This window comes from Streptomyces sp. NPDC057743 (assembly GCF_042798755.1).
Classification (GTDB): domain Bacteria; phylum Actinomycetota; class Actinomycetes; order Streptomycetales; family Streptomycetaceae; genus Streptomyces.
Map to the genome: position 1 here is coordinate 1 of NZ_JBHVJX010000012.1, position 56,283 is coordinate 56,283.

The window sequence follows — 56,283 nt, forward strand, 5'->3', positions numbered from 1 at the left end:
GCTGCACTGGTACAACCACCACCGACCCCACACCGGAATCGGCGGCCACACCCCAGCCAGCCGCGTCACCAACCTCTCCGAACAACACACCTAGGGCGCTTCTGACGGATCTCCGCGGCGTCGCGGCGTCTGGCACGCACGCTCGCGGCGGCCGGGCTCGGGCCGCGAGCGGCCGCCGGGAATGTGCTGGCACGCGCGTGCGTTGGTCACGTACGATGGGGACACACCCCGCGAGGGTGTGGCACCACCTTTGAAAAGAAAACATGGGGATGATCGGTTTCGACAGCGGATGTCGAAGCAGGGGAAGCGAGTCGAGGAAGCGGCAATGATCTCGTAAACCACATGCCGAAACAAATAATCGCCAACACCAAGCGCGATTCCTTCGCCCTCGCTGCCTAAGTAGCGACTTGCGAAGTGTCAGCCCGGGGCTGTTCCCGACCCGGATCCTGGCATCAGCTAGGGAACTAAACCTCGATCCCGGTCACGGGGTGAAGAGGGAAATCAAACAGTGACTGGGCCCGTCGGAGACTTGTCCGTGTGATCTCCGGGGCCGAGAAAAGCGCAGCGGACTGCACTCGGAGAAGCCCTGATTCCGCACCGTTGGACGCGGGTTCGATTCCCGCCATCTCCACGAAGACGACAGGCGACGTGTGCCCGCGAAAAGTGCGGGCGGCGTCGCCTGTCGTCGTTTTTGTGCGGCTTTCGCCGGGCGGGCGGGGCTCCGCCGGGGCGCCGTCGTCAGGTGCGGCGGGCCGCCTCTTGTGGCGCGCGGGTGCTCGTCGCCGCGGTGAGGGCGAGGGCCAGGGCGGCCGCCGCGGCCGGGACCGCGTAGCCGGTGGCGGGGGACGGCAGGTGGTCCGCGGCCCAGCCGCCGGTGGCCGAGCCGGCCGCGATGCCGGCCAGCAGCGCGGTCACCGCCAGCGTCATCCCCTCGTTCAACCGGCCGGCCGGGGTGCGGGATTGGACCAGGCCCATGCCGGTGACCATGGTCGGGGCGGTCGCCGTGCCGGCGGTGAGCAGGGCCGCGGCGAGCAGCAGTGGGGCGCCCGTCGCGGCGGCCAGCAGCGGCAGCGTCAGCAGGGCGGCCATCGCGGCGGCGCAGTGCACAAAGCGCCGGGCGGGCCGGGCCGCCGGGGGCAGCAGGCCGAACAGCAGCCCGGCCGCGCCCGATCCGGCCGCCTGGAGGGCGAGCAGCCCGCCCGCCGCGGCCCGGAAGCCGTGCGCGTTCGCGTAGGCGAGCGTGACGACCTCCAGGGAGCCGAAGACCGCGCCGGTGGCCACGAAGGTGAGCAGCAGCGGGGGCAGACCGGGGGCGCGCAGCGGGGAGCCGGGGCGGCCGGGGGGCCGCGGGACGGCGGGTGGTTCGGTGCGGCGCTGGGCGGCGAAGAGCAGGACGCCGGTCAGGAGCAGGGTGGCGGCGACGGCGGTGCCGGCCTCCGGGGCGACGGCGGTGCACAGCAGCGTCGCGAGAAGCGGGCCGAGCAGGAAGCACAGCTCGTCGACGGCCTGCTCGAAGGAGTTGGCGGCGTGCCGGGCGGCCGGGTCGGCGCGCAGGAGGTGGGCCCAGCGGGCGCGGGACATTCCGCCGGTGTTGGGGGTGGTCGCGGTGGCGGCGTAGGAGGCGAAGAGGGTCCAGTCGGGGGCGCCGGCGTGGACGCACAGGAGCAGCGAGAGCGAGCCGAGGGCCGCAACGGCGGTGGCCGGTACGGCGATTCGGGCCTGGCCGTGGCGGTCGATGAGGCGGGCGGTCCACGGGCCGACCAGCGCGGTCGCGGCGAGTCCGGTGGCGGTGACCGACCCGGCCAGGGCGTAGGAGCCGCGGCCGCCGGCGATCATCAGGACCGCGCTGACGCTGAGCATGCCCATCGGCAGCCGGGCCAGCAGGTTGGCCGCGGTGAAGGCGCGGGCGCCGGGGACGGCGAAGAGCCGGGCGTAGGGGGAGCGGCGGCGGGGGCGGCGTACGGGTGGGGGCAAGGCCGGGTGGGTGGGTGGGGGCGAGATCGGCCGGGCGGCGAGGAAGAGGATCACGTCGTTCACGGTCGCGGCGGGGGAGGCCGGGCGTCCAACACCTGCGCGGGCCGATTGACGCACCGGGGGTGTGAGTGCCGGGGCCGGGCCTGTGAGGTGCGGAAACGCGGTGTGGTGGCGGGCGTCCGGTGTGAGGATGGGCCGGTGCCGTACGACATCGAACCGCGGCTGCTGCGGGCGTTCACCGCCGTCGCCGAGGAGCTGCACTTCACCCGGGCCGCGGCCCGGCTGTACGTCGCCCAGCAGGCGCTCAGCCGCGATGTCCGGCGGCTGGAGCGGGAGTTGGGGGCCGAGCTGTTCGTCCGGAGTACCCGGCGGGTGGCGCTGACCGCCCAGGGCGAGCGGCTGCTGCCGTACGCGCGGCGGGTGTTGGCGGCCCAGGAGGAGCTGGCCGCGGCCTTCCGGTCGGAGTCGGGGCGGCCGCTGGTGGTGGACGTGGGGGCGCCGGTCGGCACCGCGCACCGGGTGCTGGCGGCGGCCCGACGGCGGCTGCCGGAGAGCTGCGAGCTGATCGCCCGGTATCACGGCGGACTGACCGGTGCGGCCGCGGAGTTGGCCGCCGGGCGGCTGGACGTCTCGTTCGGGCGGTTCGCGGGGCTGCCGGCCGCGGCCCGGGCCGGGCTCGACCACCGGCCGGTGCGGCTGGAGCCGATGGCTGTGCTGCTGCGCGCGGACCATCCGCTGGCCGCCGCCGGCTGCGTGCCGCTGCGGGAACTGGCCGGTGAGACCCTCTACGCGGCGGCCGGGAACCCGCGGACCGCGGAGTGGACGGAGCTGGCGGCGCGGCTCTTCGAGGGGCGGGGGATCGCGATGGCGGCGCCGTTCCCGGAGATCGCGGGGGCGGAGGAGTTCGTGCGGGTGGTGCGCAAGCGAGGCTGGTCGGTGCTGGCGAGTACGGAGTTCATCGAGGTGCCGGGGATGGTGTTGCGACCGTTGGTGGATCCGGTGCCGTTGTCGCCGGTGGGGATGGTGTGGCGGCGGGGGTTGCGGCACCCCGGGTTGGCCGCATTGCGGGACGCCGCCCGGGAGTTGGGGGCGCGGGAGGGCTGGCGGGCGCTGCCCGAGGGCGCGTGGTGGCTGCCGGCGGCGGACGCGGTGGCGATGGGGGTGGCACCGGCGGGCGCTGAGGGGCCGTAAGATCCGGCGTGCGCCGGGGGCGTGACGGGCCGCGCACGGCCGTCCCGCGGGCGGAAACTTTTACGTGATGCATATCTCTCCCCGGGTGCAGGCAACCTACGGCGCCGAAAACCCTTCCTTACGGGAGGACATCGCGTGCGAACGATGTGTGCGAAGAGGACGAACGGATGGAACAGGGGGGAGTCGTGCAGCGACGTTCCGTGCTCGCGACGACGACGGCCGCGCTCGCCTTGACCGTGACCGCCGGGCTGGCTCTGACGGGCTGCGGCTCGGGGCGGATGGCGGCGCTGCATGCCAACTGCCGGACCAAGGGCCTGGGCTGGAAGGTCACCGTCCTCAAGGCGGCGCCGCACAGCACCCATCGGGAGGCACGCCTCTCGGTCGTCAACAAGGGGTCGCAGCCGTGCGTGTTCGACGGCTTCCCGACGTTCGCGGTCCACGTCGGCAAGGGGCCGGAGTCGGACGGCAAGGGGCAGGGGCGGACCATGCCGATAGACGTGGCGCGCGGTGGCACGGTCACCACCAAGCTGCGTTACAAGGACCACGCGCCCGGTATGTCGCCGGCCGACTGCCTGGTCAGCAATGACGAGGTGGTGGTGGGCGCGCCGCGGGACCACCACCAGAAGGTGATAAAGGTCCGGGACGAGAAGGGCAAGAAGACCCGGATGAACATCTGCGAGCAGACCGTCTGGATGGCGCCGCCCGCCGAGCGGACCGGCTGAGCCGGCTCCGTCGGCCGCGGGCGCGGTCGTCAGCCGTTCTCCGCGGCCGGGGTCGACAGCCGGGCGGCGGGCGGCGGGGGTGCGGCGTGCGCCGGCGGGGGCGGCAGCGCGCGCAGCCAGAACTCGGCGGCCAACGTCGGGTCCAGCGGCCGTAGCACGCCGGTGTCCGGCTGGAGGGACGTCAGCACCGGGCGCAGCGCCTCCGGGCGGATCAGGCCCAGCGCCGCCAGCTTGGAGTCCTCGCACAGCGCGGCCAGCGCCCGGCGGTTGCGGCGCAGCCCCGCATGCAGCTCGGCGCTCTGCGCGCGCCGGCGGCCGCGGCCCAGGACCGGTCCGGGCACCGTGCCGCGCATCGCCGCGGCCAGCACCGGCTTGCCGCCGCCCGGCACCCGGTCGGCGAGCCCGACGGCCAACGCCGCCTCGATCACCGCGTCGTCCAGGAACGGCGCCTCGTACGCGACCCCGTGGGCCGAGGTCAACGCGTCGATGCCGCGCACCCGTTCACCGGCCCGGACGGCCGCGGCGGCCACCTCGTGCTGGGCGCGCAGTGGGTCGAACGGCTCGGGCGCCGCGGCGGCCGCCTCGCGCAGCAGCCGGCGGACCGTGGCGACCGCGTCCGGGTGCGCCCAGGGCGGCATCGCCGGCACCTCCTCCCAGTCCGCGCTCCCGGGGCGACGGCGCGCGCCCGGGACGATCCGGTCGGCGCCGGCGGCCAGCCAGCGGGGGTAGGAGCGGCCGCCGAGGAGGGTGCGCACGGTGGCGGGCAGCGACTGGGGGGCGATGCGCCGGGCGCGGCGGGCCAGTTGGACGGCGGTGCGCAGATCGCCGCGGGCGAGGGAGTTGAGCGCCAGCGGCCGGGGCGCGAACAGTGCGTCGCCGCCGACGCCGGTCAGGTGCATCCGGGAGCCGAACGCGGCGACCAGGTGCGCCTGGTGGAGCAGCCGGGCCGCGTCCCGAATGGCGACGAGCGGGCCGGCGGGGTCGGTGTGCCCGGGGTGCTCGGGCGGGGTGTACCAGGTGGGGGCGTCGGTGTACGGGAGGGAGAGGTGGCGGCCGGCGCGGCGGACCAGGCTGAGGCGGTAGGCGCTGTGGGCGCTCCACAGGGGGTCGTCGTCGGCCGGGTCGCGGCCCTCCCAGCCGGTGGTGATCAGCTCGGTGCCGTCGCGGGCGGCCAGGAAGCAGACGCTGGTGGAGTCCAGGCCGCCGGTGAGGTCGGCGCTGAGCGTCGCCCGTTTCGTGCGGGCGTGCACGGCCGTGCCGAGGGCCTCCCGTACGGCCTCGGCGGCGTCCGGGAGCGGGAGTGCGGGCTCGGGCGGGCGCCACCAGCGCAGCTCGCGGTAGCGGCCGGCGGGGTCGTGGGCGGCGCAGCGGTCGGGCGGTACGGCGTGCACGGCCCGCCAGGGGGTGCGCTGCGCCAGTGGTAACGGGGCGCCGGGGGCGAGCAGATGGGCGGCGAGCGCCTCCTCGTCGACGGCGCCGGTGCGCGGGGCGCCGGGCAGTCCGGCGGCGGCCGCGGCGCGGGCCAGCGCGGCCAGGTCCTGGGGGCGGTTGCCGAGGACCGTGATGCCGCCGAGGGCGGTGCGGTGCAGCCGGCGGACCGCGGAGAGGCTGCCGCGGCTGCGGATCTCGGCGCCCGTGCAGGCCAACAGGAAGAAGCTGCCGGGGAGTTCGTGGCGCAGTGCGGCGAGGTCGTCCAGGTCGCGCAGCCGGTGCAGCAGGTGGGCCAGGTCGTCCGGGGTGGCCGAGGTGGTGCCGAGCAGCAGCGCGCAGCGCGGGCCGACCCGGGCCGTCACCAGCTCCTCGCTTCGCCAGTGGCCGACGATCCAGGGGCGGCCGGAGGGGTGGGCGACGGTGTGGGTGGCCGGCGTCCGGGGCAGTCCGGCGGCGAGCCGGGCGGCGACGGGGTGGTCGGGGAACACCAGGAAATCCACGGGGGCCGCTCCTTGGCCTCGGGCGTCACGGTGGGGCGGGCGACGGGCGGGCGGGGCCCGGGGCCGTCCGGCCGCGGCTGGGCCGGACGGGCCTCGGGGCCGGGGCTGGGAGTGCCCCGGTGGGGGATCGCGCGGCGGTCGGGGCGCCCCGACCGGTGGGTGGCTGGGGAGGTTCAGGAGCCGTGCCGCCCGCCGTCCCCCGGCTTGGGGCCGAGGAGGTCCCCGCCCCGCTGGGGTGATCGGTGCATCGCATCCCTTTCCTTCCGGTTGTCCGGGAGCCCGGCATCCCTGCGGGGGTGGGTGTGGCGCCCTGGCAGGGGCGAACGGTCGCCGCCGCTGCGGGAGGCGCCTCCCGCAGCAACGACGGAGCGTGGTGGGCTGGTTACGTCCTGCGTCGGATTAAAAGGCTGGCAGTGTCCGGGGCACGTGCCATTACCCCGTACGGGTGAAGGAGAGGGGCGCGTGGTGCACGGCGGCGCGCCGCCCCCGTTCCGTACGCCGCGGGCGTGCCGCCGCGGCCCCCCGCATGCCTCCGCACCGCGCCGAATCGAGGTTTCGTGCAGGTCAGATACGCCTACGGGGCGACGGATCGGCGCCCGCGCGACGGGCGGGCACGGCGGTGGCCGGCGTCCGGAACGGTCGCGGCCGAGCCGGCCAGGTGGCGGGACGGCCGCCGCCTCGCCCGGTGGTCCGGTGACGTGGCGTCGCCACCCCCGGGAGGCGCGCCCCGCGGGCGGCCGGAAATACTGGCGCCCCGGGCACGCCGCCCGGGGCGAGCGCGCGGCGCGCCACGCCAGGCGGAGCGGAACGGATCGGGATGCGGGAGCACGAGCAGGGAACGGGCGGGCCGGGGCCGGCCGTGCCGGAGGGGGCGCCGCGCCCGTTGGCAGGGTTCACCGTCGCGGTGACCGCGGCCCGCAAGGCGGCGGAGCTGGGCGCGCTGCTGGAGCGCCGCGGCGCCGAGGTGGTCTACGCCCCGGCGCTGCGCACCGTGCCGCTGGCGGACGACGCCGAACTCCGCGCCGTCACCCGCGCGTTGGCCGCCGAGCCGCCCGACGTGGTGGTGACCAGCACCGCCGTCGGCTTCCGCGGCTGGTTGGCGGCGGCGGACGACTGGGGGCTGGGCGAGGCGCTGCGCGGTCGGTTGGCCGGGGCGGAGCTGCTGGCCCGCGGCCCGAAGGTGCGCGGCGCGGTCCGGGCCGCCGGGCTGACCGAGCGCTGGTCGCCGGCTTCGGAGTCGCTCGCCGAGGTGCTCGACCACCTGCTGGCCCAGGGCGTCGCCGGCCGGCGGATCGCCGTCCAGCTGCACGGGGAGCCGCAGCCGGAGTTCGTTGGGGCGCTGCGGGCCGCCGGCGCCGAGGTCGTCCCGGTGGCGGTGTACCGGTGGCTGCCGCCGGCCGATCTGGGGCCGCTGGACGGGCTGTTGGACGCGGTCCTGGCGCGCGGTGTGGACGCGGTGACCTTCACCAGCGCCCCGGCCGTCACCTCCCTGCTGCGCCGGGCCGCCGAACGCGGCATCCGGCCGGGGCTGTTGGCCGCGCTGCAACGGGACGTGCCGGCGGTGTGCGTGGGGCCGGTGACCGCGGCCCCGTTGGCGGCGCTGGACGTGCCCACCCTGGAGCCGGAGCGCTTCCGGCTCGGCCCGTTGGTGCAGCTGCTGTGCCGGGAACTCCCGGGCCGGGCGCGGCCGTTGACGGTGGCCGGGCGGCGGCTGGAGGCCCGCGCCCGGACCGCCGTGGTGGACGGGGCGCCGCGCCCGGTGCCGCCCGCCGGGATGGCGCTGCTGCGCGCCCTGGCCCGCCGCCCCGGCGAGGCGGTCCCCCGCGCCGACCTGCTGCGGGCGCTGCCGGGCGCCGCTCGGGACGAGCGCACGGCCCAGGACGAACTGGCGGCCGCGGTCGCGCACCTACGGGCGGCGCTGGGGGAGCCCGGGCTGGTCCGGTCGGTGCCCGGGGGCGGCTACCGGCTCGCGGTCGACGCCCCTACGGGCGACGCCCCGCCCGGCGACGGCTAACGGGAGCCGAGGCCAACGGACGCCCCCTCAGGCCGGGTTGGTGATCCGGATCTTGGACTGGCCGTGCGGCCGGGTCTCCCAGTCCTCCATGAACCGCGCCTGGAGCCCGTGCTTACGGGCCAGCCGCAGCAGCGTCTCCGTCCGGTAGTAGAAGTCCTCCCGCAGCACCTGGTGTTCGGCGCCCTCGGTGCGGTCGAAGGTGAAGTCGAAGAACCCGCCGGGGGCCAGGATGCGGCCGACGTGCGCCAGGCACTCGTCGATGACGTGGATCGGCGAGTGCGAGAAGACGCTGTGCGCGTGGACGACGTCGAAGTGTCCGGACGGCAGGAACTCCAGCTTCAGGTCCTGGGTAATCGTCAAGTGCGGGAGCTTGTCCTGGAGTTCGTAGGTCGCCAGGGTCCGCTTGGCGGCTATCAGGATGTCCGGCGAGATGTCGATGCCGTAGTAGTTGCCGGCGTCCAGGTGGGCGATGAAGCGCCAGCCGGCGCGCAGGTTGCCGCAGCCGATGTCGAGCATCCGGTGCTCGGGGCGCAGTCCGTGCTCCACGAGGTAGTCGAACTGCATCTCGCCCAGGGCCAGCCAGCGTTCGTGGCTGCGGCTGCCGACCGCGGCCTCCGGGTTGCGCCCGGTGTCGGAGGCCATCACCGCGCGGTAGTACGCGACGTGGTCGGGGTGCTTCAGGCGCAGCCAGGTGTCGCGGGCGGTGCGCTTGAGGTAGGGGGTGATCCGGGCCGGGTTGCGGACCGCGTAACCGAGCTTGTGGGTCAGGCTGGCGCGGTTCTTGAGCAGCGGAGAGGACATGCCGCCGGACTATACATCACATGTATACGCTCAATGTCTACACCTGGCGTCTACGGCGCGGGTCCAGAGGGAACGGGTCGGCGGGCCCGGAAAGAGCCACGACCTGCGGGTCGGTCAGTCTGTGGCGCGCCCCGCCCGTGGGGTTCCGGCGGACGGCGCGGCCGGGCACCCTAAGAACGCTCCCGTACGCCCCCTCCGCCCCCTTCCCACGTCCCCCGTGTCCGTTTCCCGAGGAAGTGACAGGCACATGGCAGCCCCCTACGGTTTCCGGTTCGACGGCGGGCGGGTCTGCCTGGACCTGATGGCCACCGCCGGCGGCAACCCGGCCGCCGGCGAACGGCTCACCGGCCCCGCCCCGTTGGCCGCCTGGCTGGCCGGCGCCCAAGTGGTGCCGCCCGGCGCCCCGTTGGACGGCGTCGACGCCCGTTGGGTGGCCCGCTTCCGGGCGCTGCGCGAGCCGCTCGGCCGGGCGGTCCGCGCCGAACTCCTCGGCCGCGCCGCCGCGTCCGACCTGGCGCTGCTGAACGCCGCGGCCGGCGCCGCCCCGCCGCCCGTCGTGCACGTCGTCCGCGGCCCGGACGGCGCGCTGACCGGCGTCCTGGCCCAACCGCCGGACTGCGCCGGGCTGCTGGCGACCGTGGCCCGGGACGCCGTCGCGCTGCTCGCCGACCCGGTGGCGCGCGGTCAGCTCCGCCAGTGCGCGGGCGACGGCTGCTCGCTGGTCTACCTGGACGCCTCGCGGGGCCGGCGCCGGCGCTGGTGCTCCAGTGAGGTCTGCGGCAACCGCGCCCGGGTGGCCCGGCATCGGCGCCGGACCGGGCGCACCGGGTGACCGGACCCGCCCGTCCCGGCCGCATCCGGCGTCAACATCCGACCGGCTCCGTCCAACTTTGTCCGTCCCTCCAGGTGCGCGGCGTGGCCGGTTCGCGTACGGTTGACGGCTGCCCTACGCACAGCAGAAGGGGGCTTGGGTGGCCGCGCACAATGCCACGCACGCACCGGACCACGCGCCGGATTCCGTTCGGGACCGCGAGATCGAGGCCGAGCAGACGCATCTCGACCGCGTCTACCGGCGCCTTGAGGAGAAGATCCACGAGGCCGAGTTCCTGATGGACGACGCCGCCAAGCGCGGCCAGGTCGGCACCCCCGGAGCGCTCGCCGAGCGCGACGCCCAGGTGTTCCAGGCCGGCGTCCACCTCCACCGACTCAACTCCGAGTACGAGGACTTCCTCTTCGGGCGGATCGACCTGCTCCTGGGCAAGGACGGCAAGAAGGGCCCAGACGGCGCCTACACCTCCGTCGAGCCCGCCGACGGCGCCATCGAAGACGGCCGCGCCGCCATCGCGGAGACGCTGCACATCGGCCGCCTCGGCGTCCTGGACGCGGACTACTCGCCGCTGGTCATCGACTGGCGGGCGCCGGCCGCCGCGCCCTTCTACCGCGCCACCCCGGTCGCCCCCGGCCGGGTCGTCCGCCGCCGGGTGATCCGCTCCAAGGGCCGCCAGGTGCTGGGCGTCGAGGACGACCTGATGCGCCCGGAGGTCGTCGCCACGCTGAACGGCGAGGAGCTGCCGGCGGTCGGCGACGGCGCGCTGATGGCCGCGCTGGGCCGGGCCCGCAGCCACACCATGCGGGACATCGTCTCCTCCATCCAGGCCGAGCAGGACCTGGTGATCCGGGCCCCCGCCGCCTCCGTCACCGAGGTCGAGGGCGGCCCCGGCACCGGCAAGACCGCGGTCGCCCTGCACCGCGCCGCCTACCTCCTCTACCAGGACCGCCGCCGTTACGCCGGCGGCATCCTGATCGTCTCCCCGACCCCGCTGCTGGTCGCCTACACCGAGGGCGTGCTGCCCTCGCTCGGCGAGGAGGGCCAGGTCGCCATCCGGGCGCTCGGCTCGCTCGTCGAGGGCGCCGAGGCGACCGCCTACGACCCGCCGGAGGTCTCCCGCATCAAGGGCTCGGCCCGGATGGTCAAGCTGCTGCGCAAGGCGGCCCGCGGGGCGCTGGAGGGGGCGGCCCCCGCTCCGCCGCGCGCCCGCAGTGCCGAGGACGCTCAACTGTCCCTGGAGGACCTCGGCGCGCAGGACGCCCCGGCTGCCGCGACGGCCCCGCCGACCCGCCTGAGAGTGGTCGCGTTCGGCACCCGCCTCGAACTGGACGGGGCCGAGCTGACCGCCATCCGGCAGTCCGCGCTGGGCGGCACCGCCCCCGTCAACCTCCTGCGCCCGCGCGCCCGTCGGCTCATCCTGGACGCCCTGTGGGCCAAGTCCGGCGCCGCCCGCCGCTACCCGGACCCGGAGCTGGCCGCCGAGGTCCGCCAGGGCTTCGACGAGGACCTCACCACCGAGCCGGAGTTCCAGGAGTTCCTGGACGCCTGGTGGCCGGAGCTCACCGCGCGCGGGGTCCTGGCCGCGATGGCCGACGAGCGCCGCCTGGGCCGCTGGGCCCGTCGCCTGCTGACTGCCCGTGAGGCCCGTCAACTGGCCCGTTCGCTGCGACGGGTGGGCGACGACGGGCACGGCCCGCTGTCGGTGCACGACATCGCGCTGCTGGACGAGCTCCAGCAGATCCTGGGCGCCCCGGCCCGTCCGGCCCGCCCCCGCGAGGCCGACCCGTTGGACCAGCTGACCGGCCTGGAGGAGCTCACCACCTACGCGGACCGCTTCTCGACCGGCCGCAGCCGCCGGGAGCGGCTGGAGGAGGAGCGCACCGACTACGCCCACGTCATCGTCGACGAGGCCCAGGACCTGACGCCGATGCAGTGGCGGCTGGTCGGCCGCCGCGGCCGGCACGCCACCTGGACCGTGGTCGGCGACCCGGCGCAGTCCTCCTGGTCGGACCCGGACGAGGCCGCCGAGGCCCGCGACGAGGCGCTCGGCACCCGCCCCCGCCGCCGCTTCACGCTCACCGTGAACTACCGCAACCCGGCCGAGATCGCCGAGCTGGCGTCCAAGGTGCTGGCGCTGGCCATGCCCGGCACCCCGGCGCCGCGGGCGGTCCGCTCGACCGGCCTTCAGCCGCGCTTCCACGTCGCCGACGACGCGACCGGCACGGACGACGGCGCGGACGGGGCGCTGGCCCGGGCCACCGTCGCCGAGGCCGAGCGCCTGCTCGCCGAGGTCGAGGGCACGGTCGGCGTCGTGGTCGCGATGCACCGCCGCGAGCAGGCCCGCACCTGGCTGGCCGGGCTCGGCGACCGCGTGGTCGCCCTGGGCTCCCTGGAGGCCAAGGGGCTGGAGTACGACGCGACGTTGGTGGTCTCGCCCGCCGAGATCGCCGACGAGTCCCCGGCCGGGCTGCGGGTGCTCTACGTGGCCCTGACCCGCGCCACTCAGCAGCTCACCGTGCTCTCCGCCGCCCCGGACGACCCGGACGAGGACGGCGTCCCCGACCTGCTGCGCGACTAGGGCCTGTCCAACGGGGCATGGCCGGGGCGCGCCCCCGTACGAGGGGTTGCGAAATCGGGCGTGCGAGACGGGATTCGCTTGCCGGGATGGTTTGTTAGCCTTGGTGGCGGCACCGGCTCGATCCAAGCCCCCGGGCCCAACCATCGTCGCTACGAGCGACCACTTGCCGCGAGGCGAGCATGGCGGGTCGGTGTCATGAACCACACGGCGCGGGCGCCTCTCCTACGGGAGAGGCGCCCGCGGTCGTTTTCTACCGGGGCGGTGTCGGCATCCGCGCTGATGGCACCGCCGGTCCGGGGTGCCGTGGCCGGTTCCCGTCGTGCGGAGGGGGTTCCGCTCGAACGGTCAACTCTCGTATGGTGGAAGAGTCTTTCCGAAATTCGCGGCTGGTTACCGTATACCGGCTGGTAGGTGGGACGATCGAACGACGCGCTCCGGCTCGGGCACCCCCGGGTCCCGGGGCCGCTTAGAGCCAAACCAGGGAAAGCAGAGGAAGTCGGCCATGGCAACGGCGCCTAGCGTCTCGTATTCGATGACGGTGCGACTGGAAGTTCCCGCTAGCGGCACCGCCGTCAGCCAGCTCACCACGGCCGTGGAGTCCTCCGGCGGGTCGGTCACCGGCCTCGACGTGACCGCCTCCGGCCACGAGAAGCTCCGGATCGACGTCACGATCGCCGCGACCTCCACCGCACACGCCCAGGAGATCGTCTCCCAGCTGCGCAGCATCGAGGGCGTCTCGCTCGGCAAGGTCTCCGACCGGACCTTCCTGATGCACCTCGGCGGCAAGATCGAGATGTCCTCCAAGCACCCGATCCGGAACCGCGACGACCTGTCCATGGTCTACACCCCCGGCGTCGCCCGGGTCTGCCAGGCGATCGCCGACAACCCCGAGGACGCCCGCCGGCTCACCATCAAGCGCAACAGCGTCGCCGTGGTCACCGACGGCTCCGCGGTCCTCGGCCTGGGCAACATCGGCCCCAAGGCCGCGCTGCCCGTCATGGAGGGCAAGGCGGCCCTCTTCAAGCGCTTCGCCGGCATCGACGCCTGGCCGATCTGCCTGGACACCCAGGACTCCGACGCAATCGTCGAGATCGTCAAGGCCATCGCCCCCGGCTTCGCGGGCATCAACCTGGAGGACATCTCCGCGCCCCGCTGCTTCGAGATCGAGGCCCGGCTGCGCGAGGCCCTGGACATCCCGGTCTTCCACGACGACCAGCACGGCACCGCCATCGTGGTGCTCGCCGCGCTCACCAACGCGCTGCGGGTGGTCGGCAAGAAGATCGAGGACGTCCGGGTCGTGATGTCCGGCGCCGGCGCCGCCGGCACCGCCATCCTCAAGCTGCTGCTGGCCGCCGGCGTCAAGCACGCCGTGGTCGCCGACATCCACGGCGTCGTGCACGCCGGCCGCCCCGACCTCGTCGACGCGGACCCCGACTCGGCGCTGCGCTGGATCGCCGACAACACCAACCCCGAGGGCGTCACCGGCACCCTCAAGGAGGCCGTGGTCGGCGCCGACGTCTTCGTCGGCGTCTCCGCGCCCGACGTCCTCGACGGCGACGACGTGGCCAAGATGGCCGACGGCGCGATCGTCTTCGCGCTGGCCAACCCGGACCCGGAGGTCGACCCGGCCCTCGCCCGGCAGACCGCCGCCGTCGTCGCCACCGGCCGCTCGGACTTCCCCAACCAGATCAACAACGTGCTGGTCTTCCCGGGCGTCTTCCGCGGCCTGCTCGACGCCGCGTCGCGTACGGTGAACACCGAGATGATGCTGGCCGCCGCCCGGGCCCTCGCCGACGTCGTGCTGGACGACGAGCTCAACGCGAACTACATCATCCCCAGCGTCTTCAACGAGAAGGTCGCGGGTGCGGTGGCCGGCGCGGTGCGGGACGCGGCGAAGGCCGCGGGCGAGGCTGTGACAGCTGCCACGGGAGCCTGAGCCGGCGCGTCGCAAGACTCGCCCCCAGCGGGCCACCCATAGGGTGGCGGGTGACCCTCCAGGGGTGCCGGATTGGCTTTACCGCCGCAGGTGGGGGCAGGATGCTCTCCCAGGACAATGTCCAGGGGGACCTCAGGCGCGAGGGAGCTGAAGGACGGACCCCGTTCCGCGGGCCGTTCGAGGGCCCTGGCAGCATCGGCTTCGATCTCACGCCGCATTGGCAAGAAGAACACGGGAGTACATACATGAACCGCAGTGAGCTGGTGGCCGCACTGGCCGATCGCGCCGAGGTGACCCGCAAGGACGCCGACGCCGTTCTGGCCGCGCTCGCCGAGACCGTCGGCGAGATCGTCGCCAAGGGCGACGAGAAGGTCACCATCCCCGGCTTCCTGACCTTCGAGCGCACTCACCGTGCCGCTCGTACCGCCCGCAACCCGCAGACCGGTGAGCCGATCCAGATCGCGGCCGGCTACAGCGTGAAGGTCTCCGCGGGCTCCAAGCTCAAGGAAGCCGCCAAGGGCAAGTAAGGCCCTTCCCACGGCATGAAAGGCGGCCACCCTCCTTCGAGGGTGGCCGCCTTCGTGCGCGTCCGCGTAGGGCGCTCGGGGGGGGCTTGTGGCCGGTGTGTGGGGCTGGTGCCGCCCACGACCGCCCACGGCCCCTTCCGTGGTCGGCCGTCCTCGGGGTTTCGTTGGCAAGGCAAAGGCGCCGCCCGGTTGCGTGGTGCGACCGGGCGGCGCCTTTGGGCGTCTGTGGGCCTGTGGGTCAGTCCCGGAGGGAGCCGTTCGGGAGTTCCACCTTGGCGCCGAGTTCGACGAGCTTCGCCATGAAGTTCTCGTAGCCGCGGTTGATCAGGTCGATGCCGTGGACCCGGGAGGTGCCCTGGGCGGCCAGGGCCGCGATCAGGTACGAGAAGCCGCCGCGCAGGTCGGGGATGACCAGGTCGGAGCCCTGGAGCTTGGTGGGTCCCGAGACGACCGCGGAGTGCAGGAAGTTGCGCTGGCCGAAGCGGCAGGCGGAGCCGCCCAGGCACTCGCGGTAGAGCTGGATGTGGGCGCCCATCTGGTTGAGCGCGGAGGTGAAGCCGAGCCGGGACTCGTAGACGGTCTCGTGGACGATCGACAGGCCCGACGCCTGGGTCAGGGCGACCACCAGGGGCTGCTGCCAGTCGGTCTGGAAACCGGGGTGGACGTCGGTCTCCAGGGCGATGGCGTTGAGCGAGCCGCCCGGGTGCCAGAAGCGGATGCCCTCGTCGTCGATCTCGAAGGCGCCGCCGACCTTACGGAAGGTGTTCAGGAACGTCATCATCGAGCGCTGGTGCGCGCCGCGGACGTAGATGTTGCCCTCGGTGGCCAGCGCCGCGGACGCCCAGGAGGCGGCCTCCAGGCGGTCCGGGAGGGCGCGGTGGGTGTAGCCGTCGAGCTTCTCGACACCGGTGATCCGGATCGTCCGGTCGGTGTCCATGGAGATGATCGCGCCCATCTTCTGCAGGACGCAGATCAGGTCCTCGATCTCCGGCTCCACGGCGGCGTTCGACAGCTCGGTGACGCCCTCGGCCAGGACTGCGGTCAGCAGCACCTGCTCGGTCGAGCCGACGGACGGGTACGGCAGCCGGATCTTGGTCCCGCGCAGCCCGCGCGGCGCCTCCAGGTACTGGCCGTCGTCGCGCTTCTCGATCTTGGCGCCGAACTGGCGCAGCACGTCGAAGTGGAAGTCCACCGGCCGGCCGCCGATGTCGCAGCCGCCCAGGCCCGGGATGAAGGCGTGGCCCAGCCGGTGCAGCAGCGGGCCGCAGAACAGGATCGGGATCCGCGAGGAGCCGGCGTGCGCGTCGATGTCCGCGACGTTGGCGCTCTCCACGTGCGAGGGGTCGAGGACCAGCTCGCCGGGTTCGTCTCCCGGGCGCACCGTGACGCCGTGCAGCTGCAGCAGTCCGCGGACCACGCGGACGTCCCGGATGTCGGGCACGTTGCGCAGCCGGCTCGGACCGCTGCCCAGCAGGGCGGCGACCATGGCCTTGGGGACGAGGTTCTTCGCACCGCGAACCCGGATCTCGCCCTCCAGCGGGGTGCCGCCGTGGACAAGCAGTACGTCGTCAGTAGAGACGGTCATGGATCTCGCGTTCCTGGAGTCGGACTGGGCCACGAGAAATGGTAAGGGCGCCCGAGGGGGTGCCCGTGGCGCTCTCCCGGTCTCCGCCGTGTAATGGCTTTGTCACAACACCCTCCGCTACGGTCCGCCTTTGATTCGTAATCGCCTTTTGTGGCGAACGCGTTGAATGTCGCGAATGGTGCATCTGGGGGCGGACGTCGTGCGCCGGGGCCTGCCGCCGTACGCCCGCCCTGTTCTCCCGGTGGGTCCGGGCGTTGACTCCCCCTTCCGGGCGGAAGTGCGGGATCATGTGGCCATGACCGAGGTGTCCTCGCTCACAGGGCGGCTGCTCGTCGCCACACCCGCGCTCTCCGACCCGAATTTCGACCGCGCGGTGGTGCTTCTCCTCGACCACGACGAGGAGGGCTCCCTCGGCGTGATCCTCAACCGTCCCACGCCGGTCGGCGTCGCCGACATCCTCGCCCCCTGGGCCGAGCTGGCCGGGGAGCCCGGGGTGGTCTTCCAGGGCGGCCCGGTCTCGTTGGACTCGGCGCTCGGGGTGGCCGTGGTGCCCGGCGGGCCGCCCGGTGAGGGCGCCGCGTCCGCCGGGAGCGGCACCCGCGCCGGCGCGTCCGCGGGCGTCGCGGGCGACGGGTTCGCGCAGGCCGCGGGCGCCGCGGACGGTGCCGGGCCGGGGGACGAGCCGCTGGGGTGGCGGCGGGTGCACGGGGCGATCGGGCTGGTGGACCTGGAGGCCCCGCCGGAGCTGCTGGCCACGGTCCTCGGCAGCCTGCGGATCTTCGCCGGGTACGCGGGCTGGGGCCCGGGCCAGTTGGAGGACGAGCTGGTGGAGGGGGCCTGGTACGTCGTCGAGTCCGAGCCGGGTGACGTCTCCTCGCCCGATCCCGAGCAGCTGTGGCGGGCCGTGCTGCGCCGGCAGCGCAACGAGCTGGCGATGGTGGCGACGTATCCGGACGATCCGTCGTTGAACTGAGCCGGGCCGCCTGGGCGTTGCCGGGGCGGGCCCGGGCGCTTTGTGACGGCTTCGTCATGGGGGATTGTCAGACCCCGTCGCTATCGTTCGCAGGTGGAGGAAGGTTGCGCGGACGCGTCGCGGAACCCCGGTGCCGTGCGGGGTCGGGGGCACCCGGATCGTGGTCGCGCCGGACGGACGGGGGAGAGCACCATGCACAGGCCGAGCGTGCCCGGGGACCTGGACGATCCCGGGCAGGTATGGGCGCGGGCCGCGACACTGGCGGTGGTCGCCGCGGCCATGGACGACGGGGACGAGTACACCGTCGGACCGCAGGGGCTGCACTGCTGGAACGGCGGCGGCGCGTACTGGTGGCGCCTGCGGGTGTACGAGGACGGCCGCGCGCTGCTCTGCGGCCATGACGCGGACGGCAGTTACACCCACACCGGCGACCGGCGGATCGACTTCCTGGCCGGCGGCCCCGCGTGGCTGCCCTGGGAGCAGCTGCGGGCCGAGGCCGACGGCAATCTCCTCGGCTTCGTCTATTGGTACGAGGACGGCGGCTGGGCGCGCGCCCCGTATCCGGCCGCGTTGCCGGACGACGGGCTGGCGATGGCGATGAGTTGGGCGGCGCCCGGCGGGGCGGCGGTCGAGGAGATAACGGAGCGGCTGGTGGCCCTCATGGAGACCGAGGTGCACCCGGTGGCGGAGGTCCGCGCGTTCATCGCGGCCGCCGCGGACCGCACGGTCGGCGCGGCGGAGGTGGCCGCGCTGCTGGACGCGGTCTGTGGGCGGGACTGCTGGTACGAGGTGCGCCCGGAGGCCGCGTTGGCGTTCGCCGCGGAGCTGGGGCTGACGGCCGGGGAGCGGGCCGGGGTGGCGGCGGTGGTGGCCTAGGGCGCTTCTGACGGATCTCCGTCAGAAGCGCCCTAGCGGCGGCCCGGGTGGTGGTGGCGCCGGTCAGGGGTGGGCCCCGCGGCACAGGGTGAGGAAGCGTGCGGCCAGCGGGTGGGCGTCGCGGGCCGGCAGGGCGAGGTGCACGGGCACCGGGGGCGCGTTCTTCAGCCGGACGTAGCGGATCCCGGGGTGCGGATGGCGCTCGGCGACCGGTTCCGGGGCCACCCCGACGCCGTGCCCGGCCGCCACCGACTCCAGCCACTCGTCGAAGTTGCCCGCGGCGCAGGCGAGTTGGGGGCGCCGGCCGGCGGGCCACAGGTCGGGGTGGGTGGTGCCGGTGACGGTGTTGACCACCAGGGGGAGCTCCGCCAGCTCGGCCCAGTCCAGGACCCGGCGGCGGGCCAGGCTGCCCGGGGCGGCGGCGCGCGGCACGGCGGCCACCCGCGGCTCGCGAAGCAGGAGGGTGGTGCGCAGTCCGGCGTCGGGTGGCACCTCGCCGCGCAGCACCGCCACGTCCGACTCCCCGGTCTCCAGTCCGGCCAACGGGGCGTCCCGGCGGACGAGTTGGATGCCGGCCCCGGTCGCCGCCTCGAAGTCGGCGATCAGTGTGCGGCAGGCGGCCGGCAGCAGGGAGGTGAAGCCCAGGCGGAGCAGCGCCGGCCCGGTGGGGGAGCGCAGCGCGGTGGTGAGCCGGGGGAGGAGCGGTGCGAGGTCGGCGTAGAGGCGGCGGCCGGCGTCGGTCAGGGCGACGTGGCGGGTCGTCCGGTCCAGCAGCCGGACGCCGAGGGCGGTCTCCAGGGCGCGGACGGCGCGGGTCAGCGCGGGTTGGCCGGTCCGCAGCCGGTCCGCGGCGTGGGTGAAGCTGCGCTCGTCGGCGACGGCCAAGAAGCCGCGCAGATGCCGGAGTTCGACGCCGTCGAGGATCGGGTCGGCGAGCGGATCGGTGTCCGGGGCGGCGGGTCCGTACGCGTCGTGCGGGGCGTCGTCGGGGGTGGGCCGCGCCGCGGTCCCGTCGTTGTCGCTGATGCTGCGGACACCATTCATGCGGCCCCAGCATAAGTGCTCCGTACGGGCATTTCCGCGGCGATCCGGAGACTGCCTACGTTTCCCGCAGTGGTCCGCCCGGGGACCGGGGAGGGTCCCCGGCCCCGGTCCGGCCAGGGGAGTTGAGCGCGGTGCGCAAGGTCTGGTTGCTGACGCTGGGGGCGTTCACCCTCGGCCTGGACGCGTATGTGATGGCGGGGCTGCTACCGGTCCTCGCCCAGGACGTCGGGACCCGGCTGTCCCTGGCCGGACAGCTTGTCACGGTCTTCACGCTCGCCTACGCGATCTGCGCGCCGCTGGTCGCCGGGCTGCTCTCCGGGGTGCGGCCCCGGCTGCTGATCCTGGCCGCGCTGGCGGTCTTCACCGTCGGCAACGGGCTGACCGCGCTGGCCCCTTCGCTGGCCACGCTGCTCGCCGCCCGGATCGTCGCCGGCGCCGGTGCCGGGGTCTACTCCGCGCTCTCCACCGCGGCCGCCGCCGCGCTGGTCCCCGAGGAGAAGCGCGGCCGGGCGCTGGCCCTGGTGATGGGCGGGATGAGCGCGGGCACCGTACTGGGCGTGCCGATCGGGGTGCTGCTGGCCGAGCACACCGGCTGGCGGGCCACGCTCTGGCTGGTCACCGGGCTGGGCGCGGTCGCGCTCGGCGGGCTCGCGGCGCTGTTGCCGCCGGTGCCGGCGGGGCCCGCGGTGCCCGTCCGGGCCCGGCTCGCGGCCCTTACCGACCGCGCGGTGGCGCCGGTGGTCACGGTGTCCTTCCTCGCCGCGGTGGCCAGCCTCGGCCTCTACACCTACCTCGCGCCGGTGCTGGCCGCGGCCGGCGGCGTCCACGAGGTCACCCCCTACCTCTGGGCCTGGGGTGCCGGTGGGGTGCTGGGCAGCGTGCTGGCCGGGCCGCTGGTGGATCGGACCGGCCGGGTGCGACCGCTGGTTGGCGGGGTGCTGGTGGTGATCGTCGCCGCCCAGGCGCTGCTGCCGACGCTGGCGGGCGCGGTGCTGCCCGGTGCGGTGGTCGCGCTGGTGGCCTGGGGTGCGGCCGGCTGGGCGCTCCAGGTGCCGCAGCAGCACCGGCTGCTGACGGCCGCCGGTGAGGAGCGCGGCACCGTGGCCCTCGCGCTGAACAACTCGGCGCTCTACCTGGGCAGCGCGGTCGGCTCGGCGCTCGGCGGGCTGGCCCTGGCGGCGGGGCTGGCACCGGACGCGCTGCCGTGGGCGGCGGCCGGGGTCGCGGCCCTGGGGCTGGTGGTGCATCTGGCAGCGGGCCGACGCTCCCGGGGCGCGGCGGGCGTGAGTACCCTTGGCAGTTATGAGCACTCTTGAGCCCGAGCGCGGGGCAGGTACGGGGACCCTCGTAGAGCCGACACCGCAGGTGTCGCACGGCGACGGCGACCACGAGCGCTTCGCCCACTACGTCCAGAAGGACAAGATCATGGCAAGCGCGCTCGACGGCACGCCCGTCGTGGCGCTCTGCGGCAAGGTCTGGGTCCCGGGCCGCGACCCGAAGAAGTACCCGGTCTGTCCGATGTGCAAGGAGATCTTCGAGTCCATGGGCGCCGGTGGCGACAAGGACAAGGGCAAGGACGGCGGCAAGAAGTAGCCGCCCCGGGCGGGTGGCCGCCCCCGGGCCGGGCGCCGAGCGGTGTCGAGGCCCCGGAGTGCGGCCGGCGCGCCCACGGTCCGCGCGGGCCCGGGTCCCTACGGGGTCCGGGCCCGCAGCCGTACCCGGACCGCCCGTCGCCGCGGCCCCGGCAGGCACCGGCCCGGGGGACGCGCGCGGACGGCTGTTGCCGCCGTGGTTTCCTTCCGCGGCGCGGCGGTGAAGACTTCACGTCGTGACAGCTCTGGAGACCGTTTCCCCCACAGGTCTGATCCCGGCGCCGCTCAGCCGCGACCTGGGCGACGAGGGGGCCCGCCCCCGGACCGTGCGGCTCGGCGCGCAGACCGCGCTGGCCGCCGCCCCCGGCACCGAGGACACCGCCCGCTGGCTGCGCGCCACCCTCGGCGCCGCCTTCGCCCTCCCGTTGCCGCCCGGCTCCGCCGAGGCACCCGACACCCTGACGTTGGCCCTGGACGCGACGCTGCCCGCGGAGGGCTACCGGCTCGACGCCGACGCCCGCTGGGGCGTGCGCCTCACCGGCGGCGGCCCGGCCGGCGTCTTCTGGGGCGCGCAGACGCTCCGTCAGCTCCTCGGGCCCGCCGCCTTCCGGCGTGCCGCGCTCGACCCGGGGCGCGCCCCCGGCCTGCCGGAGCAGACCATCGAGGACGGCCCCCGCTTCGGCTGGCGCGGCCTGATGCTGGACGTCGCCCGGCACTTCCTCCCCAAGGAAGGGGTGCTGCGCTACCTCGACCTGATGGCCGCCCACAAGCTCAACGTCCTGCACCTCCACCTCACCGACGACCAGGGCTGGCGGATCGAGATCCGCCGCTACCCGCGGCTGACCGAGACCGGCGCCTGGCGCGAGCGCAGCAAACTCGGCCACCGCCACTCGCCGCTGTGGGACCCGCGCCCGCACGGCGGTTACTACACCCAGGACGATCTGCGCGAGATCGTCGCCTTCGCCGCCGAGCGACAGATCACCGTCGTCCCCGAGATCGATATCCCCGGGCACTCGCAGGCCGCCATCGCGGCGTACCCAAAGCTGGGCAACACCGACGTCATCGACACCACCTCCCTGAAGGTCTGGGACACCTGGGGCGTAAGTCCCAACGTACTGGCGCCCACTGACACCACCCTGCGGTTCTACGAGCACGTGCTGGAGGAGGTGCTCGACCTCTTCCCGTCCCGCTTCGTGCACCTGGGCGGCGACGAGTGCCCCAAGGAGCAGTGGCGGGCCTCGGCCACCGCCCAGGAGCGGATCGCTCAGCTGTCCCTGGACGGCGAGGACGGGTTGCAGAGCTGGTTCATCCGGCACTTCGACCGCTGGCTGGCCGACCGCGGCCGCCGGCTCATCGGCTGGGACGAGATCCTCGAAGGGGGGCTGGCGGAAGGCGCGGCGGTCGCCTCCTGGCGCGGGTACGGGGGTGGCGTCGCCGCCGCCAAGGCCGGCCACGACGTCGTCATGTGCCCCGAGCAGCAGGTGTACTTGGACCACCGGCAGCACGCCTCGCCCGACGAGCCGGTGCCGATCGGCTATGTGCGAACCCTGGAGGACGTCTACCGGTTCGAGCCGGTCCCGCCACAGCTGACCCGCGAACAGGCCGCGCGGGTCCTGGGCACCCAGGCCAACGCCTGGTCCGAGGCGATGGACGGTCAACCGCGCCTGGACTACCAGGTCTTCCCGCGGCTGGTGGCGTTCGCCGAGGTGGCCTGGTCCCGGTTGCCGGCCCCAAAGGCCCGCGACTACCAGGACTTCACCCGCCGGATGACCGAGCACTACGCCCGCCTCGACGCCCTCGGTGTCGGCTACCGCCCGCCCGGTGGCCCGCTCCCGTGGCAGCGGCGACCCGGCATCCTCGGACGCCCCTTCGACGGGTCGCCCCCAAACGTGTGAGCCCTCGTCCAAGGAGGGCGCCCGTCCGGCCGGACCCTGGAACGGTGGAGCCCGTTCACCGGAACCGGCGGACGAATCCGGACCAGCGCCCTCTTCGGGACGGAACACCCTTCGCGCACCCTCGCGTACCGGGTCCACGAAGATGTGCCAGAGTTGCCACGTCCGGGCCGTGAGCACGTACCGTACGGCGGAGCGGAATGCCGGGACACCGGGGAAGGGGCAGCTGGGTTGACCACGCACGCACCGCACGCGTCGCAATCGGTGACGTTGCCGGCCTCGCTCGACGAGGCGGTGGCGGCGCTGACGGCCATGCCCGCCGCCGTGCCCGTCGCGGGCGGCACGGACCTCATGGCGGCGGTCAACGCCGGACTCCTCAGACCCGCCGGCCTGGTGGGCCTCGGCCGGATCAGCGAGATCCGCGGCTGGCAATACCTGGACGGCCACGCGCTGCTGGGGGCCGGCCTCACCCTCGCCCGTATGGGACGCCCCGACTTCGCCGCCCTCATTCCGGGACTGGCCGCCGCGGCCCGCGCCGCCGGCCCGCCGCAGATCCGCAACGCCGGGACCCTCGGCGGCAACATCGTCAGCTGCGCCCCCACGGGCGACACCCTCCCGGTGCTCGCCGCCCTGGAGGCCACGGTCCTCATCGCCGGCCCCGGGGGCGCCCGCCGCGAGATCCCGGTCAGTCATCTGCTCACCGGCCGGGACATGTTGAGCCCCGGCGAGCTCGTCGGCTTCGTACGGGTGCCGCTGCTGCACGCCCCGCAGACCTTCCTCAAGGCCACCGGGCGCACCGGCCCCGGCCGCGCCACCGCCTCCGTCGCGCTGGTCCTGGACCCGGCCCGGCGCTCGGTGCGCTGCGCGGTCGGCGCGGTCGCCGCGATGCCGCTGCGGCCCCTGGAGGCCGAGCAGTGGGTGGCCTCGCTCATCGACTGGGACGGCGAACGCGGCCTGGTACCCGAGGCGCTGGCCGCCTTCGGCGACTACGTGGCCGCCGCCTGCATCCCCGACCCGGCGCCGCCGCAGGACGGCTCCGAACCGGCGGCCCTGCCGCCGGCCGCTCTGCACCTGCGCCGTACGGTGGCAGCCCTGGCCCGCCGCGCACTTGGGAGGGCGCTCTCGTGAGCGAAGCAGACAACCGCCGTCGGCAGCAGCCGCATCCGGAGCAGGGCTGGCAGCCGCTGCCGCCGGGCGGCGAGTACGAGTCGGAGGCGACCGCCTTCGTCCAGCTTCCGGAAGGCTTCACCACCGAGGCGTACGGGGCCGGTTACCGCACGCCGGGCACCGACCCGTTGGCGGCCCCCGGCCACGGTTACACCCCGCCCGCCTCGTTCCCCGCGCACGCCCCCGCGCACCCGGGCGCGGGCAGCGACCCGGCGGCGACCGGGCAGTGGACGATGCCGTTCGCCGACCAGTCCGCCGGGTACGCCGACCCCGCGGCCGGATACGCCGACCAGACGGGCCGGCAGGAGCCCGCTCCGCACCAGGGTCCGCCCGCCGGCTACCAGGCCAACGCGCCCGAGGGCGCCCAGCCGTGGGGCGGCGAGCAGGTGCACTGGCCGGTCGCCGGCAGCCCGGAGGCGGCCGGCGGCTGGCACGTGCCGGCGGCCGACGATGTCCTTGAGGAGTCCGGCGAGTACCGCGTCGGCGACGACCAGTTGACCGGCCACGGCGGAGCCGCGCCGGGCGCCGACGGCGGCTACCCCGCGCCGTACGAGGGCGCCGGGTCGCCGGGCCAGGGCACCACCGGCCACTGGAACTTCAGCGCCGGGCTGGACGCCACGGGCGGGGCCGGCACCGGCGCCGACGGGGGCGCTCCGGCCGGCGCGGGCGAGCCGTACCCGGCGCCCGCCGACGACCCGTACGCGCGGGGCGCCGCCGCGTCCGGTACGGGCGGGGCGACCGGCCACTGGTCGCTGCCCGCCGACGCGCTGGCCCAGTGGCCGCCGGCCGGGCAGCCGGCCCACCAGGAGGACGCGCCCGCCGGCCAGGAGGGTGCCACGGAGGTGCCCGCCCCCAGGGGCGCCGAGAGCTGGTCGATCCCGGTGGTGGAGGGCGAACAGTCCGACACCACGGGGGAGTTCGTCGTCGACCCGGGCCGGGCGGCCGCCGCCGGCGCGGTCGCCGCCCCGGAGGGCGAGCCCCACGCGCCGGCCGTCGAGCACGGCGCGGAGCCGGCGGCGCCCGCCGAGCACGGCGCGGAGCCGGCTCCCGAGGCGCCCGCGCAGACGCCGCCCGCCGACCCGGCGCCGGCGGGCCCGCAGGGCGCCCCCCAGGCCCCCACGGTCGCCGTTCCGGACGCCGTCGAGGCCGGCCAGCCGGAGGGCCCGGCCGCGGACCCCGTCGAGGATTCCGGCCCACCCGCCGCCGCGCCGCCCGCCGTTGAGCCGGCCCCGGCCCCGGCCCCCGCCGCGGACGCGCCGCCCGCCGGGTCGGTCGCCCACGACGCCGAGGCCGCGACGGCGCACCCCGCGCCGCCCGAGCCGGCGCCGGCCGCCCCCGCGCTCGACGCCCCGACCACCCCCGACACGCACGACGAACACCCCTGTGCCTCCTACGTGTTGCGGGTCAACGGCGTCGACCGCCCGGTCACCGACGCCTGGATCGGCGAGTCGCTGCTGTACGTGCTGCGCGAACGGCTCGGCCTGGCCGGGGCCAAGGACGGCTGCTCCCAAGGGGAGTGCGGGGCCTGCTCGGTCCAGGTGGACGGGCGGCTGGTCGCCTCCTGTCTGGTGCCCGCCGCCACCGCGGCCGGCAGCGAGGTCCGCACCGTCGAGGGGCTGGCGGAAAACGGCGTGCCCTCCGACGTCCAGCAGGCGCTCGCCGCCTCCGGGGCCGTGCAGTGCGGCTTCTGCGTACCGGGCATGGCGATGACCGTCCACGACCTGTTGGAGGGCAACCACGCCCCCACGGAGTTGGAGACCCGCAAGGCGCTCTGCGGCAACCTCTGCCGCTGCTCCGGCTACCGGGGGGTCCTGGACGCCGTCGCCGACGTCGTCGCGTCCCGCGCCGAGGCCGCCGACCAGGCGCCGGCCGAGACCGCCCGCATCCCCCACCAGGCGGGTCCCGCCGACCCGATGGACGGGGCACCGCACCACCAGGAGCAGCAGCCGGGAGGCGCCGGATGAGTGAGACCACGAGGAGGTGCGCGCCTCGCGCATGCGGGGGCGAGCGGAGCGAGGTCTCGGCATGAGTGGGACGACTGACGGGGCTGGGGCCGGAGCGGCGACCGCGACGCCCGCGGCGGGCGTCCAGGCCCCCGTCGAGCCGCCGGCGCAGGGGCTCGGCGTCTCCTTGGCGCCCGCCGACGCGGCGGCCAAGGCCGAGGGCACCTTCCCGTACGCCTCCGACCTGTGGGCCGAGGGCCTGTTGTGGGCGGCGGTGCTGCGCTCCCCGCACCCCCGGGCGCGGATCCGCTCCGTGGACACCCGGCACGCCACCCAGATGCCGGGCGTGCACGCGGTCGTCACCCACGAGGACGTGCCGGGCGACAAGGGGCACGGCCGGGGCACCGCCGACCGCCCGGTGTTCGCCAAGGACGAGGTCCGCTACCACGGCGAGCCGATCGCCGCGGTGGCCGCCGACCACCCCGACACGGCCCGGCTGGCGGCCGCCGCGATCGTCGTGGAGTACGAGGTCCAGGAGGCCGTCACCGACCCCCAACTCGCCTTCGAGGCCGAGCCGTTGCACCCGGATGGCAACCTCATCCGGCACATTCCGCTCCGCTTCGGCGACCCGGAGGCGGTCGGCGAGGTGATGGTCGAGGGCTTCTACCGGATCGGCCGCCAGGACCCGGCGCCCATCGGGGCCGAGGCCGGGCTCGCGGTGCCGCGGCCCGACGGCGGGGTGGAGATCTACTCCGCCTCCACCGACCCGCACATCGACCGCGATCTGGCCGCCGCCTCCTTCGGGTTGGCGCGGGAGCAGGTCCGGGTCGTGGTGACCGGCGTGCCCGGGGCCACCGCCGACCGCGAGGACCCCAGCGTCCAGTTGTCCCTGGGGCTGTTGGCGCTCCGTACGGGGTGCCCGGTGAAGCTGGCCGCCACCCGGGAGGAGTCCTTCCTCACCCACGCCCACCGCCACCCGACGCTGCTGCGCTACCGCCACCACGCCGACGCCGACGGCACGTTGGTGAAGGTGGAGGCGCAGATCCTGATGGACGCCGGGGCGTACGCGGACACCTCCTCCGAGGCGCTGGCCGCCGCGGTCTCGTTCGCCTGCGGCCCGTACGTCGTCCCGCACGCCGTCGTCGAGGGCTGGGCGGTGCGCACCAACAACCCACCCTCCGGCCACCTGCGCGGCGAGGGCGCGCTCCAGGTCTGCGCCGCCTACGAGGGCCAGATGGACAAGTTGGCCGCCCAACTGGGCCTGGAGCCCGACGAGATCCGCCGGCGCAACGTGATGGCCACCGGCGACCTGCTGCCCACCGGGCAGACCGTCACCTGCCCCGCCCCGGTGGCCGAGCTGCTGGCCGCCGTCACCGAGGCGCCGCTGCCGGAGCTGCCCAAGGACACCCCCGAGGCGGAGTGGCTGCTGCCGGGCGGGCCCGAGGGCGCGGGCGAACCGGGCGCGGTCCGGCGCGGCGTCGGCTACGCGCTGGGCATGGTGCACATGCTCGGCGCGGAGGGCGCGGACGAGGTGTCCACCGCCACCGTCAAGGTCAGCGGCTCCGTCGCCACCGTCATCTGCGCCGCCGTGGAGACCGGTTCGGGCTTCGCCACCCTGGCGCGCCAGATCGTCCAGGAGACCCTGGGCGTGGAGGAGGTGCACGTCGCGGGCGTGGACACCGACCAGCCGCCGGCCGGTCGGGCCTGCCACAGCCGGCACACCTGGGTCTCCGGCGGGGCGATCGAGCGGGCCGCGAAGATGGTCCGCACCCAGCTCCTCCAGCCGCTGGCCCACAAGTTCGGGATGTCCACCGAGCTGTTGCAGATCGCCGACGGCAAGATCACCTCGTACGACGGGGTGCTCAGCACCACCGTCGCCGAGGCGCTGGACGGCAAGGAGCTGTGGGCCACCGCGCAGTGCCGGCCGCACCCGACCGAGCCGCTGGACGAGACCGGTCAGGGCGATGCGTTCGTCGGTCTGGCCTTCTGCGCGGTCCGCTGTGTCGCCGATGTGGACATCGAGTTGGGCACGGTGCGGGTGGTGGAGATGACCGTGGCCCAGGACGTGGGCCGGGTGCTCAACCCGCGCCAGCTGCGCGCCCGGATCGAGGCCGGGGTGACCCAGGGCCTGGGGGCCGCGCTGATGGAGAACCTGCGCACCACCCGCGGTCAGGTCCGCCATCCCGACCTGACCGGTTATGCGCTGCCGACCTCACTGGACGCCCCGGACATCCGGATCGCCAAGCTGGTCGAGGAGCGCGATGTGGTCGCCCCGTTCGGTGCCAAGGCGGTCAGCGCGGTGCCGGTGGTGACCTCGCCGGCCGCGGTGGCGTCGGCGGTCCGCGCCGCGACCGGCCGGCCGATCGGCCGCCTGCCGATCCGACCGCAGGCGGCGGTGGCACAGCCGGTGCAACTACCGCAGTAGCGCCGTGTGTTGCGGCCCCCGGCGGCGCCCGCCCGGTGATGTCGTAGCGCGGAGGTCGGTCGCGCGGCGGCGGTGCGTCGATGACGGTGCGTCGACGGCGGTTTTCCGCCACCTGCCGAGGGGCCGGTTCGCCGGCCCGCTCGGCCGCCTGCGTTCCACGTAACGAAACGGCGCGCTCCGTTTCCTGACGTCCACGGAGACGGGTGGACCCAGGCGGCGAACCGCCAGCGCAGCACTGGGAGTTGGCCGTACCCACTGTGTGGAGCATCGCACCGCACGCCGCCAACTCGGCCGCAGCGGACCGCAGTTCCGCCGGAAAGCCTGACGTGATCTGCATAAAGGAAAACCCGGTGAACCCCCGTGGAAAAGCAGGTGAAGGTAGCGTCTGTCCCTTGAGAACTCAACAGGGGGATGGTGCAGAAGGCGGAGTTCACCACGCCAGATAGCGAGGGCGTCGTCGGTGCCGGTCCGGCACGGCGGCCGCCCGTTGCGTTCCCGCCCGCGGCGGTCCCGGATGCGTCCAGGGGCCGCCGCGGGCCGTTTACCGGAGCCGACCGCGCACCTGCGCGGTCGGCTCTCCTCATCCCACCGCGGCACCGGGTCTCTTCCCTTTATCCAAGGAGGAATTGATGCTCACTGATACCGATGGACTGTTCGAGGCCCTGCGGGCTCTGGAGTTACCGCGCGGCGAGTTCGTGGTGTGCGGCTCCGCCGCGCTCTACGTACGGGGGCTGCGGCCGCGGATGGGCGATCTCGACGTCCTGGCCCGGGGCGCGGCCTGGCAGAGAGCCCTGACCATAGGCACCCCGCAGCCCACCGTGTCCGGCTACGGCCTGCGGGTACTGCACCCCACGGCCGCGATCGAGATCGTGGACCGCTGGACGCCGGGCTGGTCCACCGACCGCCTGATCGAGGAGGCCGATCGCATCGACGGCATCCCCTTCATGCGCCTGGGCGACGTCTGGCGCTGGAAGAACGAGGCCCGCCGCCCGAAGGACCTGCCCGACATCGCCGCCATCAACCGCCTCCACCGGGCCTGGACCGGCACCCCGGCCACTTGCGGCTGATGGCCCGGCTTGGCCGACCATCTGCGACTGACGGCTCGGCGCCGCCGACCTGCCGGGCCGGCGGCGGGCCTCAGCAGCACAACTCGGGGGCGGGGTTGGTTCTTTGGAGGCCGTGGCGGGATTCGAACCCACGTAACTCGCTTTGCAGGCGAGCCCCTAAACCACTCGGGCACACGGCCGGTGTGCGGTGCGTTCCCGACTCTAGGCCGGTGGGTGGGGGGCCGGACAAGGGGTGCGGGCGGGCCGCCATGAGGCTGCAACACGTGGTTCATGTGGTTCATGTGGTTCATGAAGGGGCGGTGGGCGGCGGCCGGGGTGGGACCGGCTGATGGCGTAAGACCGACGGCCTAGGTGATCCCCGTCTCCGGACAGGGGTGCAGTGCTTGTACGGCCCTTACGCTGGCCCGATGACCGCTGACCCTTCGAGCCCCGCAGACGCGGCCCCCGCGGCCGCGACGGGCAGCACCGCCACATCCGCCACCGACCACCGCAATCAGGAACAGAACGAGGGACAGGACGAGGGACACAACGAGGAACGGGGGGTGTCCGGCGGGGGTGTGCTCGGGCGGGATTACCGGGCGTTGACGCTCGGGATCGTCTCGGTCGTCTCGTTGATCGCCTTCGAGGCCAGCGCGGTGAACACCGCGATGCCGGTGGCCGCCCGTGCCCTCGACGGGATCGGGCTGTACGCGTTCGCCTTCTCGGCGTTCTTCACGGCCAGCCTGTTCGCGATGGCGCTCGCCGGGGTGTGGAGCGACCGGCGGGGGCCGCTGGCGCCGTTGTTCAGCGGGATCGCCGCGTTCGGCGCGGGGCTGCTGGTCGCGGGCGGGGCGCAGAACATGGGCATGTTCATCGCCGGGCGCGGCGTCCAGGGGCTGGGCGGCGGCCTGGCGGTGGTGTCGCTGTACGTGGTGGTCGGCCGGGGCTATCCCGAGCGGCTGCGGCCGTCGGTCATGGCGTCGTTCTCGGCGGCCTGGGTGGTGCCGGTGATCGTCGGGCCGCTGGTCGCCGGGACGATCACCGAACAGGTCGGCTGGCGCTGGGTGTTCCTGTCCATACCGGTGCTGATACTGCTGCCGCTCGCGGTGATGCTGCCGGCGCTGCGGAAGCTGCCGCGCACCGTGCCGGGCCCGGACGGCGGCCTTCGGCGGATCCTGGGCAGCCGCCGCTGCCGGTTGGCGCTGGCGGTCGCGGTCGGCGCTTCGCTGGTGCAGTACGCCGGTCAGCACATCGGCTGGTTCGCGCTGTTGCCGGCCGGCGTCGGGCTGGCGCTGCTGGTCCCGGCCATCGTGCGGCTGCTGCCGCCCGGTACGTTCCGGGCCGGGCGCGGGCTGCCCGCCGTCGTGCTGATGCGGGGCCTGGCGGCCGGCGCGCTGGTCGCCGCCGAGAGCTTCATCCCGCTGCTGCTGGTCACCCAGCGCGGGCTGTCCGCGACCCTGGCCGGGCTCTCGCTCACCGGCGGCGGTCTGACCTGGGCGCTCGGCTCCTACGTCCAGAGCCGTCCGGGTCTGGAGCGGCACCGGGAGCGGCTGATGGGGCTGGGCATGGCCCTGTTGGCGACGGCGATCGTGCTGGTGCCGCTGGTGCTGATCGACGGGGTGCCGGTCTGGGTCGTGGCCGCGGCGTGGACGATCGGCGGGTTCGGGATGGGGCTGAACATCTCCAGCGGCGGCGTGTTGCTGCTGAAGCTGTCCCGGCCGGAGGAGGCCGGCAGCAACTCCTCGTCGCTCCAGATGTCCGACGCGCTGGGCAACGTGACCTTCGTCGGCGTCAGCGGGGTGCTCTTCGTGGCCTTCGGCGGCGGCTCGATCGCCGCGGCCGGTGCGGGGTCCACCGCCCCCGCGGGCGCCGGTGCGGTGAGCCACCCCGCGGCGTTCCTGGCGGTCTTCGTGGCGATGGCGGTGGTCGCGGCGACCGGCGCGGCGGTCGCCACCCGGCTGCGCCCGAAGGCGGGTTAGGGCCGTGCCCGAGGGGCAGAGACCGAGCCCCAGGACCCCGTCCGCGCGCTGTGCTCGCTAGCCACGACCCGTAGATGTGACGTCCCTCCCACCCCCGGGCGGGAGCGGGCGTTCCGCGGCGGGCGGCCAGGGGGGCACCGGTAGGCTGACGCGGTTGCCGATCGCCGACCTCAGCCGACGGAGACCGTGACTACCAGCAGCGCCACCAACAGTCATCACCTGTCCCCGGCCTTCCCGGGGCGGGCCCCTTGGGGTACCGCGAACAAGCTGCGTGCCTGGCAGCAGGCGGCCATGGACCGGTACATCCAGACCCAGCCCAGGGACTTCCTCGCCGTGGCCACGCCCGGCGCCGGGAAGACCACCTTCGCGCTCACCCTCGCCTCGTGGCTCCTGCACCATCACGTCGTGCAGCAGGTGACGGTGGTTGCGCCGACCGAGCACCTCAAGAAGCAGTGGGCGGAGGCCGCGGCCCGGATCGGGATCAAGCTCGATCCGGAGTACAGCGCCGGCCCGTTGGGCCGCGAGTACCACGGCATCGCGATCACCTACGCGGGCGTCGGCGTCCGCCCGATGCTGCACCGCAACCGCATCGAGCAGCGCAAGACGCTGGTGATCCTGGACGAGATCCACCACGCCGGCGACTCCAAGTCGTGGGGCGAGGCGTGCCTGGAGGCGTTCGAGCCGGCGACCCGGCGGCTGGCGCTGACCGGCACCCCGTTCCGCTCCGACACCAACCCGATCCCGTTCGTGTCGTACGAGGAGGGCAACGACGGCATCCGCCGCTCGTCCGCCGACTACACCTACGGCTACGGCAACGCGCTGTCCGACGGCGTCGTCCGGCCGGTGATCTTCCTCTCCTACAGCGGCAACATGCGCTGGCGCACCAAGGCCGGCGACGAGATCGCGGCGCGGCTGGGTGAGCCGATGACCAAGGACGCGGTCTCCCAGGCCTGGCGCACCGCGCTGGACCCGCGCGGCGAGTGGATGCCGAACGTGCTGCGGGCCGCCGACCGTCGGCTGTCCGAGGTCCGCAAGGCCATCCCCGACGCCGGCGCGCTGGTCATCGCCTCCGACCAGGAGCAGGCCCGGGCGTACGCCAAGCTGATCCGGGAGATCACCGGCGAGGGCGCGACCCTGGTGCTCTCCGACGACGCGGGCGCCTCGCAGCGCATCGACGACTTCGCGCACTCCGACGACCGATGGATGGTCGCGGTCCGGATGGTGTCCGAGGGCGTCGACGTCCCCCGGCTCGCGGTCGGCGTCTACGCGACCACGATCTCCACCCCGCTGTTCTTCGCGCAGGCCGTCGGCCGCTTCGTGCGGTCCCGCAAGCGCGGCGAGACCGCGTCCGTCTTCCTGCCCACCGTCCCGATGCTGCTCGGCTTCGCCAACGAGATGGAGGTCGAGCGCGACCACGTCCTGGACAAGCCGAAGAAGGACGGCGAGGAGGACCCGTACGCCGAGTCCGAGAAGGAGATGGACGAGGCGAACAAGGAGCAGGACGAGAACACGGGCGAGCAGGAGCAGTTCTCGTTCGAGGCGCTGGAGTCGGAGGCGGTCTTCGACCGGGTGCTCTACGACGGCGCCGAGTTCGGCATGCAGGCGCACGCCGGCAGCGAGGAGGAGCAGGACTACCTCGGTATTCCGGGGCTGTTGGAGCCCGACCAGGTCCAACTGCTGCTCCAGAAGCGGCAGGCCCGACAGATCGCGCACAGCCGGAAGAAGCCGGACAGCGAGGCGGACCTGCTGGAGATCCCCGCCGAGCGGCGGCCGGTGGTCACGCACAAGGAGCTGCTGGAGCTCCGCAAGCAGCTCAACACGCTGGTCGGCGCGTACGTCCACCAGAGCGGCAAGCCGCACGGGGTGATCCACACCGAGCTGCGCCGGGTGTGCGGCGGCCCGCCGAGCGCGGAGGCGACCGCGGGGCAGCTCAACGAGCGGATCAGCAAGGTCCGGGAGTGGGCCACGCGGATGCGGTGAGGGCGGTGTCTCGGGGGCGCATCGGTCGGCCGCGTCGGGGAGTTCTCGTGGGGATTCCGTGGGGAGTTGGTGGGCACAACCGTCCGGGTGCGGGCCGTGGACCGCGCGGCCGAGGTGTGCGTGCGCGGCGCACTGGCGCGCCAACGGTAGTGACGGGAGGAACGGCGGTGCGGACGAGAGCGGATATTCCGGGCGGCAACGACCGGATTCTGGACGCGCTCTTCCGCTGACCGGAGCAGCTCGCTACTGTCCCGCTCACGCACACGCCCCGTGGCAGCGTCGCCGCGGAGCGCAGCCGGTGCAAAGCGGCCGGCGGCCCATGGGCGCTGTTCCGGGACGAGCAGCGCTCCCTGTTCGGACGCCGCCAACTCACTTCAGGAGGGGGCGTCGTGACCGCGGAGACCTCCCAGACGCTCGACCGGGGACTGCGCGTCCTCAAGCTTCTCGCCGACACCGACCACGGGCTGACCGTGACCGAGCTCTCGCACAAGCTCGGCGTCAACCGCACCGTGGTCTACCGCCTGTTGGCCACGTTGGAGCAGCACGCCCTGGTGCGTCGGGACGCCGGCGGGCGGGCCCGGGTGGGCCTCGGCGTGCTGCGCCTGGGCCGCCAGGTCCACCCGCTGGTCCGGGAGGCCGCGCTGCCCGCGCTGCGCTCGCTCGCCGAGGACGTCGGCGCCACCGCCCACCTCACCCTGGTCGACGGCACCGAGGCGCTGGCGGTCGCGGTCGTCGAGCCGACCTGGACCGACTACCACGTCGCCTACCGCGCCGGCTTCCGTCACCCGCTGGACCGCGGCGCCGCCGGCCGGGCCATACTCAAGGCCCGCCAGGGCCGCCTCCACGACGGCGGACTCGCCCTGACGCACGGGGAGTTGGAGGCCGGCGCCAGCGGCGCCGCGGCCCCGCTGCTGGGGGTCAGCGGCATAGAGGGCAGCGTCGGCGTAGTGATGCTGACGGACAGCGTCGCGGAGCGGATCGGGCCGCGGGTGGTGGACGCGGCCCGGGAGGTCGCCGAGGCGCTGCGCTGACGGGCGCCGGCCGCGGCCCGTAGGGCGCGCGGGCTCCGTGTGGTGACCCTGTGGCGCTGTCGTGTGGCACCGGCGCCGCACGGGGCGGGCGGGGCGGGGGTCAATTAGGGTGGCGGGGTGTCTTCCCGCGCCCGTGCCCTGCTGGCCTGCACCGTCGTCGTCCTCGCCCTCCTCGTGACCGCGGCGGTGGCCCCGCTGCCGTACTCGATCGCGTATCCGGGCGTCACGGCCAACGTCCTCGGCGACGACAAGGGCAAGCCGGTGATCACCCTCTCCGGCGCCCCCACCCGCGACACCAGCGGACAGCTCCGGATGACCTCGATCACCGCCACCGGGCCGGCCGCCTCCGTCCACCTGCCGGACGTGGTCCGGGCCTGGTTCCGCACCGACGAGGCGGTGATGCCGCGCGAGTCGGTCTACCCGGTGGGCAACAACACCGAGGAGATCGCCGAGCACAACGCGGAGCAGATGAAGCAGTCGCAGGACAGCGCCACCCAGGCCGCCCTGAACCGGCTCGGGAAGTCCCCCAAGGACGTCAAGGTGACGCTGAGCCTGGCCGACATCGGCGGGCCCAGCGCCGGCCTGATGTTCGCGCTGGGCATCGTCGACAAGCTGAACGGCGACGGCGCCGGGCACGACCTGACCGGCGGCCGGACCATCGCGGGCACCGGCACCATCGACGCCGACGGTGCGGTCGGCGCGGTCGGCGGCGTGGCCCTCAAGGCCCAGGCCGCGCACCGCGACGGCGCGACGGTCTTCCTCGTCCCCCGCCAGGAGTGCACCGACGCCCGCGCCGAGCTCCCCAAGGGGATGCGACTGATCCCCGTCACCACCCTGGGGGGCGCGGTGGACGCCCTCAAGGCCCTCAACTCCGGCGGGGACGTGCCCAGTTGCACGGGCGCCTGAGCCGGTGGCCCGAGGGCGGTCGCGGCCGTGCTCAGACGGTCGCGATGGTCTCCGTGTCGCCGTAGCGGAAGCCGTCCTCGTCGAAGAAGAAGACGGTGACCTTCACCTCGTCGCCCTTGTGGAAGCCGCGGACGTCGCCCGGGCGCAGGTGCACCTGCGCGGTGTGGTTCGCGTAGTCACAGGTGAGCTTGTCGGCCTTGAGCGTGCCCGCGCCGATCTCCCGGAGCGCCGGCGAGGTGATCTGCTCGGCGTTGGCGACCAGTTGGTGGTGCAGGCCGGTGTCGCAGGAGTACGTGACGTTCACCTTCAGCCCGGGCCCGTCCAGCGCGACCTTGTCGATGCGGATCAGGTTGGCCTTGGCCGAGGCCAACGGCGCGGTGGCCAGGACGCCGGCCCCGGCCAGGACGGCGACGGTGGCGGCACCGGCGAGACGGCGCCGGATGCGGGAAGCCTGCATGGCTTTTCTGCCTTTCCCCCTGCGCGGTCGCGAGAGCCCGCGACTGCGACACTTGTTCGTTTTTGGGTGACGCATACCTTACGTGATCTTGTGAGGGGCGCGACCCCATTTCGGGAGACGGTGAAACTCCCTGGTGGCGGGCGGCGAACGGCCCTACCCCCCGCCCTCCTTGATGAACCCCTCCTTCACTAGCCACGCCTTGGCGACCTGGTGCGGGTCCTGGCCCTCGACGTCCACCTTGGCGTTGAGCTTCTGGGCGACGGCGTTGTCCAGCGCGGCCGTCACCGGGGCGAGCACCTCGGCGATCTGCGGATGCTTGCGCAGCGCCGCGGCGTTGATTTCCGGCGCCGCGTTGTAGTTGGGGAAGAAGTGCCGGTCGTCCTTGAGCACGGTCAGCCCCATCGCCTTGATCCGGCCGTCGGTGGTGAAGACCTCGCCGAAGGTGCAGGCCGCCCCCTGCGCCGCCTCGGTGTAGACCACACCGCCGGTCATCCGCCGGACGTTGCCGGACGGGATGTTCATGCCGTACGCCTTCGCCATCCCGGGCAGGCCGTCGTTGCGGGTGGCGAACTCGTTCTCCACGCACAGGGTGACCGCGCCCGGGCTCCGCCGCAGCAGCGCGGCGACATCGGAGAGGGTGTGCACCCGGTACTTCTTCTCGTTGGCGGCGTTCAGCGCCAGCGCGTAGGTGTTGTTCAGCCGGGACTGCGGCAGCCAGTCGATGCCGTTGCGCAGGTCGGCGTCGCGTACGGCCGCCCACTGCCGCTGCGGGTCCGGGATCGGCTTGACGTGCCCGAGGTGGGTGATCCAGCCGGTGCCGGTGTACTCGTACATCCCGTCAGCGGTGCCGGTGTGGACCGCCTCGCGGGCGCCGATGGTGCCCTGGATGTTGGTCTTGTCGATGACCGTGGCGCCGGCCGCCTTGAAGACCAGCCCCATGATCTGCCCCAGGATGATGTTCTCGGTGAACTCCTTGGAGGTGACGGTGAGTTCGGCGCCCTTCAGGGGCAGCCCCCGGCCCACCGTCCCCGGGCTGACGTCGTCCGACATCGGGCTCCCGCTGACCAGCCCGCAGCCCCCCAGCAGCGCCCCGACCACCAACAGCGCGACGGCCCCCCAGAGCCTCGGACAGACCCTCGGCCCCCTCACGTCTCCACCTCCAACCCGCGCGGCCGCAACAGCAGTTCGGCCAGTGACGCCAGCCACTCGACCAGCAGCGCCAGCGCCACCGTCAGCACCGACCCGAGGACCAGCACCGGCATCCGCTGGGTGATGATCCCCGCCGAGATCAGGTCGCCCAACCCGCCGCCCCCGCCGAACGTCGCCAGCGTCGCGGTGCCCACGTTCAGCACCAGCGCGGTGCGCACCCCGGCCAGGATCAGCGGGACGGCCAGCGGCAGTTCGACCTTGGTCAGCACGCCCAGCGGCGACATCCCGATGCCGCGGGCCGCCTCGGTCAGCGTCGGGTCGATGCCGCGCAGCCCGGCGATGGTGTTGGCCAGCACCGGCAGCACCGCGTAGATCACCATGCCGACGATCGCCGAACCGGCCCCGATGCCCAGCCAGATGACCAGCAGCACCAGCAGGCCCAGCGCCGGTACCGCCTGCCCGAGGTTGGCCAGCGCCATCGCCAGCGGGGTGGCCCGGCGCAGCCGCGGCCGGGTCAGCGCGATGCCCAACGGGATCGCGATCACCAGCACCAATGCCGTGGAGACCGCGGTCAGTTGCAGATGCTGGCGCAGCGCCAGCCACACCTTGCCGTGGTCGACGGCCTGGTGGGCGATCGAGTCCAGGGCAGCGCCGCGGAACCACAGCCAGGTCGTCAGCAGCGCCGCGGTCAGGAAGGCCGGCATGAACGTCCACTTCCGCCAGCCGATCCGGCGCCCACCGGGCCCGGCGGCACCGCTCGGCGCCGCCCCCGACGCCAACTCCCGCTCAGCGGCCACCGCGTCGCGCGGCAGCGGTGCCCCGCCGGGGCCCTCCGGCGACCCGCTGCGCCCCCCGCCGCCCGGGGACGCCCCCGGGCTCACGCCCGGCTCCCCGGGTCGCCCTCGGGCCCGCCGGCGCCGCTGCGGCCCTCCAGGTCGCGCTGGGTGCGATGGGCGCGCAACGCCCGTAGCTGGTGCTGGTGTTCCAGCGCCTCCAGCCGGTCCGCCTCCAGCAGCTCGTGGACGTTGTTCATCAGCGTCCCCACGTCGACGACACCGGTGTACTCGCCGCGCCGCCCGGTGACCGCGACCCGGCCCGCGCTGTCGGTCAGCACCGCCTCCAGGGCGTCGCGCAGCGTCGCGTCCCGGGTGACGGTGTCGGTGACCAGCGTCCCGGCCCGGGCCAGCGACTGCTTGGCAAGCGAAAGGTCCCCGCGCCGCAGCCACTTGTACGGGCGGCGGTGGCGGTCCAGCAGCAGCACCTCGTTGGTGCCGCCGTCCCGCAGCAGGTCGAAGATCGACTGGAGCGGGTCGTCGAGCTGCGCGGTGGGGAAGTCGACCACCCCCACGTCCCGCACCCGGGTCAGGTTCAGCCGCTTCAGCGCCGCCCCGGCGCCCACGAAGCCGGAGACGAAGTCGTCCGCCGGGTTGGTGAGGATGGCCTCCGGGGTGTCGAACTGGGCGATGTGCGAGCGCTCGCGGAGCACCGCGATCCGGTCGCCCAGCTTGATCGCCTCGTCGAAGTCGTGGGTGACGAAGACGATCGTCTTGTGCAGCTCGTGCTGGAGCCGGATCAGCTCGTCCTGGAGGTGGTCGCGGGTGATCGGGTCCACGGCGCCGAACGGCTCGTCCATCAGCAGCACCGGCGGGTCGGCGGCGAGCGCCCGGGCCACCCCGACCCGCTGCTGCTGGCCGCCGGAGAGCTGGCGCGGATAACGGTGCCGGAACTCGCCCGGGTCCAGCCCCACCAGGTCGAGCATCTCCTCGACCCGCTCCTTGGTCCGGGCCGCCGACCAGCCGGTCATCTTCGGCACCAGCGCGATGTTCTGCGCCACGGTCATGTGCGGGAAGAGCCCGGACGCCTGGATGGCATAGCCGACCTTGCGGCGCAGCCGGACCGGGTCGATGCCCGTGACGTCCTCGTCGCCGATGCGTATCCGCCCCGACGTCGGCTCGATCAGCCGGTTGATCATCTTCAGCGTGGTGGACTTGCCGCAGCCGGACGGCCCGACGAAGACCACCGTCTCGCCGGCCCCGATCTCCATGCTGACGTCCTCCACCGCGGGGCCGGGGCTGCCCGGGTAGACCTTCGTGAGGTTCTCCAACTGGATCGCGGCACCCGTAGAGGCGGGCGGGCGCGCCCCCTTGGCGCCGCGGTCGCTCCCGTAGGACTCAGGCACGGATCCCCCTGGATATCGTCAGGCGTCCGATCAGGACGTAGCCGGCGTCGAAGAGCAGGGCCAAAACGACGATCCCGAGCGTCCCGGAGAGCACCTGGTTCAGCGCGTTGGCGCTGCCCAACGAGGCGATCCCGCGGAAGATCTCGTTGCCGAGGCCGGGGCCCGAGGCGAAGGCGGCGATGGCCGCGATGCCCATCAACATCTGGGTCGCGACGCGGATACCGGTGAGGATCGGCGGCCAGGCCAGCGGCAGTTCGACCCTAAAGAGCCGGGCGGCCCGCGACATCCCGATGCCCTTGGCCGCGTCCACCAGCGCCGGATCCACCCCGCGCAGCCCCACGATGGCGTTGCGGACCACCGGCAGCAGCCCGTACAGGGTCAGCGCCACGACGGTCGGCGCGACGCCCAGGCCGACGATCGGGATCAGCAGGCCGATCAGGGCCAGGGACGGGATGGTCAGGATCGTCGCGGTGGTCGTCGTGGCCAGCGCGCCGGCCCATTCGCTGCGGTAGGTGGCCACGCCGAGCGCGACGCCCAACACCGTCGCGATCACCATGCACTGGAAGACAGCGCTGGCGTGCTGATACGCATCGGTCAGCAACTGGACGTGCCGGCTGCCGACGTATTCCCAGAAGCTCACTCCTCGCCTCCTCGGTCCCTCGTGAGTCCAGGGCCCGCCCCCGTCGGCTGGCCGCCCTCCCGTCACCCGGCCACCGCCCCATCAGGGCGGCGCCGCGCGCCGGCCGCTTTCCGGTCACCCGCCCGCGGCCTGTTTCACCAACGGGATGATCCGCAGCGGAACCGGATTTTCCATGACAATGGCCGTGGATGCCCGCACGATGCCATCAAAGCCCACGACCCGGTCGATCACCCGCTGGAGATCGGCGTTCGACCGCGCCACGAGCCTGCAGAGCATGTCCCCGTGTCCGGTCGTTGTATGCAGCTCCAGCACCTCCGGAACGCCCGCCAAGTGGGCCCGCACATCGCTGCCTTGGCCCTGTTTGATCTCCAGGGTTGCGAACGCGGTCACCGGATACCCCAGCGCCGCCGGGTCCACGTCCGGCCCGAAACCCCTGATCACGCCATTCGACTGAAGCCGGTCCAGGCGCGCCTGCACCGTCCCGCGGGCCACCCCGAGCCGACGCGACGCCTCCAGGACGCCGATCCGCGGCTCCCGGGCGAGCAGCTCCAGCAGCGCCCCATCCAAATGATCGATCGCCACGGTCGAAACCTCCGATTTCGATGGTCATCCTGTACAGAACGCCCGGCAGAACCGGCGAACCGCTATACACAATGCCCAGCAGATGCGCGAACTATTGCGCACCTTGTGGATCGGCGGGACTCTGCCGCCATGGCAGACACCACGATGCACACCCAGCCCACCACCCCGGCCACGGCCCGGCAGGCGGACCCCTTCCCGGTCAAGGGGATGGACGCGGTCGTCTTCGCCGTCGGCAACGCCAAGCAGGCGGCGCACTACTACGCCACCGCCTTCGGCATGAAGCGCGTCGCCTACCAGGGACCGGAGACCGGCAACCGCGAGACGGCCTCCTACGTTCTGGAATCCGGCGGCGCCCGGTTCGTCTTCACCTCCGTGATCAAGCCGACCACCGACTGGGGCCGCTTCCTGGCCGAGCACGTGGCCGCGCACGGCGACGGCGTGATCGACCTGGCCGTCGAGGTGCCGGACGCCCGCGCGGCGTACGCCTACGCCGTCGAGCACGGCGCGAGGGGCCTGGAGGAGCCCTACGAGTCCAAGGACGAGCACGGCACGGTCGTCCGGGCCGCCATCGCCACCTACGGGCAGACCCGGCACACCCTTGTGGAGCGCTCCGGCTACGACGGCCCCTACCTCCCCGGCTTCGTCCCCTCCGAGCCGCTCGTCGCCGCCCCGACGAAACGTTTCTTCCAGGCCATCGACCACTGCGTCGGCAACGTCGAACTCGGCAAGATGGACGAGTGGGTGGCCTTTTACAACAAGGTCATGGGCTTCACCAACATGAAGGAGTTCGTCGGCGACGACATCGCCACCGAGTACTCGGCGCTGATGTCCAAGGTCGTCGCGGACGGCACCAAGAAGGTGAAGTTCCCGCTCAACGAGCCGGCGATCGCCAAGAAGAAGTCCCAGATCGACGAGTACCTGGAGTTCTACGGCGGCCCCGGCGTCCAGCACATCGCGCTGGCCACCAACGACATCGTCGCCTCGGTCCGCCAAATGCGGGCCGCCGGCGTGGAGTTCCTCAACGTCCCCGACGCCTACTACGACACCCTCGGCGAGTGGGTCGGCGAGACCCGCGTCCCGCTCGACGAGCTGCGCGAGCTGAAGATCCTCGCCGACCGGGACGAGGATGGCTACCTGCTCCAGATCTTCACCAAGCCGGTCCAGGACCGCCCGACGGTCTTCTTCGAGATGATCGAGCGGCACGGCTCCCTCGGCTTCGGCAAGGGCAACTTCAAGGCCCTCTTCGAGGCCATCGAGCGCGAACAGGACCGCCGCGGCAACCTCTGACGGTCCGCACTGGCTGCCTGGATTCGTCTCTTCCGTGGGCCGAACACGATCTTCCGTGTACGGCCCACGGATGCGACGCTACCGCCATGGACCTCATCGAACGCCTGCGCGCCGGGCTCCCCGAGGACGCGCTGCTCACCGACCCCGACGTCACCGACTCCTACGCCCGGGACAACGCCAACTTCTGCGCCGCCGGGGCCCCCGCGGTGGTCGTCCTGCCGCGCACCGTCGAGCAGGTCCAGCACGTGATGCGGACCGCCACCGCACTGCGCGTCCCGGTCGTCCCGCAGGGCGCCCGCACCGGTGTCTCCGGCGCCGCCAACGCCACCGACGGCTGCATCGTCCTCTCCCTGGTCAAGATGGACCGCATCCTGGAGATCGACCCCGTCGACCGGATCGCGGTCGTCGAGCCGGGTGTGATCAACGCCGTCCTCTCCCGCGCGGTCAACGAGCACGGCCTCTACTACCCGCCGGACCCGTCCAGTTGGGAGTCGTGCACCATCGGCGGCAACATCGGCACCGCCGCCGGCGGCCTGTGTTGCGTGAAGTACGGCGTCACCGCCGAGTACGTGCTCGGCCTGGAGGTCGTGCTGGCCGACGGCCGGCTGATCAAGACCGGCCGGCGCACCGCGAAGGGCGTGGCCGGCTACGACCTCACCCGCCTCTTCGTCGGCTCCGAGGGCAGCCTCGGCGTCGTGGTCCGGGCCACCCTGGCGCTGAAGCCCGAGCCGCCCCAACAGCTCGCCATGGTCGCCGAGTTCGGTTCGGTGACGGAGGCCGGCGACGCGGTCTGCCGGATCATGGCCGAGGGGCACACCCCCTCCCTCCTGGAGCTCATGGACCGCACCAGCATCCGCGCGGTCAACGCGATGGCCCAGATGGGCCTGCCGGAGACCACCGAGGTGCTGCTGCTGGCCGCCTTCGACACCCCCGACCCGGCCGCCGACCTCGCCGCAGTCGGCGCGCTGTGCGAGGCGGCCGGCGCCACCCAGGTCGTGCCCGCCGACGACGCCGCCGAGTCCGAACTCCTCCTCGAAGCCCGGCGGTTGACCTTCCCGGCCCTGGAGAAGATCAAGCCCGCGATGCTCATCGACGACGTCTGCGTGCCCCGCTCGCAGCTCGCCGCGATGCTGGCGGGGGCCGCCGCCATCGCCGAGGAGCACGACCTGACCATCGGCGTCTGCGCGCACGCCGGCGACGGCAACACCCACCCGCTGGTCTGCTTCGACCCCGCCGACCCCGACGAGGAGCGCCGCGCCCGCGAGGCGTTCGACGCCATCATGGCCCTCGGCCTCCGCCTGGGCGGCACCATCACCGGCGAACACGGCGTCGGCGTCCTGAAGAAGGAGTGGCTCGCCCGCGAACTCGGCCCGGACGGCGTCGCGTTGCACCGCGGCATCAAGGCGGTCTTCGACCCCTTGGGAATCCTCAACCCCGGCAAACTGTTCTAGGCCCCGAGGGGGCACCCACCCCTGTCGTGCCCATGGCTTCGAGCCCCTGGGTGACCCCCCTAGGGGCTGCGCCCCCGCCCCGCCTCCTTTTTCCGCCCACCCGCCCCCGGGCCAGCCCCAGTTGGGGTGAGCCGGGGGCGGGTGGGCGGCGTCCCTCACCGCCTGGGGCGGCACCCCGCGTACGGGGGCGGACGGGCGGGACGCGGCACGTCTGCCGTCGTCGCGTGTTCTCCCGTCGGGGGACGTCGCGCCTGGGGGTGGGCGGCTACGGTCGTGGTTGCCGTGCGTCCCCGTCCCCAGGGGCCTCGCGGGGTCGCGCGTCACGCTCCTCGTCGGGATCGGCGTCGCGCGCGTCGTCCGGCGCGGGCAGTCGCGCCCCGCGGCTCGTGGCGACCCGGTAGGTAGCGGCCAGCGAGTTCTTCAAGTCCACGGTCAGCAGCTGTAGTTCGCCGGGGGTCCAGCGGCGCTCGGTCAGGATCCGCTCCGCCTCCTCGATGAGCGTGGCGGCCGCGCCGAGCTGTTCGGCCTCCATCCGGTCGGCCAGCCGGGAGACGTACCCGGTCCCGTCGCCGGGGAGCAGGTAGCACGGGTTCCCGTCCGGGGTCGTCCACGGCAGCAGCCGCGGCGTCTCGTCGGCATGATCCCTCATGCGGCGACCTCCACTTCGCGCAGGCGGCGCGGGTCGACGTCGACGCCGTGCACGGCCAGCCGTAGCGTCCTTTGGCGCCCGCGTCGTGGCTCCTGACGTTCCTCGGCGCTGAGGACGTACGGGCGGACGAGCGGGCTGTCCTCGCCGCGGAGGAGCGCCGGGGGACGGGCGGGGGCCCGCAGCGACGGGACCGCCCGCGGAGCGTCGTGACGGTCTGCGGCGACGGGCGGCGCCCCGGCCGCCCGGTGCCGCCCGACGGCCGGAAATAACAGCCGCAGCAGCGGCAGGAACAGGCGCGCGATACGGTGCGTCATGTCGTCAACTCCGGTGTAGTTGGTGGCCACGCCCCCGGACCGGTCGCACGGTCGCGGGGGTCTTGTGCCAGCAGCAGATCGCGCCGCCCTCAACCCGTTACGTTGGGTGGATACAGCGTTGCTCTGCGGAGTTCCGGGGCGCAATGCCCGACGCGTGCCACTCGCTTACTGTCACGAAGGGGGAAGCGTGAGTCGACGCAATGCCACGGGGGGTACGGCGGCCACCAACGCCGCTGTCTTCGGAGAGGTGTTGAGGCATTACCGGGAGGCGGCGGGGCTCACCCAGCAGGAGCTGGCGGAGAAGATCCCGTGCGATCGGTCGCATGTGGCGCGCATCGAGGCGGGTACCCGCGTTCCGCGCGACACCTTCGCCAAGAGGTGCGACGAACTCCTCGCTACGGGCGGGGTCTTGCTGAAGTTGTGGGGGAGGATCGACTGGTATCCGGAGGTCGCGCATCCTGATTGGTTCCAGCGTCGGGCGGATATGGACGCGGTGGCGATTGCCCTGCGGGAGTACCAGAACCAGGTCGTGCCTGGTCTGCTTCAAACGGAGGACTACGCACGGGCGTTGTTCTCCCGCGTCGCCACCGGTGAGGACGTGGAAGAGCGCGTACGAGCGCGACTGAGCCGACAGCAACGCTTCCTGGCCGAGGACGGGCCGCTGTACGTTGCGGTCCTCGACGAAAGCTGCCTGCGGAACGTGGTGGGGAATTCAGCCGTCATGCGTGACCAGTGTGCGCATCTGCTCGCCGTGGGGCGGCGGCCCAATATCCGCGTACAGGTCGCGCCGGCTGGCATCGCCGAACTCGTGCGTCCCAACGCTTCGATGTCGCTGATCAAGCTGCCCGACGGGCACGAGTGGGTCTACTCAGAATCGCTGAACAGTGGCCATTTCAATGACGATCCGGCCATCTACGCTCGCCATAGCCGCGCCTATGATGTGCTCAGGGCGGACGTTCTGTCGGCCCGGGAGTCGGCCGCTCTGATCAGCGACGTGATGGAAGGGTACGAGCATCATGGACAGGCACGAACTCGGCGCGGCGACCTGGATCAAGAGCAGCTACAGCGGCGACAACGGCGGCAACTGCATCGAGGTGGCCCCCGGTTTCCCCGGCGTCGTTCCCGTTCGTGATTCGAAGGACCCGCGTGGGCCGGTGTTGAGGGTGTCGGTGGCCGGCTGGTCGACCTTCATCGCCGCGGTGAAGGCCGGGGAGTTGGCCGGCTGAGGAGGTGAACTCGGTGACGTGGATCAAGAGCAGCTACAGCGACCGCGACGGCGGCGACTGCATCGAGGTGGCCTCCGGTTTCCCCGGCGTCGTTCCCGTTCGTGACAGCAAGGCCGTGCAGGGCCCGGAGTTGGTCTTTCCGGTGGCTCGTTGGGCCTCGTTCGTCGCCGCGGTCAAGGGCGGCGCGTTCACCGGCTGAGGGGGACGGCGGGTCGCCCGCCGTCCCCCTCGCTACGCCGAGACCGTCAGCTCACCCCTGAGCCGACTGCGGTGCCGCGGGCAACTCGTGTGGGTGGCCGGGGCGTTCGATGCGGAAGCAGTAGCGGCCCTCGACGCGGTCCGGTAGTTGGGCGTAGCCGGAGAACGGGCGGAAGACGTCGCAGAGGACCGCCTCGCGGGGGCTCTCGATGAGGAAACGTCCGTAGATGGGGCCTTCGTGCGGTGCGCCGTTGAACGCCTGGCAGTGGCGGCCCACGGCGTAGGGCAGTTCGTGGGTCTCCAGCAGTACGCACCGGTAGGTGGGCGCCGGTTCCGGCTCCGCCTGCGCGGCGCTCGCGCTCGCCGGTACCGCGCCGGCCAGTGCGAGCACCCCCGCGACGGCCGTCGCCAGCCGGCCCGCGGTCGTCCAGCCCCGTCGTGCCTTCATGCCAGTCCTCCTGGTGTGGTGGTGTGTCCAAGTACGGGAAACACGGGAGACGCCGGAACGTCCCGAGGGGGCGCGCGGGTGGCGCCCGGGCCCGGCGGCCGGCGGTTCCGCGACGGGGGCAAGTGCCCGCCCTCGCGCCGGCGTTACGTTCCGGGGCCGCGCCGGCGCCCGGAGCCCAGGCGCCGGCGCGGCCGTGGACGAGTGCACCCAACCGCGCCCCCGACGCGCCAGTGGCTTCCGCCGCCGTCACCCGTTGGGGACGCTTACGCCACCCCTGGCGGTGAAGCCGTGGTGCGGGCCGGTGCATGCCACCGGAGGTGCGCGCCGGCGGTCGGCGGCGGGCCCGTCGGCGCGGGGGCGCGCGGTCGCCGCCCCGCCCGGGCCACTTACGCTTCTGCCATGAACACCACACTCTCCGCCCTGGCCGTCCTCGTGCTGGCCGTCGCCATGCTCGCGACCTCCTTCGATCGCCGTACCAAGCCGTTGGAGCGGCGGATGGCGCGGTTGGAGAAGAAGGTGGACCTGTTGATGGCGCACCTGGAGGTGGCGGAGCCGGCGGAGCCGTGGCAGGCGGAGGTGGACGCGTTGCTCGCCGAGGGGAAGACGATCCACGCGATCAAGGTGTACCGGGAGGGGACCGGCGCGGGGCTGGTGGAGGCCAAGGAGGCGGTCGAGCGCCGGATGCGGTGAGGCCGCGAGGGGCCGACGATGGCCGGGAGGGCCCGGGACGCGGCCCGGCCCATCCATGCGCAGGGAGCGAGCGCCGATGTCAGCGAACGAAGCGACCCGAGCGGGCGCAGAAGCCGCAAGCGACGGATACGAGGACCTCTACGACGTCATCGTGCTGGGCGGCGGGCCGACCGGCGAGAACCTCGCCGACCGGGTGCACGCGGCCGGCCTGAGCGCGGTGTTGGTGGAGCACGAACTCGTGGGCGGGGAGTGCTCGTACTGGGCGTGCATGCCCAGTAAGGCGCTGCTGCGGCCGGTGACGGCGCGGTCCGAGGCGCGCCGGGTGCCGGGGGTGCCGGACGCGGTCGACGGGCCGCTGGACGCGCCGGCCGTGCTCGCCCACCGCGACGCGTTCGCCTCGCACTGGAAGGACGACGGGCAGGTCCGCTGGCTGGACGGGGTCGGCATCGACCTGGTGCGCGGCCGGGGACGGCTCGCCGGGCCGCGCAAGGTGGTCGTCGACGGCGGGCGGACGCTGCACGCGCGGCACGCGGTCGCGGTGTGCACCGGCAGTCGCCCGGTGCTGCCGGACGTGCCGGGGCTGGTCGCGGCGAAGCCGTGGACGAGCCGCGAGGCCACCAGCTCCGGGCGGGTGCCGGGGCGGCTGGTGATCGTCGGCGGTGGTGTGGTGGGCGTCGAAATGGCCACCGCCTGGCGGGCGTTGGGGTCCGCGGTGACGCTTCTGGTGCGCGGGGACGGGCTGTTGCCCCGGATGGAACCGTTCGCGGGCCATCTCGTGGCGGAGTCGCTCGCCGAGGCGGGGGTGTTCCTGCGGACCGGGGTGGCGGTGCGCGAGGTGCGGCGGGAGGCGCCGGGCGGGCCGGTCACCGTGCTGCTGGACGGCGCGGGGGAGGGCGCGGGCGACGGGGAGATCGTCGCCGATGAGTTGTTGATCGCCACGGGGCGGGCGCCGCGTACCGAGGACCTGGGGTTGGAGACCGTCGGGCTGACGCCGGGCGGTTGGCTGGAGGTGGACGACACCCTGCGGGTGACCGGCGTGCCCGGCGGCTGGCTCTACGGGGCCGGCGACGTCAACCACCGTGCCCTGCTTACCCATCAGGGCAAGTACCAGGCCCGGATCGCCGGCGCCGCGATCGCCGCCCGGGCCCGCGGGGTCCCGCTGCTGGAGACCGACCGCTGGGGCGCGCACACCGCCAGCGCGGACCGGCACGCCGTCCCGCAGGTCGTCTTCACCGACCCCGAGGCCGCCTCGGTGGGGCTGACCGCGGCCGAGGCGGAGCGCGCCGGCCACCGGGTCCGGGTCGTCGACCACGACCTGGGCGCGGTGGCCGGGGCGTCCCTGTACGCCGACGGCTACCGCGGCCGGGCCCGGATGGTCGTCGACCTGGATCGGGAGGTGTTGTTGGGCGCCACCTTCGTCGGCCCCGGGGTCGGCGAACTGCTGCACGCGGCGACCGTCGCGGTCGCCGGTGAGGTGCCCGTGGAACGCCTCTGGCACGCGGTCCCCGCCTACCCGACGATCAGCGAGGTGTGGCTGCGGCTGCTGGAGGCGTACCGCGACGAGGGGGCATAACTCCCCGGCGCGGCGGGCGCTCGATGGGAAGGGACGGGAGGTCACCGCTCAGGCCCCCGGTTCGGGTGATTCGTCGGACGGCCAGCTGCCGCCCGGGCCGGCGTCGTCCCGGGAGGTGAGGGCGAGCAGCGCGTTCAGCCCTTTGTCGATGCCTAGGTGGGTGCTCTCCGAGCCCGGCGGGACGATCCGCAGGGTGCGCTCCAACCAGGCGGAGACGGCGGCGGCCGGCGCCTCCAACAGGGCGTCCCCGTCGGGCGAGGTGAGCGCCATGCAGACCAGGCTGCGGCCGTCCAGCTTCGTCGGCCAGACCCGGACGTCGCCCTCGCCGGACGGTCGGAAGACGCCCTCGACGAGCAACTCCCGGGCGAACGTCCAGTGAACGGGGCAGTCCGACCCGACGTGGAAGGCGACGTGGACGGCGTAGGGGTCGTCGGTGCGGTACGTCAGCCGCGCCGGCACCGGGATGGAGCGCTCCGGCGACAGCACCAGGCCCAGCTCCAACTCGCGTTCCACCACTGTGTTCATTGCTTTCCGCCTCTCTCCGGCTTCCTCGCGCGGGTCCGTGTGCGGGCCCGCGCAAGGAGAGAGCGGCCGGCGGCCGGACTCTTACACGACTTCGGAGAAATTTTTTTCCGCGGCCATCTCCCGCGTCCGCGGCGGCCGTCGGGGCAGGGGAAGAACACGGTTACGACGCGGGGCCCGATGGAAGCGGACGCCGCGTTGCGGCAGACTGCACCCCGACATCCACCAGGCCGAGAACAGATACGGGACTTCGGACATGAGCTCCCCCACCGCAGGATCCGCCGGCGGCAGCCCCACGCCAGGCTTCTACCCGGACCCGTCCATCCCCGGCTACATCCGCTACTGGAACGGTGCCGCATGGGTCCCGGGCACCAGCCGACCGGCCCCTGCCGAGGGCGAGCCGATGCCGGCGCCGCCGCCCGGCGTGGCCCCGGTGACGCCCGCGCCGGCCGCCGTCGAGGAGACCGGCCCGGTCTTCCTGGACGAGTCGGCGGCGACCGGTCCCGGTGCCGCGCCGGGCGGGCCCGGGCCCGAGGCCGCCGGCACCGGCCAGGAGGGGGCGCCCTCTTGGCACGCCGACGCCTCCCGGCAGACCGGCTTCGGCCAGGACGGCCGGGTCGCCTGGGGCGCGCCGACCGGTGGCCCCGGGGCCGGGCTGCCGCCGCAGCGCGCCGCGGAGTCCGAGGAGGCCGCGGGCGCCGGCGCGGCCGCGCTCCCGGCGGACGTCCCGGCCGACGGGACGGTCGCGTTCCGCACCGGCACCCCGGCGGCCGGCCGCGGCTCCGGCGACCAGGGGACCACCGCCTTCCGCGCCGTCCGACCCGGCAAGGCGCCCGCCGCGGACCAGGGCACCACCGCCTTCCGCGCGGTCCGCCCGGAGGCCGGCGAGGGCGGCCGGCCTGCCGCCAAGAACGAGACGATGGCCTTCCGGCTCCCGTCGGCGGGCAAGCAGCCCCGGGCCGGTGGCGCGCCGCAGTCCCTGCCGTCCACCGGGGCACCGGCCCCGCAGGGCTCCCCGGCGCCGCGTCCGCCGGCCGCCCAACAGCCCCCGGCCGCCCAACAGCCCCCGACCCCGGCGCCCGCGCCCGGACTGCCGCCGCAGGGCGGCCCCGCCGGCGACGACGGCGTCATCCCCTGGAAGCCGCCGACCGCCGACGTCTTCTTCGCCGCCGCGCAGGCCGCGCAGGGTCATCCGGCGGCGCTGGGGCGGCGGTTGGCGGCCCGACTGATCGACAGCGTGGTGCTGGCAGTGGTCGCCCTCGCGGTGGCGCTGCCGCTGTGGTCCACGGTCACCGACCACCTCGACGCCAAGGTCGAGGCGGCCAAGCAGTCCGGCCACCAGGTGACGGTGTATCTGGTCGACGGCACCACCGCCCCCGTCTTCCTGACGATCCTGGCCGTCGTCCTGATCGGCGGTGGCCTCTACGAGGTGCTGCCGACCCTCAAGTGGGGCCGCACGCTCGGCAAGAAGGTGTGCGGCGTGCGGGTGTTGGACATCGAGAGCCACGACACCCCGGAGCCGAAGCAGGCCATCAAGCGCTGGCTGGTCTACGGCGTGCTCGGCGTCGCGGTGGTCGGCGTGGTCAACGCCCTGTGGTGCCTGGTCGACAAGCCCTGGCGGCAGTGCTGGCACGACAAGGTGGCCCGCACCTTCGTCGCCGCCGACCGGGCGTCCGACTGACCGTCACCCCCGCGTTCCCGGGCCGTCACCCGCCCTGACGGCCCGGGTACCCCGATCGGACGTCGGCGGATGCGACGCCCGGCCGCAGGCGGTCGACTCGGGCCATGAGCACCGACCAGCCCCGCCCCGGCCCCGGCGAACCGCCGGAGAACGACCCGTTCAGGAAGCAGCCGCCCGAGCCCGGCGCGGGCACAGCCCCGCATGACGCCCCGCGCAACGGTTCCCCGTACGGCGCGGGCCCGGGCGAGGGCGCCGGTCCGCCCCCGGGCGGCACCCCACCCCCCGGAGGTCCGCCCCCGCCCCCGCCGCCCCCGGGAGCCGGCCCCCCACCGTCCTACGGTGGCGGCCCGTATGGCGGGCCCTCGGCGGGCGGTCCCTACGGCGCGGGGGAGTACGGGGCCGATCCCCTGGCAGGGATGCCGCCGTTGGCCCATCGCGGCAAGCGCCTGCTGGCCCGGATCATCGACGCGATCCTCATCGGCGTCCCGGTCACCCTGATCATGAACGCGATCGTCGGCTGGGTGGACTACTTCAGCACCAGCAACGTGGAGACCAGCAAGCAGGCCACGGTCTCCGGCGTGACGATGCTGGTCTACCTGATCTACGAGGGGCTGATGCTGACCGCCCGCGGTCAGACGGTCGGCAAGATGGCGATGCGGATCCGGGTCGCGATGCTCGCCGACGGCGCCGTCCCGACGCCGGTGGCCGGTTGGTCCCGGGCCGCGGTCTACACCCTGCCGGAGATCATCCCCTGCTGCGGCTTCATCTTCTGGCTGGTCAACGTGTTGTGGTGCACCTGGGACAAGCCGTACCAACAGTGCCTGCACGACAAGGCGGCCCGGACCGTGGTGGTGGCCACGGACTGAGGGCGAGGGTCCGGCGGGCGCTCAGCGGGTGCGTCCGCCGACCCGGGCGCCGGCCCGCTGCCGCGGCAGCCGCTCGCCCGCGCTCGGCACCGCCCGCAGCGGGGCCCGGTCGCCGGCCGGGGCACCCGCGCCGCCCCGGCGCACCACCCGCGACATCCCCGGCATCGGCACCGTCATCGCGACCAGCAGCCCCAGCCCGAGGCCGGCCAGTGCGATGACCGCGACCCCGATCCCGGTCTGCGTCTGCGAGAGCAGCAGCATCGCGAGGGTGGAGAGGAAGACGGTGGCCGAACCGTAGACGAGCTGGGTGGCGGTCGGACGAGGCATGGCGGGTTCCGTCCTCAAAAAGGGTTGGTAGAGGGGTAGTTGCGGGCGTCGGGCGAGCGACGGGGTGCCAACGGGCGAGCCTACGGTTCCTTGTGCCCGAGCGGAACGGCAGGTAAGCGTGGCCTAACCCACCGGCCCGGAGCACGGGGGCGCACGGGGCGGTGGCCAAGCGGTGCGACGGAGCGCCCGGCGCGGCGTCCGTCCTGTTGGCGACGGGGGCGCATGCCCGTCGGGCATATCTCTCCGGGGCGGCCCACTGCCCGACGCGCCAACCGGAACCTGTGCCTCCACTGTCCGTTAACTGTGACACGCAAGCCGGATAACGTACTTGGCCGCTCACGCACACGTCAAGATCTGTCTTTTCCCCGATGCATCCGGTCAAATGCCCTCCATAGTTGACCAGTTGATGGGGAGGGCTTTACCACGTGAGACGCCACCGAAGACTCTACGGAACGGCCGTCCTGGCCACCGCGCTCGCCGCGACCGGGGCGGCCGTTCTCGCTCCCTCCATAGCCGCGGCCGACGCCCCGCCGGCCGCAGCGGCCGCCGTCCGCCACGACCCGGCCCCCGAACGGGCCGACGCCCACGACCTCAAGGGCCCCTTCAGCGAACGCCGGACGGCGCAGCGCACCGAGGCGCTCCGGCAGGTCATCTCCGGCGACGCGCAGGCCAGCGAGCGCGGCGGCTCCAAGGTCGTCAAGCTGGGCAAGGGCAAGTACGTCGAGCTCGCCCGGCAGAAGACCGACAAGATCTTCACGATCCTGGTGGACTTCGGCGACAAGGTCGACGACACCACGACGTACGACCCGGACGGCGACGGCCCGTTGCCCCCGGTGAAGAAGTACGGCGGCACCCCCGGCCCGGCGCACAACCAGATCGCCCGGCCGGACCGGAAGAAGGACAACAGCACCGCCTGGCAGCCGGACTTCGACCGACAGCACTACCAGGACCTCTACTTCTCGCACGACAAGAAGAAGGAGTCGCTGGCGAAGTTCTACGAGCGGCAGTCCTCGGGCCGCTACTCCGTGGACGGCCAGGTCTCCGACTGGGTCCGCGTCCCGTGGAACGAGGCGCGTTACGGCTCCAACTACTGCGGCGCCACCAACTGCCCCAACGCCTGGGACCTGATCCGCGACGCGGTGGGCCAGTGGGTCACCGACCAGAAGGCCAAGGGCCGCACCGACGCCCAGATCAAGGCCGACCTCGCCCAGTACGACCAGTGGGACCGCAACGACTACAACCACAACGGGAACTTCAACGAACCCGACGGCTACATCGACCACTTCCAGATCGTGCACGCCGGCGAGGACGAGTCGGCCGGCGGCGGCGCCCAGGGCACCGACGCGATCTGGGCGCACCGCTGGTACGCGTACGGCACCGACGCCGGCAAGACCGGGCCCGCGGACAACAAGGCCGGCGGCACCCAGATCGGCGACACCGGGTTCTGGGTCGGCGACTACACCATGCAGCCCGAGAACGGCGGACTCGGCGTCTTCGCCCACGAGTTCGGCCACGACCTCGGCCTGCCGGACGAGTACGACACCACCGGCAAGGGCGAATCCTCGGTGGACTTCTGGTCGTTGATGTCGGCCGGCTCCTGGCTCGGCCGCGGCAAGGACGCCATCGGCGACCTCCCCGGCGACCTCGGCGCCTGGGACAAGCTCCAGCTCGGCTGGCTCAACTACGCCACCGCCAAGGCCGCGACGCCCTCCCGGCACACCCTGGGCGTCGCCGAGTACAACACCAAGAACCGCCAGGCCCTGGTCGTCGAACTGCCCGCGAAGAAGGTCACCACCGAGATCGTCAAGCCGGCCGAGGGCGCCGCGCAGTGGTGGAGCGGGATGGGCGACAACCTCGCCAACACCCTTACCAGGACGGTCGATCTGACCGGCAGGTCCACCGCCGCGCTCACCCTCAAGGGCTGGTGGGACATCGAGAAGGACTACGACTTCCTCTACACCGAGGTCTCCACCGACGGCGGCGCCACCTGGACACCGTTGGACGGCACCGCGGGTGGCGCGCCGCTGCCCCGGGACGCCTCCGGCCGGCCCGCCCTGACCGGCACGGTCACCTCCCACCAGGCACTCTCCTTCCCGCTGGACGCCTACGCCGGCAAGAAGATCGGCCTCCGCTTCCGCTACCAGACCGACGGCGGGGTGGCGCAGAAGGGCTTCACCGCCGACGCCCTCACCGTCACCGCCGACGGCGCCCCGCTGTTCACCGACGGTGCCGAGGCCGGCGACAACGGCTGGACCGCCGCCGGCTTCTCCCGGATCGGCGCGTCCTTCACCAAGGACTACCCGCAGTACTACCTCGCCGAGAACCGCCAGTACGTCTCCTACGACAAGACCCTCAAGTCCGGCCCGTACAACTTCGGTTGGAAGAGCACCCGCCCGTCCTGGGTCGAGCACTTCCCGTACCAGAACGGCGTGCTGATCTGGCTCTGGGACACCTCGCAGCGGGACAACAACGTCGGCGTGCACCCCGGCGTCGGCCGCATCCTCCCCGTCGACGCGCACCCGCGGGCCGAGCGCTGGGCCGACGGCTCGCTGATGCGCAACCGCTTCCAGTCCTACGACTCGACCTTCACCCGCGCCCGGACCGACGCCCTCACCCTCCACAAGGACGGCGCCGCGGTGAAGATCGCCGCCAAGCCCGGGGTGCCGGTCTTCGACGACCGCCACGGCTCCTACGTCGACCCGGCGAACCCGACCGGCGGGGTGCGCGTTACTGACACCAACACCAAGATCACGGTCGGCAAGGAGGCCAAGGACGGCTCCACGGTGCTCCTCACCGTCGGCCCCGCCGGCAAGTAGAAAGTAAAACCCGCAGGTCATGGCGTTATCGGCCGCCGCCCTCTAGCGGGCGGCGGCCGATAGGCGTTTAGATGCGTCTTACAGTTCCTTGTTGACGCCGAGTCTCACGGGGGAGATATGACGATGACCAGAGGTGGCTTCGCGCGACTTCCCGGCGGAAGCGTGGTGGTCGCCCTCTCGCTGCCCAGGCCGGGCCAGGGGCCGCTCTGCGGCCCGTACGACGGCGGCTGCCGCATCCGCGTCCTGGTGCACGCGGTGAATCGTTCGCGCGCCCTGACCAGGCTGCGCAACCTCGGCCTGCGCGCCGTCTACCTGCGCGGCAACACCGAGCCGCCGACCCCCGACGAGATCACCGCGGTGCTCCACCACCCCGACGGCCTGGTCTGGCGCGAGGCCCCCGACGACGACACCGAATCCTGGCATCCCATACGCGCCCTCCTCCGCCCCCAAAAGCCCACCCCGACCCCCACCCGCCCCCACCCCGACTGGCCCCGAATGGACTGGTCAACACCAAGATCCAGCCCGTCTGCCAACTCCAGCCCGTCCGGCGTTTGAGGACGAGCGGCCGCCAGGCCGCGATCCTCGCCCGTAGGCGGCCACGGCGGTCGCAAACGTCGCGCGCGGGCCCGTCCGGCCTGAGGACGGGCGGGGAAGCGCCCCGCAGCGGCGCTCAGCCGCCGACCACCACCGGCTTGCCGCTCAGCTCCGCCCCCGCCTCCCGTAGCTCCGTCAGCGCCCGCTCCGTCGACTCCGGGGCCACCCCCGCCGTCAGGTCCAGCAGGACCCGGGTGCGCAGCCCCTCGGCGAGCGCGTCCAGGGCGGTGGCGCGCACGCAGTGGTCCGTGGCGAGCCCGACCACGTCGACGTCGGTCACGTCCCGCTCGCGCAGCCACCGCGCCAGCTGGACGCCGTTCTCGTCGGTGCCCTCGAAGCCGCTGTACGCGGCCGTGTGGGCGCCCTTGGAGAACACCGCGTCGATCGCGCCGGAGGCGATCGCCGGCGCGAAGTTCGGGTGGAAGCCGCTGCCCTCGGTGCCCGCCACGCAGTGCGCGGGCCAGGACGTGCGGTAGTCGGGGTGGTCGGAGAAGTGGTCGCCCGGGTCGATGTGGTGGTCGCGGGTGGCGACGACGTGGCGGTAGCCGCTGCCGGCCGCGGCGCCGACCAGATCGGTGATGGCGGCGGCGACGTCCGCACCACCCGCCACCGCGAGGCTGCCGCCCTCGCAGAAGTCGTTCTGGACGTCGACGACGATCAGTGCCCGGTGCATGGTGCGTGCCTTCCGGCTGGGTGGGTGAGGGGCGCGGGAAGTGGTGTGTGACCGAGGGTAGCCACTGCGGGCGCGCGGGGGGAGGGGCGGACGGGCGCGGTTCGCGCGCGCCCGTCCGCCGGGGCGGGGACGGTCCGGTCAGACGAACTCGGTGGGCAGCACCGGCTCCCCGCGGGAGAGTTGGGTCGCCGACAGCGGCAGCCCGGCGCGGGCCGCGATGTGCCGGGTGCGCGCCGCGTCCAGCGGCTCCCGGGCCACCACCGTGCCGCCGCTGACCAGCGGCACCTGGAGCAGCCGGTCGGTCAACTCGGCCGGCACCGGCCCGGCGCCGACCACTTCGGCCTCCGCCACCCCGTGCTCGTCCGGCCGCCGCGCCGCCCATTTCCGGCCGCCGGTCGAGGACTTGGCGCCCATCGACTTCTTCGCCACCGGCCGCAGCGGCGCGCCCGGTTCGTCGCTGTCCGCCCGCGCGACCAGCTTGTAGACCATCGAACAGGTCGGGTGCCCGCTGCCGGTCACCAACTGGGTGCCGACGCCGTACGCGTCCACCGGCGCGGCGGCCAGCGAGGCGATGGCGTACTCGTCGAGGTCACTGGTGACCACGATCTTGGTCTTGGTGGCGCCCAGTTCGTCCAGTTGCTGCCGCACCCGGTGCGCGATCAGCAGCAGGTCGCCGGAGTCGATCCGCACCGCGCCGAGGCCGGGCCCGGCCACCTCCACGGCGGTCCGCACCGCCTCGGTGACGTCGAAGGTGTCCACCAGCAGCGTCGTCCCGCTGCCCAACGTGTCGACCTGGGCGGTGAAGGCGTCCCGCTCGCTGTCGTGCAGCAGCGTGAAGGCGTGCGCGCTGGTGCCGACGGTGGGGATGTTGTAGCGGAAGCCGGCCGCCAGGTCGGAGGTGACGTGGAAGCCGCCGACGTACGCGGCGCGGGCCGCGGCCACCGCCGAGAGCTCGTGGGTGCGCCGGGCGCCCATCTCCATCAGCGGCCGGTCGCCGGCGGCCACCGCCATCCGGGACG

Annotated in this window: 49 protein-coding genes, 1 tRNA gene and 1 other RNA gene (1 of these 51 only partly in view); 32 read left to right on the forward strand and 19 right to left on the reverse strand. The window is 73.7% G+C overall.

Translation table 11 applies throughout. The annotated features are described in order from the left end of the window. The first annotated feature begins 265 nt into the window (after positions 1-265). Positions 266-634: a transfer-messenger RNA gene (ssrA, locus tag ACFVFQ_RS15565) on the forward strand. Positions 635-738: 104 nt separating this feature from the next. Here the strand turns inward: ssrA and ACFVFQ_RS15570 are convergent. Then, on the reverse strand, positions 739-2,028 hold the full coding sequence (locus ACFVFQ_RS15570; RefSeq protein ID WP_383415628.1) for an MFS transporter: 1,290 nt from the start codon (positions 2,026-2,028) through the stop codon (positions 739-741). Positions 2,029-2,172: 144 nt separating this feature from the next. On the opposite strand from ACFVFQ_RS15570, the gene ACFVFQ_RS15575 reads away from it, so the two are divergent. Together ACFVFQ_RS15575 and ACFVFQ_RS15580 are read left to right on the forward strand one after the other, a co-directional pair. Next, the gene (locus ACFVFQ_RS15575; RefSeq protein ID WP_383415049.1) at positions 2,173-3,165 is read left to right on the forward strand and encodes a LysR family transcriptional regulator; all 993 of its coding nucleotides are present in this window, start codon (positions 2,173-2,175) and stop codon (positions 3,163-3,165) included. A 185-nt stretch (positions 3,166-3,350) separates the two neighbouring features. After that, positions 3,351-3,887: a DUF4232 domain-containing protein gene (locus tag ACFVFQ_RS15580; RefSeq protein WP_383415052.1), complete on the forward strand. Its 537-nt coding sequence runs from the start codon at positions 3,351-3,353 to the stop codon at positions 3,885-3,887. Between the two features lie 29 nt (positions 3,888-3,916). Here ACFVFQ_RS15580 and ACFVFQ_RS15585 read toward each other — a convergent pair whose 3' ends face one another. Next, the gene (locus ACFVFQ_RS15585; protein ID WP_383415055.1) at positions 3,917-5,818 is read right to left on the reverse strand and encodes an asparagine synthase-related protein; all 1,902 of its coding nucleotides are present in this window, start codon (positions 5,816-5,818) and stop codon (positions 3,917-3,919) included. Between the two features lie 817 nt (positions 5,819-6,635). Between ACFVFQ_RS15585 and ACFVFQ_RS15590 the strand changes: the two genes are divergently transcribed. Then, positions 6,636-7,832 carry a uroporphyrinogen-III synthase gene (locus ACFVFQ_RS15590; RefSeq protein WP_383415058.1) on the forward strand — a complete coding sequence of 399 codons (1,197 nt, stop codon included), beginning with the start codon at positions 6,636-6,638 and terminating at the stop codon, positions 7,830-7,832. Between the two features lie 27 nt (positions 7,833-7,859). Here the strand turns inward: ACFVFQ_RS15590 and ACFVFQ_RS15595 are convergent, their stop codons facing one another. Continuing rightward, positions 7,860-8,633 carry a class I SAM-dependent methyltransferase gene (locus tag ACFVFQ_RS15595; protein WP_383415060.1) on the reverse strand — a complete coding sequence of 258 codons (774 nt, stop codon included), beginning with the start codon at positions 8,631-8,633 and terminating at the stop codon, positions 7,860-7,862. Between the two features lie 247 nt (positions 8,634-8,880). Here ACFVFQ_RS15595 and ACFVFQ_RS15600 point away from each other — a divergent pair, with 247 nt between their 5' ends. From ACFVFQ_RS15600 to ACFVFQ_RS15615, 4 genes are all read left to right on the forward strand, one after another. Next, entirely contained in the window at positions 8,881-9,465 is a 585-nt protein-coding gene (locus ACFVFQ_RS15600; protein ID WP_383415063.1) for a CGNR zinc finger domain-containing protein, read from the forward strand. A 139-nt stretch (positions 9,466-9,604) separates the two neighbouring features. Beyond that, complete coding sequence (locus tag ACFVFQ_RS15605) at positions 9,605-12,040, forward strand: HelD family protein (RefSeq protein WP_383415066.1); 2,436 nt, start codon at positions 9,605-9,607, stop codon at positions 12,038-12,040. A gap of 502 nt (positions 12,041-12,542) precedes the next feature. Continuing rightward, positions 12,543-13,976: an NAD-dependent malic enzyme gene (locus tag ACFVFQ_RS15610; protein ID WP_383415069.1), complete on the forward strand. Its 1,434-nt coding sequence runs from the start codon at positions 12,543-12,545 to the stop codon at positions 13,974-13,976. Between the two features lie 245 nt (positions 13,977-14,221). After that, a complete protein-coding gene (locus tag ACFVFQ_RS15615; protein WP_071961969.1) occupies positions 14,222-14,503 on the forward strand; it encodes an HU family DNA-binding protein in 282 nt (93 codons plus the stop codon). A 238-nt stretch (positions 14,504-14,741) separates the two neighbouring features. Here ACFVFQ_RS15615 and murA read toward each other — a convergent pair whose 3' ends face one another. Further along, on the reverse strand, positions 14,742-16,088 hold the full coding sequence (gene murA / locus ACFVFQ_RS15620) for a UDP-N-acetylglucosamine 1-carboxyvinyltransferase (protein ID WP_274915462.1): 1,347 nt from the start codon (positions 16,086-16,088) through the stop codon (positions 14,742-14,744). A 295-nt stretch (positions 16,089-16,383) separates the two neighbouring features. On the opposite strand from murA, the gene ACFVFQ_RS15625 reads away from it, so the two are divergent. Beyond that, positions 16,384-17,061, forward strand: coding sequence for a YqgE/AlgH family protein (locus ACFVFQ_RS15625; protein ID WP_383415074.1), 678 nt, complete (start codon positions 16,384-16,386; stop codon positions 17,059-17,061). A 192-nt stretch (positions 17,062-17,253) separates the two neighbouring features. Continuing rightward, positions 17,254-17,937 carry a hypothetical protein gene (locus ACFVFQ_RS15630; protein WP_383415077.1) on the forward strand — a complete coding sequence of 228 codons (684 nt, stop codon included), beginning with the start codon at positions 17,254-17,256 and terminating at the stop codon, positions 17,935-17,937. A 63-nt stretch (positions 17,938-18,000) separates the two neighbouring features. Here the strand turns inward: ACFVFQ_RS15630 and ACFVFQ_RS15635 are convergent, their stop codons facing one another. Then, the gene (locus ACFVFQ_RS15635) at positions 18,001-18,981 is read right to left on the reverse strand and encodes a LysR family transcriptional regulator (protein WP_383415079.1); all 981 of its coding nucleotides are present in this window, start codon (positions 18,979-18,981) and stop codon (positions 18,001-18,003) included. Positions 18,982-19,112: 131 nt separating this feature from the next. Between ACFVFQ_RS15635 and ACFVFQ_RS15640 the strand changes: the two genes are divergently transcribed. The 7 genes from ACFVFQ_RS15640 to ACFVFQ_RS15670 all read left to right on the forward strand — a co-directional run bounded on the left by ACFVFQ_RS15640 (position 19,113) and on the right by ACFVFQ_RS15670 (position 29,067). Beyond that, the gene (locus ACFVFQ_RS15640; RefSeq protein WP_383415082.1) at positions 19,113-20,297 is read left to right on the forward strand and encodes an MFS transporter; all 1,185 of its coding nucleotides are present in this window, start codon (positions 19,113-19,115) and stop codon (positions 20,295-20,297) included. After that, a complete protein-coding gene (locus ACFVFQ_RS15645; RefSeq protein WP_383415085.1) occupies positions 20,284-20,574 on the forward strand; it encodes a DUF3039 domain-containing protein in 291 nt (96 codons plus the stop codon). Before ACFVFQ_RS15640 ends, ACFVFQ_RS15645 begins: the two co-directional genes overlap by 14 nt. A gap of 235 nt (positions 20,575-20,809) precedes the next feature. Next, entirely contained in the window at positions 20,810-22,468 is a 1,659-nt protein-coding gene (locus ACFVFQ_RS15650; protein WP_383415088.1) for a beta-N-acetylhexosaminidase, read from the forward strand. Positions 22,469-22,696: 228 nt separating this feature from the next. Continuing rightward, positions 22,697-23,593 (forward strand): FAD binding domain-containing protein, encoded by an 897-nt coding sequence (locus ACFVFQ_RS15655; RefSeq protein WP_383415091.1) that lies wholly within the window; start codon positions 22,697-22,699, stop codon positions 23,591-23,593. Continuing rightward, on the forward strand, positions 23,590-25,596 hold the full coding sequence (locus ACFVFQ_RS15660; RefSeq protein WP_383415095.1) for a 2Fe-2S iron-sulfur cluster-binding protein: 2,007 nt from the start codon (positions 23,590-23,592) through the stop codon (positions 25,594-25,596). The genes ACFVFQ_RS15655 and ACFVFQ_RS15660 overlap by 4 nt, the downstream gene beginning before the upstream one ends. Positions 25,597-25,657: 61 nt before the next feature. Then, positions 25,658-28,000 carry a xanthine dehydrogenase family protein molybdopterin-binding subunit gene (locus ACFVFQ_RS15665; protein ID WP_383415098.1) on the forward strand — a complete coding sequence of 781 codons (2,343 nt, stop codon included), beginning with the start codon at positions 25,658-25,660 and terminating at the stop codon, positions 27,998-28,000. A 629-nt stretch (positions 28,001-28,629) separates the two neighbouring features. Beyond that, on the forward strand, positions 28,630-29,067 hold the full coding sequence (locus ACFVFQ_RS15670; protein ID WP_383415101.1) for a hypothetical protein: 438 nt from the start codon (positions 28,630-28,632) through the stop codon (positions 29,065-29,067). Between the two features lie 104 nt (positions 29,068-29,171). On the opposite strand, the gene ACFVFQ_RS15675 is transcribed toward ACFVFQ_RS15670, so the two are convergent. Continuing rightward, a tRNA-Cys gene (locus ACFVFQ_RS15675) sits at positions 29,172-29,246 on the reverse strand. A 228-nt stretch (positions 29,247-29,474) separates the two neighbouring features. Between ACFVFQ_RS15675 and ACFVFQ_RS15680 the strand changes: the two genes are divergently transcribed. The 4 genes from ACFVFQ_RS15680 to ACFVFQ_RS15695 all read left to right on the forward strand — a co-directional run bounded on the left by ACFVFQ_RS15680 (position 29,475) and on the right by ACFVFQ_RS15695 (position 34,942). Beyond that, positions 29,475-31,025: an MFS transporter gene (locus tag ACFVFQ_RS15680; protein WP_383415104.1), complete on the forward strand. Its 1,551-nt coding sequence runs from the start codon at positions 29,475-29,477 to the stop codon at positions 31,023-31,025. A 186-nt stretch (positions 31,026-31,211) separates the two neighbouring features. Next, positions 31,212-33,005, forward strand: coding sequence for a DEAD/DEAH box helicase (locus ACFVFQ_RS15685; RefSeq protein WP_383415107.1), 1,794 nt, complete (start codon positions 31,212-31,214; stop codon positions 33,003-33,005). 389 nt (positions 33,006-33,394) lie between these two features. Then, on the forward strand, positions 33,395-34,036 hold the full coding sequence (locus tag ACFVFQ_RS15690; protein WP_383415110.1) for an IclR family transcriptional regulator: 642 nt from the start codon (positions 33,395-33,397) through the stop codon (positions 34,034-34,036). A 117-nt stretch (positions 34,037-34,153) separates the two neighbouring features. Next, the gene (locus ACFVFQ_RS15695; RefSeq protein ID WP_383415114.1) at positions 34,154-34,942 is read left to right on the forward strand and encodes a S16 family serine protease; all 789 of its coding nucleotides are present in this window, start codon (positions 34,154-34,156) and stop codon (positions 34,940-34,942) included. 31 nt (positions 34,943-34,973) lie between these two features. Here the strand turns inward: ACFVFQ_RS15695 and ACFVFQ_RS15700 are convergent, their stop codons facing one another. The 6 genes from ACFVFQ_RS15700 to ACFVFQ_RS15725 all read right to left on the reverse strand — a co-directional run bounded on the left by ACFVFQ_RS15700 (position 34,974) and on the right by ACFVFQ_RS15725 (position 39,949). Next, the gene (locus ACFVFQ_RS15700; protein ID WP_383415117.1) at positions 34,974-35,399 is read right to left on the reverse strand and encodes a hypothetical protein; all 426 of its coding nucleotides are present in this window, start codon (positions 35,397-35,399) and stop codon (positions 34,974-34,976) included. 153 nt (positions 35,400-35,552) lie between these two features. Continuing rightward, positions 35,553-36,548, reverse strand: coding sequence for a glycine betaine ABC transporter substrate-binding protein (locus tag ACFVFQ_RS15705; RefSeq protein WP_383415121.1), 996 nt, complete (start codon positions 36,546-36,548; stop codon positions 35,553-35,555). Beyond that, positions 36,545-37,429, reverse strand: coding sequence for an ABC transporter permease (locus ACFVFQ_RS15710; protein ID WP_383415124.1), 885 nt, complete (start codon positions 37,427-37,429; stop codon positions 36,545-36,547). The genes ACFVFQ_RS15705 and ACFVFQ_RS15710 overlap by 4 nt, the downstream gene beginning before the upstream one ends. Next, positions 37,426-38,727 (reverse strand): betaine/proline/choline family ABC transporter ATP-binding protein, encoded by a 1,302-nt coding sequence (locus ACFVFQ_RS15715; protein WP_383415128.1) that lies wholly within the window; start codon positions 38,725-38,727, stop codon positions 37,426-37,428. The genes ACFVFQ_RS15710 and ACFVFQ_RS15715 overlap by 4 nt, the downstream gene beginning before the upstream one ends. Further along, entirely contained in the window at positions 38,720-39,367 is a 648-nt protein-coding gene (locus ACFVFQ_RS15720) for an ABC transporter permease (RefSeq protein WP_383415133.1), read from the reverse strand. Before ACFVFQ_RS15720 ends, ACFVFQ_RS15715 begins: the two co-directional genes overlap by 8 nt. Positions 39,368-39,481: 114 nt before the next feature. After that, positions 39,482-39,949: an Lrp/AsnC family transcriptional regulator gene (locus tag ACFVFQ_RS15725; RefSeq protein WP_274915487.1), complete on the reverse strand. Its 468-nt coding sequence runs from the start codon at positions 39,947-39,949 to the stop codon at positions 39,482-39,484. A 129-nt stretch (positions 39,950-40,078) separates the two neighbouring features. On the opposite strand from ACFVFQ_RS15725, the gene hppD reads away from it, so the two are divergent. Both hppD and ACFVFQ_RS15735 read left to right on the forward strand, forming a co-directional pair. Next, a complete protein-coding gene (hppD, locus tag ACFVFQ_RS15730; RefSeq protein ID WP_383415138.1) occupies positions 40,079-41,236 on the forward strand; it encodes a 4-hydroxyphenylpyruvate dioxygenase in 1,158 nt (385 codons plus the stop codon). Between the two features lie 86 nt (positions 41,237-41,322). Beyond that, positions 41,323-42,687, forward strand: coding sequence for an FAD-binding oxidoreductase (locus ACFVFQ_RS15735; RefSeq protein ID WP_383415140.1), 1,365 nt, complete (start codon positions 41,323-41,325; stop codon positions 42,685-42,687). Between the two features lie 265 nt (positions 42,688-42,952). On the opposite strand, the gene ACFVFQ_RS15740 is transcribed toward ACFVFQ_RS15735, so the two are convergent. Both ACFVFQ_RS15740 and ACFVFQ_RS15745 read right to left on the reverse strand, forming a co-directional pair. Next, on the reverse strand, positions 42,953-43,336 hold the full coding sequence (locus ACFVFQ_RS15740; protein ID WP_383415143.1) for a hypothetical protein: 384 nt from the start codon (positions 43,334-43,336) through the stop codon (positions 42,953-42,955). Then, positions 43,333-43,650 carry a hypothetical protein gene (locus ACFVFQ_RS15745; protein WP_383415146.1) on the reverse strand — a complete coding sequence of 106 codons (318 nt, stop codon included), beginning with the start codon at positions 43,648-43,650 and terminating at the stop codon, positions 43,333-43,335. Before ACFVFQ_RS15745 ends, ACFVFQ_RS15740 begins: the two co-directional genes overlap by 4 nt. Before the next feature lie 187 nt (positions 43,651-43,837). Here ACFVFQ_RS15745 and ACFVFQ_RS15750 point away from each other — a divergent pair, with 187 nt between their 5' ends. Genes ACFVFQ_RS15750 through ACFVFQ_RS15760 form a run of 3 tightly spaced genes read left to right on the forward strand, consistent with a single transcriptional unit; the run spans position 43,838 to position 45,075 of the window. After that, the gene (locus ACFVFQ_RS15750) at positions 43,838-44,782 is read left to right on the forward strand and encodes a Scr1 family TA system antitoxin-like transcriptional regulator (RefSeq protein WP_383415149.1); all 945 of its coding nucleotides are present in this window, start codon (positions 43,838-43,840) and stop codon (positions 44,780-44,782) included. Beyond that, positions 44,700-44,876, forward strand: a complete 177-nt coding sequence (locus ACFVFQ_RS15755; protein WP_383415631.1) for a DUF397 domain-containing protein — start codon at positions 44,700-44,702, stop codon at positions 44,874-44,876. Before ACFVFQ_RS15750 ends, ACFVFQ_RS15755 begins: the two co-directional genes overlap by 83 nt. A 13-nt stretch (positions 44,877-44,889) precedes the next feature. Continuing rightward, complete coding sequence (locus tag ACFVFQ_RS15760) at positions 44,890-45,075, forward strand: DUF397 domain-containing protein (protein ID WP_383415152.1); 186 nt, start codon at positions 44,890-44,892, stop codon at positions 45,073-45,075. A 51-nt stretch (positions 45,076-45,126) separates the two neighbouring features. Here ACFVFQ_RS15760 and ACFVFQ_RS15765 read toward each other — a convergent pair whose 3' ends face one another. Continuing rightward, positions 45,127-45,522, reverse strand: coding sequence for a hypothetical protein (locus tag ACFVFQ_RS15765; protein WP_383415155.1), 396 nt, complete (start codon positions 45,520-45,522; stop codon positions 45,127-45,129). 399 nt (positions 45,523-45,921) lie between these two features. On the opposite strand from ACFVFQ_RS15765, the gene ACFVFQ_RS15770 reads away from it, so the two are divergent. Both ACFVFQ_RS15770 and ACFVFQ_RS15775 read left to right on the forward strand, forming a co-directional pair. Then, the gene (locus ACFVFQ_RS15770; protein WP_383415158.1) at positions 45,922-46,212 is read left to right on the forward strand and encodes a hypothetical protein; all 291 of its coding nucleotides are present in this window, start codon (positions 45,922-45,924) and stop codon (positions 46,210-46,212) included. 76 nt (positions 46,213-46,288) lie between these two features. Next, positions 46,289-47,785 carry a dihydrolipoyl dehydrogenase family protein gene (locus ACFVFQ_RS15775; protein WP_383415163.1) on the forward strand — a complete coding sequence of 499 codons (1,497 nt, stop codon included), beginning with the start codon at positions 46,289-46,291 and terminating at the stop codon, positions 47,783-47,785. A 48-nt stretch (positions 47,786-47,833) separates the two neighbouring features. Here ACFVFQ_RS15775 and ACFVFQ_RS15780 read toward each other — a convergent pair whose 3' ends face one another. Next, on the reverse strand, positions 47,834-48,310 hold the full coding sequence (locus tag ACFVFQ_RS15780; protein ID WP_383415166.1) for an SsgA family sporulation/cell division regulator: 477 nt from the start codon (positions 48,308-48,310) through the stop codon (positions 47,834-47,836). A 253-nt stretch (positions 48,311-48,563) separates the two neighbouring features. Here ACFVFQ_RS15780 and ACFVFQ_RS15785 point away from each other — a divergent pair, with 253 nt between their 5' ends. Then, on the forward strand, positions 48,564-49,988 hold the full coding sequence (locus ACFVFQ_RS15785) for an RDD family protein (RefSeq protein ID WP_383415169.1): 1,425 nt from the start codon (positions 48,564-48,566) through the stop codon (positions 49,986-49,988). Positions 49,989-50,092: 104 nt separating this feature from the next. Continuing rightward, complete coding sequence (locus tag ACFVFQ_RS15790) at positions 50,093-50,854, forward strand: RDD family protein (RefSeq protein WP_383415172.1); 762 nt, start codon at positions 50,093-50,095, stop codon at positions 50,852-50,854. A 21-nt stretch (positions 50,855-50,875) separates the two neighbouring features. On the opposite strand, the gene ACFVFQ_RS15795 is transcribed toward ACFVFQ_RS15790, so the two are convergent. Then, entirely contained in the window at positions 50,876-51,181 is a 306-nt protein-coding gene (locus tag ACFVFQ_RS15795) for a hypothetical protein (RefSeq protein WP_383415175.1), read from the reverse strand. Between the two features lie 425 nt (positions 51,182-51,606). Here ACFVFQ_RS15795 and ACFVFQ_RS15800 point away from each other — a divergent pair, with 425 nt between their 5' ends. Together ACFVFQ_RS15800 and ACFVFQ_RS15805 are read left to right on the forward strand one after the other, a co-directional pair. Beyond that, the gene (locus ACFVFQ_RS15800) at positions 51,607-53,997 is read left to right on the forward strand and encodes an immune inhibitor A domain-containing protein (protein WP_383415178.1); all 2,391 of its coding nucleotides are present in this window, start codon (positions 51,607-51,609) and stop codon (positions 53,995-53,997) included. Between the two features lie 123 nt (positions 53,998-54,120). Further along, positions 54,121-54,552 carry a hypothetical protein gene (locus tag ACFVFQ_RS15805; protein WP_383415634.1) on the forward strand — a complete coding sequence of 144 codons (432 nt, stop codon included), beginning with the start codon at positions 54,121-54,123 and terminating at the stop codon, positions 54,550-54,552. Between the two features lie 115 nt (positions 54,553-54,667). Here ACFVFQ_RS15805 and ACFVFQ_RS15810 read toward each other — a convergent pair whose 3' ends face one another. Both ACFVFQ_RS15810 and ACFVFQ_RS15815 read right to left on the reverse strand, forming a co-directional pair. Beyond that, positions 54,668-55,264 carry an isochorismatase family protein gene (locus ACFVFQ_RS15810; protein WP_383415181.1) on the reverse strand — a complete coding sequence of 199 codons (597 nt, stop codon included), beginning with the start codon at positions 55,262-55,264 and terminating at the stop codon, positions 54,668-54,670. Positions 55,265-55,402: 138 nt separating this feature from the next. Then, on the reverse strand, positions 55,403-56,283 hold the 3' portion of the coding sequence (locus ACFVFQ_RS15815) for a nicotinate phosphoribosyltransferase (protein WP_383415184.1). Its footprint extends 448 nt past the window's final position; 881 of the gene's 1,329 nt are visible here — the last part of the coding sequence; the start codon falls outside the window, past its right edge; it ends in the stop codon at positions 55,403-55,405.

What these genes read in the sequence shown, in the direction of transcription:
- ACFVFQ_RS15680 (WP_383415104.1), top strand. Translation starts at nt 29,475, where the DNA reads ATGACCGCTGACCCTTCGAGCCCCGCAGACGCGGCCCCCGCGGCCGCG.
- ACFVFQ_RS15810 (WP_383415181.1), bottom strand. Translation starts at nt 55,264, where the DNA reads ATGCACCGGGCACTGATCGTCGTCGACGTCCAGAACGACTTCTGCGAG.
- ACFVFQ_RS15745 (WP_383415146.1), bottom strand. Translation starts at nt 43,650, where the DNA reads ATGACGCACCGTATCGCGCGCCTGTTCCTGCCGCTGCTGCGGCTGTTA.
- ACFVFQ_RS15625 (WP_383415074.1), top strand. Translation starts at nt 16,384, where the DNA reads ATGACCGAGGTGTCCTCGCTCACAGGGCGGCTGCTCGTCGCCACACCC.
- ACFVFQ_RS15635 (WP_383415079.1), bottom strand. Translation starts at nt 18,981, where the DNA reads ATGAATGGTGTCCGCAGCATCAGCGACAACGACGGGACCGCGGCGCGG.
- ACFVFQ_RS15670 (WP_383415101.1), top strand. Translation starts at nt 28,630, where the DNA reads ATGCTCACTGATACCGATGGACTGTTCGAGGCCCTGCGGGCTCTGGAG.
- murA (WP_274915462.1), bottom strand. Translation starts at nt 16,088, where the DNA reads ATGACCGTCTCTACTGACGACGTACTGCTTGTCCACGGCGGCACCCCG.
- ACFVFQ_RS15615 (WP_071961969.1), top strand. Translation starts at nt 14,222, where the DNA reads ATGAACCGCAGTGAGCTGGTGGCCGCACTGGCCGATCGCGCCGAGGTG.
- ACFVFQ_RS15780 (WP_383415166.1), bottom strand. Translation starts at nt 48,310, where the DNA reads ATGAACACAGTGGTGGAACGCGAGTTGGAGCTGGGCCTGGTGCTGTCG.
- ACFVFQ_RS15770 (WP_383415158.1), top strand. Translation starts at nt 45,922, where the DNA reads ATGAACACCACACTCTCCGCCCTGGCCGTCCTCGTGCTGGCCGTCGCC.
- ACFVFQ_RS15645 (WP_383415085.1), top strand. Translation starts at nt 20,284, where the DNA reads ATGAGCACTCTTGAGCCCGAGCGCGGGGCAGGTACGGGGACCCTCGTA.
- ACFVFQ_RS15785 (WP_383415169.1), top strand. Translation starts at nt 48,564, where the DNA reads ATGAGCTCCCCCACCGCAGGATCCGCCGGCGGCAGCCCCACGCCAGGC.
- ACFVFQ_RS15595 (WP_383415060.1), bottom strand. Translation starts at nt 8,633, where the DNA reads ATGTCCTCTCCGCTGCTCAAGAACCGCGCCAGCCTGACCCACAAGCTC.
- ACFVFQ_RS15665 (WP_383415098.1), top strand. Translation starts at nt 25,658, where the DNA reads ATGAGTGGGACGACTGACGGGGCTGGGGCCGGAGCGGCGACCGCGACG.
- ACFVFQ_RS15600 (WP_383415063.1), top strand. Translation starts at nt 8,881, where the DNA reads ATGGCAGCCCCCTACGGTTTCCGGTTCGACGGCGGGCGGGTCTGCCTG.
- ACFVFQ_RS15740 (WP_383415143.1), bottom strand. Translation starts at nt 43,336, where the DNA reads ATGAGGGATCATGCCGACGAGACGCCGCGGCTGCTGCCGTGGACGACC.
- ACFVFQ_RS15610 (WP_383415069.1), top strand. Translation starts at nt 12,543, where the DNA reads ATGGCAACGGCGCCTAGCGTCTCGTATTCGATGACGGTGCGACTGGAA.
- hppD (WP_383415138.1), top strand. Translation starts at nt 40,079, where the DNA reads ATGGCAGACACCACGATGCACACCCAGCCCACCACCCCGGCCACGGCC.
- ACFVFQ_RS15795 (WP_383415175.1), bottom strand. Translation starts at nt 51,181, where the DNA reads ATGCCTCGTCCGACCGCCACCCAGCTCGTCTACGGTTCGGCCACCGTC.
- ACFVFQ_RS15805 (WP_383415634.1), top strand. Translation starts at nt 54,121, where the DNA reads ATGACCAGAGGTGGCTTCGCGCGACTTCCCGGCGGAAGCGTGGTGGTC.
- ACFVFQ_RS15765 (WP_383415155.1), bottom strand. Translation starts at nt 45,522, where the DNA reads ATGAAGGCACGACGGGGCTGGACGACCGCGGGCCGGCTGGCGACGGCC.
- ACFVFQ_RS15590 (WP_383415058.1), top strand. Translation starts at nt 6,636, where the DNA reads ATGCGGGAGCACGAGCAGGGAACGGGCGGGCCGGGGCCGGCCGTGCCG.
- ACFVFQ_RS15700 (WP_383415117.1), bottom strand. Translation starts at nt 35,399, where the DNA reads ATGCAGGCTTCCCGCATCCGGCGCCGTCTCGCCGGTGCCGCCACCGTC.
- ACFVFQ_RS15735 (WP_383415140.1), top strand. Translation starts at nt 41,323, where the DNA reads ATGGACCTCATCGAACGCCTGCGCGCCGGGCTCCCCGAGGACGCGCTG.
- ACFVFQ_RS15790 (WP_383415172.1), top strand. Translation starts at nt 50,093, where the DNA reads ATGAGCACCGACCAGCCCCGCCCCGGCCCCGGCGAACCGCCGGAGAAC.
- ACFVFQ_RS15775 (WP_383415163.1), top strand. Translation starts at nt 46,289, where the DNA reads ATGTCAGCGAACGAAGCGACCCGAGCGGGCGCAGAAGCCGCAAGCGAC.
- ACFVFQ_RS15630 (WP_383415077.1), top strand. Translation starts at nt 17,254, where the DNA reads ATGCACAGGCCGAGCGTGCCCGGGGACCTGGACGATCCCGGGCAGGTA.